We start from the raw sequence: 57,671 nt of genomic DNA, 5'->3' as shown, positions 1-57,671 counted from the left end.
AGGATGCGGGGCGTGCCGCTCGCCGAGGCGATCGGCGGCACCCGCACCTCCCTGGTGGCCACCGTCCGGCTCGAACCCGACCCATCACTCGAAAGCCTGGTCTCACGGGTCAACCAGCAGGTCTGCGCGGGCTACGGCCACGTGACGCTGGACGTGCGGCCCGGCTGGGACGTCGAGCCGGTGCGGGCCGTACGCCTGGCCTATCCGGCTCTGACGCTGGCCGTCGACGGCGGCTGCGCCTACTCCGAGGGCGGGCAGCTCGCGGCGCTGGACTCGTACGGCATCGAGGTCATCGAACGGCCCTTCCCCGTCGGCGACGTCTACGCGCACGCCTCGCTGCAGGACGAGGTGGCGGCGTCGGTGGCGGTCGAGGTGCGCTCGTCGGCGGAGCTCGACGACTACCTGACCCTGCGGGCCGCGCGGGTGCTGATCCTGCGGCCCACCGCCTTCCCGTCGCTCAGCGAGGCCCGCCGGGCGCACGACCGGGCCGCCGCGGCCGGCTGGGACATCCAGTGCGCGGGCGGTCAGGGCGCCGGACTGGCCCGGGCGGCCACGGTGGCGCTGGCCAGCCTGCCGGGATGCACGCTGCCGTGCGACGTGACGCAGCCGCCGCGCAACAACCAGATCGTGACGCCGATCGTGGGGGCCAACGGCGGGGTGGTGGCGGTGCCGCTGACGCAGGCGGGGCTGGGGCACGTCATCGACGAGCCCCGGGTACGCCGGATGGCCAAGGACTCGTTTCTCGCGTGACGACTACGCGATCTAACCCCCCTACCTTTATCCCGAAATTTCGCGATAAAGGGGCTTGATGCGGGGGATGTACCGGCGTTAACCAGGTGCTACCTGCCTGATCGTCGGAGCGATGGCTTGGCGGCCTCGGCTCAGATGGAGACACCCACGCCTGCCTCTGGACGATCATCAGCGACTGCGTCGCGTCCTCGACCCGGCGTCTGAGGCGGCCGGCTGGCCTACATCCGGGGCTGGACGAGGATGACCTGCGCGCGCTGATCATCAGGGAGATGAATCTCGTCCCGTCGGCGTCCTGGCAGGTCCGTTGGCTCCTCCGTCTCAATTTCCTTGACCTCGATCGGGAGGCGGAGGGCAAACCGCTGCCACAAAGGGAATGGCTGCGTGTGCACGCCCACCGGATCCGCAGTGACCTCTGGTCGGCGACAGCCGAACTGGTGGGACGCGACGTTCTGGCCCGCGCCACGCGGAGCGTCGGGGCGGTGTTTCCCGGATGGTGTCCTCGCGTCAGTGGGTCTCTGACCGCCTGGGCCTTTCGCATTCAACCAGCTCAGCGCCACAACGAGAATCACGATTCTTCTCGCCGCCAACGACTGTTCCACCAGTATCGACCCCCGGGGAGGCCATGCAGCCGAGCCCGGCTGCATGGGACACTGCTGGGGTGACCGCACGACGTATCGCCTACCAGGGGGAGCCCGGCTCGAACTCCCACTTGGTGTGCAAGCAGCACTACCCCGACTGGCATACGGTGCCGTGCGCGTCCTTCGAGGATGTGTTCGCGGTGGTGGAGAACGGCGAGGCCGAGCTGGCGATGATCCCGATCGACAACTCGATCGCCGGCCGGGTCGCCGACATCCACCACTTCCTGCCGACCTCGGGCCTGCACATCATCGGCGAGCACTTCCTGCGCATCCAGTTCAACCTGATGGCGCCGCCGGGTGCGACCCTGGACACGATCAAGGCCGTGCACAGCCACGTGCATGCCCTCGGCCAGTGCCGCCGGATCATCCGCGAACACGACCTGGTGCCGATGATCGCCGGTGACACCGCCGGCGCCGCGCGCGAGGTGGCCGAGGCGGACGACCCGACCCAGGCGGCGATCGCGCCGCCACTCGCGGCGGAGATCTACGGCCTGCACATCCTCGCCCGCGACGTCGAGGACGAGGAGCACAACACCACCCGGTTCGTGGTGCTCAGCCCCGACTTCGTGCAAGCACCGCGCGGCGAGGGCCCGGTGGTCACCTCGTTCGTCTTCAACGTCCGCAACCTGCCGGCCGCGCTCTACAAGGCGCTCGGCGGGTTCGCGACCAACGGCATCAACATGACCAAGCTGGAGAGCTACATGGTCGGCGGCCACTTCGCGGCCACCCAGTTCCTCGCCGAGGTCGACGGGCACCCCGAGGATCCCGGCCTGAAGAACGCGCTGGAGGAGTTGGCGTTCTTCACCACGGACGTGAAGATCCTCGGGGTCTACCCGGCCGACCAGTTCCGCACCGACTGAGTCTCGAGACGGGCGCCAAGGCGCCACTGTTGGGTCACGGTACTTGCCACCAGGCGAGTACCACCAGATACCACACTCGCGTTGATCGCCAGGGCACTCTGGAGGCTGTTGCGGCCTTGGACGGCCAGCCAGCCGGCATGGCCCGGCCTCGCAGGCCGGGCCATGCCGGTGGATCAGTAGCGTTCGGCGATGCCGGAGTTGATCTCGACAAGCGCCAGCGTGGTGTCGGTGAAGGCGACCACGTTGCTCAGCGGTGGCAGCGGCAGTGTGGCTTGCGCGTGGCGGGCGGCGTCGCCCACGGTCCGCAGGCCCAGCCGCTCGATGGTCACGGTGTAGACGGCCGTCGCGGCGTTGATCCGGCGGTCGGCCAGGTTGAGGTAGGTGGCCAGGAGTTCGGCCTTGAGGGTTCCGGGCTGTAGCAGCGGCAGCCGGAAGGTGTCGTTGACCTCCTGCTGGGTCAGTCGGCCGTCGGCCGGGGAGGTGTCGAAGCGGGTGTCGGTGGCCTGCACCCTGGCCAGCAGTTCGGCCGTGCGCGTCGCCGGGAGGCTCGCCCAGATGGTGGAGATCTGCGGGTTACGGCTGGGTGCCGCCTCGGTGACCGTGGAGGTACTGGAGGCCGAGACCGGGTCGTAGGCGCAGCCGTTGGCGTTGCCGTAGGTGACCTTGGCCTGGCCGGTCAGCCGGGTGCCGCCCTCGGTGAGCAGGCTGGAGCGGGTGGTGAACTCCACGCTCTTGGCGGCGCCGGCGTCCGCCGTGCCCAGGTTCCAGGTCAGGATCCGGCCGTTGACGTTCGTCGGGCGCGGCCCGGTGCCCTGGTCGAGCGCGGTGCTGTAGTAGACGCCCTCGGGGAGCGTGTACTGCAGGGTGACGCCGGTGGCGGTGGCGCTGCCGGTGTTGGCGGCGGTGAGCTTGGTGGTCACCGCCTCGGCCGCGTTCGCCGTCGGGGTGGCGGTGGCCGTCAACGTCAGCTTCGGGGCCTTGATCCGGGTGGTCGCGGAGTCGCTGTTGTTGGCGGTGTCGGTCTCGGGCTCCTCGGCCAGGTTCTTTGCCGTGACGGTGGCCCGGTTGGTGAGGTCGGTCGCGTCGGCCGTGGTGCAGGGCACCAGGTAGGTGAAGGTCTCAGTGTGGGAGGCCTGCGCAGCCAGTTCCGGCAGCGCCCGGTTCACCGCGGTGCCGTCGGGCAGGGTGTCGGTGAGGCTTACCGCGGCGGCGCGGCCCTTGCCGATGTTGCTGGTCTTCACCTGGTAGGTGAGCGTGTCGCCGGGTAGCGCGGTCGCCTTGTCGACGGTTTTGGCGACCGTGACGTCGGGCTCGTAGAAGTTACGCCGCGCCAGCTCCGAGCTGACCACCTGCCGGAACGAGATCTCCGGCCCCGAACCGGTGATGGCCGCGCCCTTGAACTTCAGGCTGGCCCAGTCATCGTGCCCGGTCAGGACCGTCTCCCGCCCGCTGTCGCCGCCACTGGGCGTGGACTGGCAGGTGTTGTCCCCGCCCGCCAGGATGTCGTCGCCTGTCCGGACGTCGTTCGGGTTGACGGTGCTGTTGAGGCCGTTCGTGCCGCCCAGCACGCAGACGTCGTCGTCGGCGTTGATGTCCACGGCCAGGGGCGGTGTCGCCGGGTCGATGATGGGCTGGCCGGCGGTGTCGAAGTTCGCGTTCCAGTTCAGCGGCCCTCGTCCCGGCCCGAACCTCTCGTTGCGCATCGGGTCCAGCCAGCGGGTGAGGTCGGTGCCGTCCTGGATGCCCATCGACTCGTTGAGCGCGGTCCTGTCCAGGTCGGGCAGGTCCTCGCGCGAGTAGTCGAGGCGGCGGGCGGCGTCGCGGCCGGGGGCGATCGGGATGCCGCCCGGGTCGAAGGAGTAGTTCATGACGCTGAGGTAGTTGGGCTTGTGATTGGTGCGGATGCTGCCGCCGTGGGCGAGTCCGAGGGCGTGGCCCAGCTCGTGCATGATCGTGCCCGACTGGTCACGGACCGTGCCGACCCGGGCGTTGTCCCGGCCGGTGCCCGGAGGCAGGACCTGCTCGTCGTCGGGGCGGGGGACGAGGGTCGTGTCGACTTTGCTCTCGCAGTCGCCATTGGTGCCGACGTCGATCTCGTTGGTGCCGAGCAGCACGTCGTCGCCGCCGAGCTTGGTGTCGATGACGCCGTTCGTCCCGGGCGCGACGCACAGGGTGCGCCAGGAGCCGAGCGTGATCAGGAAGTCCTTGTCGTCGTCGCAGCAGACCCCGGACACGCCGGCCGCGTTGGGCTGGTCGTGAGCGGCAATCGCGTAGTGGGCGTAGGGACGCAGCAGCGGGCTGAGATTGGCTGTCCGGAACCTGCGGAAGTCGTTGTCGAGCCCGATTGTGGCCTGTTCGGCGATCGCGTTGCCCTCGATGTAGATGAAGTCCACGCCGACCGGGGTGGGCACCCCCGCGTACCGGCAGGGCCGCACGGGATCGACCGGCGCGTTCGCGAACGCGTTCCTGACCTCGGCGATCGCGGCGGATTTGGGTTTGTGGTTCTCGGCGGGCGAGGTCATGTAGTCGATGGTCACGATGACGCTCTTGCGGCAGGGGTTGATGCCCATCGCCGCCAGGTCGTAGCGCATCGTGCCGTCCGCCTCCCTGATGCCGAACCGCTCGACGACGTCGTAGATGCCGTCCCCGTCGGTGTCGGGAAGGGTGGCGGGATCCACCTTGATGTCGATGCCGATCGTGGCCGCGACGCCGTCGTTGACCTCGGGGAAGTTCGGGTCACCGTCACCGGTGATCCGGCCCTGGCTCGGCGTGATCCCGTCGGCGACGCCGCGCCAGGAGCGTGTGCCGAGGTCGAAGTCCAGGTTCAGCTCGTCGTCCTGGTTGCCGGGGCTGATGTCCATGAGATCGTCGCCGAAGTTGGTGCCGTCGTCGTAGTCCCACAGCCTGATGAGCACCGGCACGGTGAACTTGTCATCGGGTACGGAGATCGTCCTGGTGAAGATCCAGGGGTCGGGGAAGGTGCTGGGGTCGAAGATGTCGTCCTGCACGTACGGCTTGCGCAGGACGGGATCGCCCGGTCCGTCGCCGATGCGGATCTCGGGGAAGTAGTCGCCGTCCCCGCCGTCGTCGTCCGGGTTCTCGTGCTGCTGGACGTGGTTGATGGTCAGCGTGATGGTGACGTCCGTGGCGGCACTGGCCACCGAGACGATCGCCGTGTTGAGCGCGATGAGACAGAGCACGACCAGCGGGATGACAACCAATCGGCTGAAATGTGGTGGATGACGCATGCGCCCAACGATGAGGACCTTGCGGCGGTACAGCATGAGTAGTGGCTACTCAACCGTGCAGGCGGTCAAGAACCGCGGACTCACGGCAGACTAGGCAGGAGCAGAACAGCCTCTCGCCTGGCCGAGCGCATCCGTCGACGAAGTGTTGACAGCGGGCCTCGAGGTACTGCTCCGCGGCCTGGAGATCAAGCGGCTGCTCGTCGCCGGCATCCTGACCAACGTCTGTGTGGAGACCACGGTGCGCTCCGCCGACCAGCGCGGCTTCGACCCGTACGTGGCCAGCGACTGCACGACCGCCTACGGAGAGACGCGTGATGCGGCGCTGGCCGCGATGGACGTTGTGTTCGCCACGGTCGGCAAGTGGCATGAGTTGTTCGACCCGCTGAGCGAGGAGTAGCTCTTTACGGACGATTGCCGCCTGCGCCCGCCTGCCGCTGTACATGCTGGTGGACCTGGGGTTCACCGGCTGCGGGGAGTCGGTCAGAAGCCGGGGATCGACATGTCGCCTGCCCATGCACGATAGGTGTACCTGGCGAGTTCGCGGACCCGGCCGGTGGTGAGGTCGATGCCGTACGTGATGTCTCCCAGGGTGGGCACGTCTTCCGGCGCTTTGCCCCACGCCCCGCGCGCCCGGTCGGCGACGACCACTTCTGTGGTGCTGAGCCAGCCGCCGATTCGCATGGCAGAAAAGTCCTTCGGCGTGTCGCGCAACTCGACCTTGCCCGAGATCTCTCCCGACGGCAGGTAGATGGTGTGAAGGGTGATGTTCAGCCCTCCCGGGCCGCTATGGGCCGTGCCCGCGTCCAGGTAGGCCAGCGTCCGCCCGTCCGGGGACAGTTCGCTGACGTTGACTACCTTGGCATCGGTAGTGAGGGTCTTGACCTTGCCGTCGGCCAGTAAGCCGAGCTGGCGATCCTTCGTCACGACCACCGGGGTGCCGCCGTTGGGCACCCGCTGGATCTGCCAGCCTTGCGGAACTTCCGTCACCTTCCCGGTCTCCACGTCGAGGACCGAGTTCGACCCGCCTGGGCCGTTCATGCCGAGGAAGCGTCCGTCTGGTGAGATCTGCAGCACTCCGCCCGCCTTGACCATGGCCGCTCTGGTGATGGTCTGCGGCGAGAGCCAGATTTGGCCGCTGTCCAGGTCGCGGACCGCGAACCGCTGGTCCTTCTCGCTGTAGTAGGCGATCCGCCGCCCATCGGAGCTGATCTCCAGCGGGGCGGATGTGTTCATGTAGTTCTTGGCGCTCTGCTCGCTGTAGACGCTCACGGCCTCCGGCACCCTGAAACTCTGGCCGGTGCGGGTCACCAGCCGCCACTGGGCGCACGTTCTGTCGCCAAGGGCGGAGGTATTGCGTCCCGGCTCCCATTGCCGCCCGCAGAAGTCGTGGTAGGCGCGACTCGCCGGGGCCACGCCGGAAGCGGGCAGGACGTCCGTCACCTTGGTGCTGATGGTGCCGCCGCCCGGCGAGCCGCCCATCAGGACGGCGCCGGTCAGGGTCAGGGCGAGCAGTGCCGCCGCCGCGCTCGCCAGGGTGACCGTCCTCTGGCGCCGGGTGCCGCGCAGCACCTTTTCGGCCATGTCGGCCGGGCCGTCCGATGCCTGGTCGGCGATCAGCCGGAGCTCGTCGCTGAATCTCGTCATCGGACCGCCTCCTGAGGCTCGACGTCGTGGAGCAGGTAGGCCAGCTCGGGGGCCAGGACGCGCAACCGGCCGAGGGCGTGGCTGGTCTGGCTCTTGACCGTGCCCGCCGAGCAGCCGAGCAGGTCGGCGGTCTCCTCGACGCTGCGATCCTCGTAGAACCGCAGGACCAGGACGGCGCGCTGCCGCCGCGTCAGCCGCATGAGAGCTTCGTGGAGCGCGAGACGGTGCAGGCTCTCGTCGCTCGGATCGCGCCCCGGCCCGGCTTCCAGCGGGTCGGAGCGCGGAGTCTCCACGCGGCCACGAGTGCGCCGATACCAGGAGACGTGCTCGTTGTACAACGCCCTGCGCACGTATGCCTCGGGATTGGCATCGGCGGCCAGCTTGCGCCAGTGCCTGGCCGTCCGCATCAGCACGGTCTGTAATAAGTCCTCGGCCTGCGGGCTGTTGCCGGTGAGCAGGTACGCGGTGCGCATCAGCGCGGGCTGGCGCAGGCGTACGAACTCCCGAAAGCCCTCATATGGGTCCATGAAACTCCCTTCACCCGGTATCAAACGCGGGTGAAGCCGTTCGCGTTGGAACCCTGCCCAGGCCAGTGCGCGAGGAGTAGCGCGTCAGCAGCGGCGGGTCCAGTGCTTGCGGGCCCACACATTGCGGCACTTTCTTGACGGCGTACCGAGATAACCGTCGTCGGTCTTGGTGCAGACGCCGTTCACCGTTTCTGTGCACTCATTGGTGGCGACGCACTCATTGTTGATGGTCGTGGTGCAGTATTCCTCCTCGTCACCGTCCTCCTCATCGGGCTCGGGCTCCGGGGCGTCCGGATCCTCGTAACCGATCGCTGCCTTGGCGGCGTCGCCGCCTTTGCTACGAGCTTTGTACGCCTCCGCGTACGGCTCACGGAAAGAACCGTCGTCGGCTTTCTTGCCCATCGCCGGAACGGTGCCGTCGATGCGAATGTAATACCAGCCGTATCCCTTCTCGCCGTCGTCGCACCTGATGTTCGCGAACCGGATCCGAGTCGCCTTTCGCACGCAGACCTTCACGCGGTCGTCGACGTCGGCGATCATCGCGTCCGAGCCGCTGCCGCCCTTGGCGGGAGCTCGGTACGAGTCGCCTCGTGGCTGTTTGAACGAGCCATGCTTGGCTTTGGAGCCGGTGGCGGGCACCCGGGCCTCCAGCGAGAAGAAATACCAGGCGGTGCCGGGCCGCGCGTCGTCGCACGGTCGATAGTTGATCCGCAGGCGCGTCTTCTTGTTGACGCAGATCTCGAAGAAGCCCGCGTCGTCGTCATCACTTTCTTCTGACGTCGAATTCTGCGGGACCGGTTGTTCGGCGACCGGATTAGTGGTTTCGGTTTCGGCCGGTGGCGAAGTGGTGGTGCATCCGGCGATCAGGAGCACGGAGGTGAAGAGGAAAACGAGTCGTAACGGGATGGGTGACAAAGGACCTCACATGGTGCGACGTCTGGGACCCCGATTTATCAGAGGTACGTTAGCGTAAAAGCGCCCGCCACCGTGGTGACGGGCGTTTCGGGTGTGTCGCATCGCGAGCGAGAATGGCCGCCTAAACCAGCGCCGCCTCCAATAGGAGCGCTCCGGCGCCCAGGAGGGCGGCGTCCCGGCCGGCCCGCGCCGGGGCGATCTCCAGGTCGCGGGTCGCCAACGGCAGGCAGCGCTCGTACACCGCCGCCCTGATGGAGGTGATCAGCGGTTCGGCCGCCGACAGACTGCCGCCCACCGCGATCACGTCCGGGTTGAAGAAGTTGACCAGCACGGTGAGGACCTCGCCGATCCGCCGCCCCGCGCCCCGGACCAGGCTGGTGGCCTCGGGGATCGCGTCGTCCACCAGGCTCACGATGTCCGCGGGACGGGCCACGGTGATCCCGGCGTCCGCGAGGGCCGACATGAGGGCGGCCCCGCTGGCGTACGCCTCCAGGCAGTCGGGGTGGCCGCAGGCGCACAGGACGGACGAGTCGGAACGTACCCGAACGTGGCTGATGTCGCCCGCCGCACCGCGCCCCCGGTGCAGGTGGCCGTTGACGATCACGCCGCAGCCGATGCCGGTCCCGGCCTTGAGGACCATGAGGTTGTCGCAGCCGGGCCAGTGCCTGGCCTCGCCGGCGGCCATCAGGTTGGCGTCGTTCTCGACGAGGATCGGCAGGTCGTAGCGCAGACCCAGATGCTCGGCGACGGGGAAGCCGTTCCAGCCGGGCATCCGCGAAGGCGTGACCACCCGGCTGGTGGCCGGGTCCACCGGGCCGGGGATGCCGGTCCCCACCCCGCGCAGCGGCACGTCATCCGGCACATGTACGGCCAGCAGCTCGTCGAAGGCGTCCGACAGGAGGTCCAGCGTGGCCTCCGGACCCCGGGCGATCTCGCAGGGCCGCTCCTCGATCACCAGCGGGGCGCCGCTGAGGTCGAGCAGCCCGAGCCGCGCGTGGTGCGCGCCGAGGTCGGCGACCGCCAGCACCCCCGCCGACGGCGACAGGCGCAGCCGCCTGGGTCGCCGCCCACCCCGTGAGGCGCCCGAGCCCTCCTCGCCGAGCAGGCCCAGCGAGATCAGCTCCTCGACCCGGAGCGAGACGCTGGAGGCGGCCAGCCCGGATAAGCGGGCGAGGTCGGCCCGCGACTCGGCCCGGCCGGTGGCCACGAGACGCAGCAGGTCCCCCTGTGCCCCGCTCACGGGCAGCCGCTGGTTCATGCTGAGAGGAATATCATGTCCTGACTTCCTGCGACAACGTATTGACTTCGTACGAAATCTGCCACTACGTTCCGCTTCATCTTCGATTTCGAAGGAAGTGGATGGTCATGAAGAGACTTGTCGCTGTCGTCGCCGTTTCCCTGTTAGGCCTGGCGGCCTGCGGCGAGACGAGCAGCCCCGCCGTGCCCGGAGGAGAGACCAAGAAGGACGACGTCCTCGCGCAGGCGCCGGTCGCGGCCGCCGCGGACATCCTGCCCGGCTCCACCATGGAGAAGATCAAGCAGCGCGGCGAGCTGATCGTCGGCGGCTCGCTGGACGCGCCGTTGCTCTCCCAGCAGAACCCGGCCACCGGCCAGGTCGAGGGCTTCGACGCCGATCTGGGCAAGGCGCTGGCCAAGTACATCATCGGCCAGCCCAAGGTGAAGATCGTCAACTCGGCCTCGGAGACCCGTGAGGCGCTGCTCGCCAACGGCACCGTGGACGTCGTCTTCCAGACGTACACGATCACGCCGGAACGGGCGAAGCAGGTGGCGTTCGCCGGGCCGTACTACACCTCCGGCCTGACCATCGCGGTGAAGAAGGGCGCGACGGGCATCGCCAAGCCCGAGGACCTGAACGGCAAGAAGGTCCTCGCCGGCGCCAACACGCCCGCCATCCCCGCGATCAAGAAGTTCGCGCCCCAGGCGGAGATCATCACGTTCGGCAGCGACCCGGAGTGCCTCCAGGCGCTCAAGCAGGACCGGGGCGTCGCCTACGTCCAGGACGAGACGCTGCTGATCGCCGACGCCAAGAAGGACCCGTCGATCCAGATCGTCACCAAGCCCTTCACCGTCGACCCGTACGGCATCGGGCTCAAGCACGGTGACGACCAGTTCAAGACGTTCACCAACGCCTGGCTGAAGAAGATGCAGGACGCCGGGGCCTGGCAGAAGATCTGGAAGAACTCCATCGGCACGGTCGTCGTGGGCGACGCTCCGCAGCCGCCCCAGATCGGGTCCGTGCCGGGGTCCTGATGTCCGTCCTCTTCGACCACCTGCCCGAGCTGTGGCAGGGGCTGCTCGTGACGTTCCAGCTGACCGCCGCGTCGTTCCTCGGCGCGGCGGTACTGGGCGTGCTGGTCACCGCCCTGCGGGTGAGCCCGGTACGGGTGCTGCGCGCCCTCGGCACCGCCTACGTGGAGACCTTCCAGAACCTGCCGCTGCTGGTGCTGCTCGTCCTGGCGTTCTTCGGCCTGCCGGAGATCGGGATCAAGGCCGACCTGCTGGTAACGGCCATCGCGGTGATCTCCGTATATGAGGCCGCCTACATCGGCGAGGCGCTGCGGTCCGGCGTGAACTCGGTGGCCAAGGGGCAGGGCGAGGCGGCCCGCGCGATCGGGCTGACGTTCGCCCAGTCGCTGCGGCACGTCATCCTGCCGCAGGCGCTGCGTACGGTGGTGCAGCCGATCGGCAACATCTTCATCGCGCTCACCATGAACACGGCGCTCGCGGCGGCCGTCGGCGTCGTCGACCTGACCGCGGCGGCCAACCGGGTGAACCTCCTTGAGGCCCAGCCCATCCCGATCTTCGTCGGCGCGGGCGCGGCGTACGCGCTGATCGCCGCGTGCGCGGGCTTCGTCACCGGCCGACTCGAACGACGGCTGGCGATCCTCCGATGAGCGCTGGGAGCAAGGCCATGAGCACCGCTCTGTTCGACGAGCCGGGCCCCCGGGCGCGGCGGCGCATCCGGATCGCGACCGTCGTCGGCGTACTCGCCGCCCTCGCGCTGCTCGTGCTGGCCGTCCGGCAGTTCGCCGCCAACGGGCAGCTCGACGCCGCGCGCTGGCAGCCGTACGCCACCTGGCCCATGTGGCGCTATCTCCTGACCGGGCTGTGGACCACCGCGCTGGCCGCGGTCGTCTCGGCCGCGCTGGCGATGGCGCTCGGGCTGGTGCTGGCCCTGGGCCGGCTCTCGCGCCACCGTTTCCTGCGCGTCCCCGCCGCCGTCTATGTCGAGGTGGTCAGGACCATCCCGACGCTGCTACTGGTGTACGTGGTGCTGTTCGCGCTGCCGAAGTACGGGCTGGACCTGCCGCTGTTCTGGAAGCTCGTGGTGCCGCTGTCGGTGTCGAACGCGGCGGCGTTCGCCGAGATCTTCCGCGCCGGGATCCGCTCCATCGAGCGCGGCCAGGGCGAGGCGGGCCTGGCGGTCGGCCTCACCCACGGCCAGACCATGCGCCTGATCGTGCTGCCGCAGGCCGCCCGCCGGGTGCTGCCGTCGATCGTCAGCCAGTCGGTCGGGCTGCTCAAGGACACCGCGCTCGGATTCGTCGTCAGCTACGCCGAACTGCTCTACAGCGGCAAGGTCCTGGCCGCCTACAACGGCTACCTCATCCAGACCTACCTCGTCGTCGCGCTGGTCTACCTGGTGGTCAACGCGTCGCTGTCCAAACTGGCCCGTACGCTGGAGGCCCGCCGGCGCGCGGCCCCCGCCATCCCCAGAACCAGAATCAGAAGGAGATTCGCTCGTGCCTGAACTCGCCCTCCTCGCCGAGGTCGTGCGCTCCGGATTCGTCGAGAGCCTCCACTACGGCAGCGCCGTCGGCCTCGACCCGTCGGGCCGGGCCGTGGTCGAGCTCGGCCGGGTCGAGGCGCCGGTGCTGCCCCGCTCGTCGGCCAAGCCGTTCCAGGCGCTGGCCTGCCTGGTCGCGGGCGCCGCGCTGAGCGGGCCGCGCCTGGCGATCGCGGCGGGCAGCCACACGGGCGAGGACTTCCACGTACGGCTGGTCGGCGAGCTGCTGGCCGACTACGGGCTGGACTTCGGGGCGCTCGGCTGCCCGGCGACCTGGCCCGAGGACCAGGCCACCATGCACGCGCTGATCAGGCAGGACCAGGGCGTCTCCCGCGAGCGGATGAACTGCTCGGGCAAGCACGCCGCGATGCTGGCCGCCGCCGTGGCCAACGGCTGGGACGTGGACTCCTACCTGGCCGCCGAGCACCCGGTGCAGCTCCGGGTGCGCTCGGTCACCGAGGACCTGGCGGGGGAGAAGGCCGCCCACGTTGCCGTGGACGGCTGCGGGGCGCCCCTGTTCGGGCTGTCGCTGACCGGCCTGGCGCGGGCCGTACAGGGGCTCGTGCTGGCCGCGCCCGGCAGCGCGCCGCGCCAGGTGGCCGACGCGATGCGCGAGCACCCCGAGTACGTCGGCGGGACCGGCCACCAGAACACCGAGCTCATGCGCGCCCTGCCCGGCGCCCTGGCCAAGGGCGGCGCGGAAGGCGTGCTGGTCGTGGCGATGGAGTCCGGGCACTCGGTCGCGGTGAAGGTCATCGACGGCAGCCCGCGCGCCACCACGGTCATCGCCCTGTCCGTGCTCCGCGAGATGGGCTGCGAGGTGTCCTCGGCCGCCGCGTTCGAGAGCGTGGCCGTGCTCGGCGGCGGCGCGCCGGTCGGCCGGATCGTCACAGCGAGCCGCACCCCTCGGTAAGGGTCTTGGTGGGGCCGCTCTCCTTCTGCTTCTTGGACGAGGGCGATCTGGTGGACTTCGGCGCCGAAGAAGACTCCGGGGAAGCCGTGGCCGCGGTAGGCCGGTCGCCCGCCGAATCGCGGATGGCCTTCTCGGTGATGGAGCGGATCTTCGCCCAGTCCGGGGAGACGGTGCTGATCAGCGGCGGCACGAACTGGATGCTCGTCACCCTGGCGTTCTTGACCTGCAGCGCCAGCGGCACCAGGTGCTTGAGCATCGGCCGGGGGATGTCGGTCCTGATCAGCTCCTTGGTGGCCCCGGCGATCCGGTTGAACCTGGTCAGCACGGTCGCCGGGTCGGCCTGGTCGAGCAACGCGCCGATCACGCACCGCTGACGGCGCATCCGGGTGAAGTCATCGCTGAAGGTACGTGAGCGGGCGTACCACATCGCGTCGGCGCCCTTCAGCTTGCGCGTGCCCGCCTTGACCAGGCCCTCGTTGTAGCGGCCGAACACCACGTCCTGCTCGACCGTGAGCGTGACCCCGCCGATCGCGTCGATCAGCCGGGCGAACCCCCACATGTTGACCAGGGCGTACCAGTCGACCTTGAGCCCGAGGGTGTAGCCGATCGTGTCCATCAGCACCTTGGGGCCCTGGTGCTGCTTGCCGCCGAAGATCTCGGGGTGCGCGTCGGCGTACTCCCAGACGCTGTTGAGCAGGTCGCTGCGGCCGCCGCCCGGGTCGGGCGGCAGGCGGAACCCGTTGGGGAAGTGCTGGGCCATCGGCGTGCCCGGACGGAACCGCACGTTCTCCAGGTTGCGTGGCAGGCTGACCAGCACGGTGTTGCCGCTCTTCACGTCGACGGTGGCCACGTTCATGCTGTCGGTGCGTACGCCGATCCGGTTGTCGTCGGCGTCGCCGCCGATGAGCAGGATGTTCACCCTCGTACGGCCCGCCCACGGGTCCTCGGGGCGGGTCGTCGTCCCTTCGGCCTGCGGCTCGGGGGTGCCGTCGTTCACGAAGATGTCGTTGATCGCGTTCCGGGACGTCCAGACATAGCTCGAGACCATCCCGAACGGCAGCACGACCAGCACGGCGAGCAGCCCCGCGAACGTGCCCGCCAGGACCTGCCCGGCCTGCGGCAGACTGCCGGGCCGCAGCACGACGAACGAGTGGACGATCAGCGCGAACCACGCCACCCCGAGCACGACGGCGCCGGCGGTGATGCCCGTCAGCCAGCTGTCCTGGGTCAGATCGCCCAGCAGGTTGTCGGTGCTCAGCCTGACGGCGAGAAGCGCGAGCAGCCCCGCCGCGTAACAGCCGAGCAGGATCAGACCCGTCTTGCGCCATCCGGCCCGCAGATGCGCCGCCCCGGGCGCGAGCGCGGCCAGCACCAGCCAGCCGAGAACCGCCGCGGCGCTCACCGGTTTCCTTGCCTGCTTCACGCCATCCCCGTTTCCCCGCGAACCTCACCGTAGGCCGAATCGAGGCGGCAGCCTACGGACAGAATGCGAAATATGTCTTTAGGGGAGAGTGAACATTAGTAACCGAATAAGATTCGGCCTATGTCCTTCTCCCAGATCGACTACGGCGTGACCAGCCGGGTCGCCACGATCACATTGAAGCGCCCCGAGAGGCTGAACGCCTTCACCTTTGCCATGCGCGGAGAGTTGATAAAGGCGTTCGACCTCGCGGACGCCGATGACGACGTACGCGCCGTGGTGGTCACCGGCGCGGGCCGGGCGTTTTGCGCGGGGGCCGATCTGGTTGGTGGCGGCGACACCTTCGGCCACCGCGAGTCCGGCGAAGGCGAACTCGTCGACGGCGCGCCGCGCGACGGCGGCGGCACGGTCGCGCTGCGCATCGCCCGGTCGCTCAAGCCGGTCATCGGCGCCATCAACGGCCCCGCCGTCGGCGTGGGCGTCACGATGACGCTGCCGATGGACGTCCGGCTGGCCGCCGACACCGCGAAATTCGGCTTCGTCTTCGCCCGCCGAGGGATCGTCACCGAGGCCGCGTCGAGCTGGTTCCTGCCCAGGCTCGTCGGCATCGCGCAGGCCATGGAGTGGGTGGCCACCGGGCGTGTCTTCCCCGCCTCAGAGGCGCTGGAGGGCCGGCTGGTGTCCCGCGTACTGCCCGCCGAGGAGCTTTTGCCCGCCGCCTACGCGCTGGCCCGGGAGATCGCCGACAACACCTCCGCCGTGTCGGTCGCCGCGATCCGCAGGCTGATGTGGTCAGGGCTGTCGGCCTCGTCGCCCTGGGAGGCGCACGCGGCCGACTCCCGGCTGATGGCCGAGCTCGGGTCCGCGCCGGACACCGTGGAGGGGGTGACGGCGTTCCTGGAGAAGCGGCCGGCCGAGTTCCCGATGAAGATCAGTGAGGACCTGCCGGGCGGTGTGCCGTCATGGCCGGTAAATCCTTATCGTGTCTAGCATGTACGACACCACCGTTCTGTCCATGCCGCCCGACTTCGAAGGCGACGTCGTAGCGACGCTGATCTCCCGCCGAGCCGGTTCCCGCAGGGCGGTGCTCTACCTTCACGGGTTCACCGACTACTTCTTCCAGGACCACCTCGCCGACCACTACCTCGGCCGCGGCATCGACTTCTACGCCCTCGACCTGCGCAAGTACGGCAGGTCGTTACTGCCGCACCAGACCAGGGGCCTGGTCAGGAGCGTCACGGAGTACTTCCCGGAGATCGACGAGGCCGTACGCGTCATCAGGCGCGACCACGACGAGCTGACGATCAACGCGCACTCGACCGGCGGCCTGGTCGCGCCGCTGTGGGCCGACCGCGTCCGCGGCCAGGGCCTGGTGCAGGGGCTCGTGCTCAACAGCCCGTTCTTCGACCTGAACGTGCCCGCTCCGCTCCGCCTGGCCGCCGACCTGCTCAAGACGCCGCTGTCGTACTCCAGCCGGGCGCTGCCGCTGGGCGTCAGCTTCGCGTACGGCCAGAGCCTGCACCGCACCGAACAGGGCGAATGGGACTACGACCTGGAGCTCAAGCCGCTCGGCGGCTTCTCCGTGCACGCCACCTGGCTGGCCGCCATCCGCCGGGCGCAGCGGCGGCTGCACGCCGGGCTGGCCGTGGACGTGCCGGTCCTCGTGCTCGCCTCGACCACGGGCCTGCGGGTACGCGACTTCGTCCCCGAAGCCCGCTCGGCCGACACCGTACTCGATCCCCGGCACATCGCCCGCTGGGCCACCTGCGTGGGCCCGCACGTCACCTGCGTACGCATCCCCGACGGCATGCACGACCTGGTGCTGTCGGCCGAGCCGGTGCGCAAGCAGGTGTTCGCCGAGATCGACCGGTGGCTGAACGCCTTCGTCTACCAGACCGGAGGCTGAGCACGTTCGTTTACCAGGTCGGTGGCTGAGCGCCTTCGTCTACCAGGGGAACGCGAACAACCCGTAGTAGGCCGCCGCCACCAGCAGCAGCCCCGTGCCGCCGAGCACGCCCGCGATCGCCACGTGCTGCCAGCGGCTCGGCCGCATGCCCTCCCGCAGCCCCGCCACGACCGCCGCCACCGCCGTGACCTCCTGCACCAGCATCAGTACGGCCAGCACCCGCACCACCAGCCAGCCGGCCAGCACGGCCGGCCAGGCCCCGGCCTGGTTCACCGAGAACAGCACCAGCACCGTGATGAACGCCAGCACCGAGACCAGCAGCCCCAGCCCCGTCCACGCCATCCGGCGCAGCCGCCGCCTGATCGGCGGCCAGAGCCTGGCGTTGGTGTCGGCCGGGGTCTGCCGGCGGCCGCGCAGGCGTACCACCATGGCCGCCACGGGGCCCGCCACGTAGCCGACGGCGGCCAGGCAGATCGTCAGCCCCAGCATCGTGCCGCCCGCGTACCACGGAGCGGCGGGGACGTCGCTGGCCTCGAAGCGCTGCACCGGCGTCGTGCCCGCCACGTGCAGCTGGGGCCGCGCCGTGCCGGGCAGGCCGAGGATCCAGTTCGCCAGCGTCTCCAGGTAGCCGTGCGCGAACGGCCCGCCGTTGATCCGCATGGCGTGGTCGGCCTTGTCCATGAAGCGGATCGTGTACTGGTCGTTGCCCGCCGCCTTGAGCGCGGTGATCAAGGACTGGGAGGACTCCACGAACGGGATGGACGGGTCCATCGTCCCGTAGAACGCCAGCACCGGCTGCCTGATCTGGCGCAGCGCGGGCATCGCGTCGTAACGGAGGAAGTTGAAGCCCACCCCGCCCATCGCCCTGGTGAGCAGGTCGCGCACGCCTATCGGCGCGCGCAGGCGCAGCAACTGCTCGTTCAGCGCCCAGGCCACCTGCCGGAGCGGCGACACGTTCGGCGAGGACACCAGCACCGCGAACCCCACGTCGCGGCTCTTGGCCGCCGCGATGGGCACCACCCAGCCGCCCTCGCTGACCCCCCACAGCCCGGTGCGGTCGGGGTCCACGTCGGGACGCGTGCGCATGTACTCGACCATGCGCAGCGCGTCGTCCGCGAGCAGCCCGAAGTCGCGGTCGCGGAAGTTGTAGCCGACCGTCCGCTTGTCGAAGGCCAGCGTCACCACGCCCGCCTTGGCAAGGAACTCCGCCTGCGGCGTGAACTCCGTCCGCGAACCGTTGCCCGACCCCGACACGAACACCATCGCCGGATGCCGTCCCGGCGTCGTGGGGGCGCGGACCGTTCCGAACAGTGTCTGACCCTCAGCCGGGAGCGAGATCTCCTCGCGGTGCACGGGAGTCACCGCGACCACGGGCCGCAGCTCGTTCGCGGGCTGGGGCGGGAGCGCCTGCATCGTGTGATCGGCCTGGAGTGGCGGAGGGTTGAACGCGGGTGGCAGAACGTAGCCGACCGCGGCCAGGGCCACCAGCACCAAACCTGCGGCGACGCTCACGGTGCCACGGCCAGTGCGCATCGGCCTCCCCATGTGGGTTGAATTGCCCGCTGATCTTTCAGCCTACTCCTGAGACGTGTGACGCAGGGGACCGCATTTGTCGGTGAGACCTGTTAGCTTCCTGCGAATGCGGATCCTGCACACCTCCGACTGGCACCTGGGGCGATCGTTCCATCGCGAGAGCCTGCTCGAAGGTCAGGCCGCGTTCATCGACCACCTGATCGAGACGGTGCGTGCCGAGCGGGTCGACGTGGTGGTGGTGTCGGGCGACGTCTACGACCGCGCCCTGCCGCCGGTCGACGCGGTCGCGCTCTGCGGCGACGCGCTGCGCCGCCTGATGGGCACCGGCGCCCGCACCGTGCTGATCAGCGGCAACCACGACTCGGCGCGCCGGCTCGGGTTCGGCGCCGACCTGATCGACGCCGCCGGGGTCCACCTGCGCACCGACCCGTCCCGCGCCTGGGAGCCGGTGCTGGTGGACGACGTCGCCTTCTATGGCATCCCCTACCTGGAGCCCGAGCTGGTACGCGGCCCCTGGGAGCTGCCCGACCGCAGCCACACCGCCGCGCTGTCCCACGCCATGGCGCACATCCGCGCCGACGCCCCGCGACACCGCCACTCGGTGGTCCTGGCCCACGCCTTCGTCACCGGGGGAGAGGCCAGCGACAGCGAGCGCGACATCAGCGTGGGCGGGGTGGCGCACGTGCCGCTGTCGGCCTTCGAGGGGGTCGACTACGTCGCGCTCGGTCATCTGCACGGCCGCCAGCGGATGTCGGAGACGGTCCGCTACTCCGGCTCCCCCCTGGCCTACTCCTTCTCGGAGGTCAACCAGAAGAAGGGGTCGTGGCTGGTCACGCTCGGCTCTTCGGATGCCGACTCTTTGGAGATTGACTTCGTGCCCGCGCCGGTGCCCCGACCGATCGGCCGCCTACGCGGTCCGCTGGAGGACCTGCTGACCTCCTCGGCCTATGACGACGTGGAAGACCACTGGCTGCAGGTCATACTGACCGACCCGATCCGCCCCAAATCAGCCATGGACCGGCTGCGCGCCCGCTTCCCCCACACGCTGGCGCTGTCCTTCGAGCCTTCAGGCGGCGCTCCCGTCTCCCAGCCCGCCCGCCTGAGCGGCCGGCCGGAGGCGGAGGTGGCGCTCGACTTCATTCGGGAAGTACGCGGCGAGCCTGCCGGACCTGACGAGGAAGACCTGCTAAGACAGGCGATCGAGGCGTCCAGGGTGAAGGAGACGATGGCGTAGATGCGGCCGCACCGGCTCTCGCTCACGGCTTTCGGGTCCTTCCCCGGTTCGGAGACGGTCGACTTCGACGCTCTGGCGGAGGCGGGCCTGTTCCTCGTCCACGGGCCGACGGGCGCGGGCAAGACCACGATCCTCGACGCCCTCTGCTTCGCCCTCTACGGCCAGGTCCCGGGCCAGCGCAACAGCGCCCGCGCGCTGCGCTGCGACCACGCCCCGCCCTCGGTCGGGCCCTCGGTCTCGCTCGAGGTGTCGCTGCGGGGCCGGTTACTGCGCATCCAGCGTTCTCCGGTGTGGCAGCGGCCCAAGTTGCGCGGGTCCGGGTTCACCGAGGAGAAGGCCAAGGTCATCGTCGAGGAACGGGTCGGGTCCGCCTGGCACGGCCTGACGACCCGCTCCGACGAGGCCGGTGATCTCGTGGGCGGGCTGCTCGGCATGAACGCCGACCAGTTCTGCCAGGTCGCGATGCTGCCACAGGGGGATTTCGCCAGGTTCCTGCGCGCCGATGGGGATGACCGGCGGCGGCTGCTGGAGCGGCTGTTCACCGTGAAGGTGTTCACCCAGACGGAGTCCTGGCTGGCCGAGCACCGCAAGGCGGCTTGGCGGGATCAGCAGGAGCTGCGGCAGCAGGTGGATTTCGCGATCCAACGCCTGGAGGAGGCGGCGGGCGACCTCTCGGTCGCGGGCGCCCTGCCCGGTGCCGATGCCGCCGCGTTCGGTGCCGACGTCGCCGTGCCCGACGTCACCGCGGCCGGTGCCGGCGCGCCCGGCGCCGACGTCACCATGCCCGGCGTCACCGTGACCAGTGCCGACGCGCCCGGTGCCGCTGTGCCCGGTGCGGACGCCGACCCGCCTGATCCGGACACCGACCCGCTGGGGTGGGCCGGTGCGCTGCTCGCCGCCGCCCGTGCTGTCGTCGTCCGGACCGCCGAGCAACACGCGGCGGCCGGGCACGCACTACGTTCGGCGCGTTCCCGCTTCGAGCAGGCGACGTCGCTGGCCGACCGCCAGCGCCGCCACGCCGAGGCCCTGACGCTGCGCCGCACCCTCGATGAGCGAGCCGAGGAACGCGCCGAACTCCAGGCCATCCTCGACGACGCCGCCCGCGCGGACCGCGTGCTTCCGCTCATCCGAGCCGCCCGTCAGCGCGCCGAAGCCGCCGCCAAGGCCCACTCCCTGGCCACGGACGCCGTCGCCCGCGCCTACCCGCTCCTGAAAGCCACCCCCACCGGACTTCCCGCTCCCACCGACGCGTCTGCGGCCTACCCCGCTGACTGGCCGCTTGCCGAGCCCTCCCACCACTTGTCCGACTTGTCCGACGACGGTGGCGGGTCCCGGCACGGCGGTGCGGCGGTTCGGGTGGGGAGTCTGGTCGGCTGGGTCGAGCCCGAGCGGCTGCACGCCATGGAGCGAGACCGGCAGGCAGAGATCGCCCGCCTGTCGGAGCTGCTCACCGAGGAGGCCAGACTGCTGGTCGTCCGCCGTGACCTCCAGCGCGTCGAGCAGGAGCTGACCGGGCTGGCCGCCGAGGACGAGACCGCCGCCACCCGGCTCGCCGCCCTGCCCGCGCTCGTCGAGGAGGCCGAACGCAAGCTGGCGCGGGCCCGCCTGGACGCCGCTGGGATCCCGGCGGCCGAGGCCGTACGGACCGCGGCGACCGAGCTGATCGCCGTCGACCGGGAGCTGGCCGGCCTGGCCGTGGAGCTGGACCGCCTCACCCAACGCGAGGCCGAGGTGGCCGCCGCCGACGCGGAGCTGCCCGGACGGCTGGCCGAGGTCCATGGCCGCCTCGCGGAGGTACGGGCCGAGACGGCCGTCATCCCCGCCGCCGTCGCGACACTCGACGCGGCCAGGGCCGTACGAGATGCCGCCCACCGGGCCGAGACGCTGGCCGCCGAGCTGGAGTCCGCCACCGCCGACCATCAATCGCTTGTGGACCGAGCCCAGGGCCTGCGCGAGCACTGGCTGGACGTACGTCAGGCACGCATCGACGGCATGGCCGCCGAGCTGGCACGCGACCTGTCCGACGGCAGCCCGTGCTCCGTGTGCGGCTCCGCCCACCACCCTCACCCGGCCTCGCCCGCCCCCAGCGCCCCGTCCGCCGATGACGAACTGGCGGCGGAGCAAGCCCACGAGGCGGCCCTCTCCGAACGTGAGGCGGCCGAACGCACACTCGCCTCCCTGGAATCCCGCCACGCCGACGCGGTGTCGGCGGCGGGCGGCCTCGACCACGGCACCGCGGAGACCACGGCGCTCCGGGCGCAGGAGGAGCTGACCCGCCTGGAGTCAATCGCCGAACGCGAGCCCGCACTGGCCGCCGAGCTGGACCGCATCGAGACGGAGCGCGACCGCGTCCGGGACCAGGCCCGCGAGCTCGGCGAACTACTCACGGCCCACCGCACCCACCACACCCACTACCAGGCCGAACGCGCTCGCCTCGTCACCCGCCTCCTCCAGAGCGGTCTCCTCGACACCCACACCCGCGTCTCGGGCCTCAACACCCGCCGTTTCAGCACCGACACCGGGCACCTCGACGCCCGCCGCCATACACGGTCCGCTCAGTCCGTGCCGACCGATCCCGAGGCTCAGTCCGTTCAGACCGATCCCGAGGCGCACGTCTGGGCTGAGGCTGAGGACGGGGCCGGAGCCGACGTGCGGCCGCTCGCTCAGACTGATCGGGCCGCGGCATCCGAGGGAGCGGCTCCAGCAGAGGCCGATGGAGCGACGATCGGTCCCGAGCTGGCGCCCTCCGTGCTGGCGGTGGCCGAGACAGAAGTGAAGCGGCTTCGGGAGTCGGCCGGGCGGGAGGCCGGGCTGGCGCGGGAGGCCGCCGGGCTCAGCCAGGAGCGGGTGGCGCTGGAAGAGCGGGCGCGCCGGGTCACCGCCCGCCTGGCCGCCTGCCGTACCAGGCAAGAGGAGCTCAGCGGTGACGCGGGGCGGCTCACCGCGCGGCTCGACAGCGCGCGCGGCGACGATCCCACGCTCACCGCCCGCCTGTCCAGGCTGAACGACGAGGCCGAACTACTACGGGAGGCCCTGGAAGCCACGCAGGCCGCCGTCGCCACCGAGGCTGAGCGGGCCAGCGCGGTGGAGGCGGCCCGACGGGCGGCTCTGGAGGCGGGATTCGGCGACGTGGCCGACGTGGAGGCCGCCGCCAGGAGCGAGTACGAGCGGGACGGCAAGGCCGAGCTGCTGCGGCGGCTCGACGCGCAGCACGCGGCCGTGACCAGTACGCTGGCCGATCCCGAGCTGGTGGCCGCCGCGCGGCAGGACGTACCCGATCTGGCCGCCGCCGAGGCGGCGCGCGACGAGGCCGAGCAGGCGCACACGGCACTGGCGTCGGCCAGGGACCGGGCCGCGCAGCGGGAGGAGCGGGTGGCCGAGCTGGGCGCGGAGCTGGCCGCGTGCATCGAGCGGTGGCAGCCCGCCGCCGACCGGCACCGGCTGGCCGAGCGGCTGGCGGCGCTGGCCAGTGGTACGTCGAGTGACAACCAGTGGAACATGAGCCTGTCGTCGTTCGTGCTCGGCGAACGGCTCCGGCAGGTGGTGGACGCCGCCAACGAGCGCCTCGACCACATGTCGGGAGGGCGCTACCTGCTGCGGCACGACCTGCGGAAGACGGCCGGAGCCAGGGGGCGTTCGGGCGGCGGGCTGGGGCTGCGCGTGGCCGACGGGTGGACGGGCGTCGACCGCGACCCGGCCACGCTGTCGGGTGGGGAGAGCTTCATCACCTCGCTGGCCCTCGCGCTCGGCCTGGCCGACGTGGTGACCGCCGAAGCGGGTGGTGCCGAGATCGGCACGCTGTTCGTGGACGAGGGCTTCGGCACGCTCGACGAGGACACGCTCGACGGCGTGCTCGACATCCTCGACGGGTTGCGCGACGGAGGGCGGGCGGTCGGCATCATCAGCCACGTCGCCGAGCTGCGTTCGAGGATCCCGGCCCAGCTCAGGGTCTCCAAGTCGCGCACCGGATCCACCCTGTCGGCGGTCGGAGTGGGCTGACGACCGGTCTGGGTCGGCGCCCGCTGGGAAACGACTGGTCTGGGCCGGCGCGCGCTGTCTCAGCGGGGAATCGGCAGCACGCGGTCGGGCCGGTCCTGGGCGCGACAGCCAAGCGCCGAGCCGTCGACTGGCAGCATCAGAACACGACCGACCTCGCACGGCGTTCAGCGCGATCGTGGTCGAAGACCTGACCATCGCCACCATGATGGCCTCGGCGTCCGGGACCGTGCAGCAGCCGGGGCGGGGCGTCGCTCAGAAGCGGGGCCTGAACCGCTCGATCGCGGGTCAGGCGTGGGGCCGGACGGTGGAGTTGCTGACCTACAAGGCCGCCGACCGTGGCGGCCTGGTCGCCACGGTCGACCCGCGCGGCACCAGCCAACAGTGCCACCGCTGTCACGCCATCACAAGAGGATCGCGCGAGACGCAGTCGCGGTTCGTGTGCAAGAACCTGGCGTGCGGATGGATCGGCAACGCCGATACCAACGCCGCCCGAAACCTGCTTCATCGGTACAACTCTGCCGCCGGATGGGCGGTCACAGGACGTGGAGACTCCGCGATAGCGGGGCCGGTGAAGCGTCAAGCATCCTGTCCCACGGACTCGCCCGCACCCGCGCTGCGAGCTGCTGCATAAGCAGCACAGGAACCCTCCACATCTATTTATGTGGAGGAGCACGTCAATCCTCCAAGCTGATCCCCGCGACAGATCGGCCCGTACATCGCGTCCGTGCTCACCGCGCTGATGCTGCGGCGTGGCCTCCCCAACGATGTGGAGGAGGCCGTCAGGTACGCCTCGATAAGCAGCGCGTGATCCACGAGGGTGACCGCCGGTTCGCTGTGATCCTGGAGGAAAGCGTCTTACGCGCGGCCATCGCGGTGAAGGCGTGGACTCCCTGGAAGGTCGGCTGGTACGTCACACAACATTGAGGTGGACATGAGTATCCGGAAGGTGGCGCCCGCCATCGCGTCTCTGATTCTGGTCTGTGCGGTTGTGTCCTGCACGTCCGCGCCTCCGGCGGCACGATCCTCGCAACAAGGTGCCGTCTCGCCGGGCAACTCGTCCCAGGCCGAAGCGACCACGCCTCCGCCTAACAGGCCCGGTCCTCTGCGGCTGCCGGGCATGGACGCGGGAACCAAGTCCCTGCTCACCGCAGGACCGACCAAGGGTTCTCACATCATCGGCGCTGTTCCCGGCAAGGGTCACCTATGGGTGATGTTCGACTGCCAAGGGGCGGGAAGGGCAGAGATCATCTTGGCGCCTGCGGTGAATTTGCCATTCACCTGCCTGAAGGAAACGCTCACTCCGAGCCTGAATCAGCTCAATCTCAACTCCAAGACAGGACTGACGGTCCGCGTTCAGGCGCCCGACTCGGTTGAATGGGCGCTGCGGGTCACTCGCTGAGGGCTCAGGGCCGCGTTAGGCGGTCCTGAGTCACGCGAACAGCGCCGCCGAGCCGCCGCGTCTACCCATGACGCACCGGTGTCTGATGATATTTCGGCCTATGACGACACTTCTTACGCGAAAGACCCTCGGTGGTACGTGGGGCACTGTCCTACTGCCGCTCCGCCCCGACGACTCCATCGACTTCGCCCGGCTGGCCGACGAGCTGGACCGGCTGGCGGTGGCGGGCCTGGACGGTGTGTACGCCCACGGCACGGCGGGGGAGTTCCACGCCATAACCGATGAGGAATACCAGCAGGTCAACGAGCTGCTCGCGGAGCGTTGCGCCGGTCTGCCGTACCAGATAGGCGCCAGTCACATGAGCGCCACCACCTGCCTGCAGCGGGTGGAGCTCGCCCGTGAGTTCCACCCCGGGGCCATTCAGGTGATCTTGCCGGACTGGGCGCCGCCGTCGTTGGACGAGGTGGTGGCCTTCCTTGAGCAGGTCGCCGAAGTCGCCGACCCCGTGCCGCTCGTCCTGTACAACCCGCCGCACGCCAAGACCCGCCTCACGCCCGCCGACTTCGGCATGCTGGCCGCACGGGTTCCCGCGCTGGTGGGGGTGAAGGTCGCGGGGGGCGATGCGGGTTGGTATCGCGAGATGGGGGAGGAGGCGGCCGATCTGCCGATGTTCGTGGCGGGGCACACCCTTGCCGCCGGTACGGAACTGGGCGCGGCGGGGTCCTACTCCAACATCGCGGCGTTCAGCCCGGCCGGTGCCATGGCCTGGCAGCATCTCATGCGCACCGACCAGGCGGCGGCGCGCGATGTGGAGCGCCGGATCGGGCTGTTCTTCGCCGAGCACGTCCAGCCGCTGGCCTCCGCCGGGTACGCCAATCCGGCGCTCGACAAGTTCCTCGCCCACGTCGGTGGCTGGGCGGACATCGGCACCCGGGTCCGCTGGCCGTACCGGTCGGTGGAGGAAGAGCACGCCGAGCGGCTCCGCCCGATCGCCAGTACGGCCCTGCCGGAGCTGTTCCCGGCGCCGTAGCAGCCGGAAGCCGGAAGGCGGGCGGAGGCCGAGCGCCGAGCGCCGGGAGCCGGGCGGGAGCCGGGCGGGAGCCGGGCGCCGAGAGTCGAAAGCCGACGCCGCCTGAGCCCGGCACCCAGCCGGGCTCAGCCGCCCTTCACGACGGTGTTCCTGACGTCTACCGGGTGTTTGATCAACTTGTAGGCGCGGGCCAGATCGGCGACCCGCTGGAGTTCTGTCAGGTCCAGCCGGGCGGGATAGGAGCCGAACGTAACGCCTGCCGCCAAATTCGGGGGGAGCCTGGAGAAATCGTCCAGGGCGTCGCGCGCCTGCTGGGGGTCGCTCGCGATCAGGCGCTGCGCCTTGGCCAGCGCGCGCTGAAAGGCCGCCAGCGTGCGAGGGTGTTCGCGAATCCACTCGTCGCCGGCCATCATGCCTGCGGTGTACAGGTTCGCGAACTCCTGAGTCATCGCGTCAGCCACAATCCGAGAGTGGCTGATCTGGAGGCTTGCAGTGATGAACGGTTCGGTCATCAGGAGAGCGTCAACCCGTCCCCTGGCCACCTCGGCGAGCATGTCGCGGGCGGGCACCACGGTCAGCACGACGTCGTTCATGGTCAGTCCGGCCCGCTTCAGCACGGCGGTCAGGGCCAACTTCCCGAGCCCCGCGAGGCTCGAGACCGCGATCCTCTTGCGTTTGAGGTCGGTCACCGCCTTGATCTTGGACTTGGGGTTCACGACGACCGCGAAGCTTCCTGGTGCGGCCTGGTAGAGGCTGGAGACGATCTTGAACTTCTTGCCCACCTCGTTCGCAAGGAAGACTGTGGCGTAGTCGGTCTGCGCCAGATCCAGCGCGCCGCTTTCGAACAGGGAGAACGCGGCCTCCGCGGCGGAGATGGTCCTCGGCTTCACCGTCAGCCCTTCCTCCTTGAAATAGCCCTTGTTGAGAGCCACGACCACGGGCACCGACTCCACGGTCGTCGTCACGCCGACCCTGATGATGGACTGCTCGGGCGGGGGAGCGGCGGCCCGCGGCTCCGCGGGCAGTGCCCGTACCGCGACGGTGGCGGCGAGCACGGTGGCCACGACCACCACGGCGGCGGTGAGCGCCATGAAGTTGCGCCGCCTGCGCTGATGGATCTCGATCGCCCTGGCGGCCAGATTACGGTCCGGCATGTCGTCCGCGATGCGGCCGAGTTGCTCTCCGAGCCAGGTCATCGGCGTGCCTCCGCACTGTGGTCGTCCAGAACGGGCAATCTCGGCGCCAGCTCGGGTGCCAGGGCGCGCAGGCGGGCCAGAGCGTGGTGCGCCTGGCTCTTCACGGTACCGACGGAGCAGCCCAGCAGGTCGGCGACGTCACGTTCGGTCCGATCCTCGTAGAAGCGCAGGACGAGTACCGCGCGCTGCTTGGGCGTCAGCCGCATGAGTGCCTGGCGCAGGACGATCCGCAGGACGGCGGAGTCCTCGGGCGAGTAGGCGCGGTCGGGCGGTTCCGCGCTCGGCACCTCGTCGGAGCCGCGGCGCCGCCGCCACGAGATGTACTGGTTCACCATGGTCTTGCGCGCGTACGCGTCGAGGTTGTCGATGTGGCCTAACTTCGCCCACCGCCCGATCATGCGGACCAGCACGCTCTGCACGAGGTCCTCCGCGAGGTGGACCTCTCCGGTGAGCAGGTAGGCCAGGCGCATCAACGGACGTTGGTGAGCGTCCACGAACGCCTGGAAACTGGCATCGCGATCCAACGTCTCTCCTCAAGTCGATAACCTCCAGACGCTGTGGGCGCGGCGAAAGGTTGGCACTCCTGAGGTGGGATGGAGACATCAGGGCCGCGCGGTCACTTGCCCACCCCTTCCGTGAGGCCGCGCAGGAACTGGCGCTGGCCGATCAGGAACAGCACGATCGTCGGCAGCGCGGCCATGGTGAGCCCCGCCATCATCACCGGCCAGTCCGTGAGCAGACGGCTCTGCATGGCCATCAGCCCGACCGGCAGCGTCTTCAGCGCGTCGTCGCTGACGAACACCAGCGCGAACGCGAACTCGTTCCACGCGAACAGCGCCTGCAGCAGCGCCGCCGACACCAGGATGGGCCGCGACATCGGCAGGATGATCCGCCAGAAGATCTGCGTGGTGGACGCACCGTCGATGGTGGCCGCCTCGTCCACGGAGCGCGGCAGCTCGATCATGTACGCCCGGATCAGGAAAATCGTGAAAGGCACCCGAAAAGCGGTATAAAGCACGATCAATGCCCAGTACGTGTCGAAGAGCCCGATCGACGTCAGCAGGCGGAAGAGCGGGATCAGCGCCACCGTCGGCGACAGCAGCAGCCCGCCCAGCACCAGCAGCGCCACCCCGTTCCCGAACGGCAGCCGCAACCGGCACATCCCGTAAGCCGCCCACGCGCTGATCAGCGTCGTGGCCACGATCGACGCCGAGGTGACGATCACGCTGTTGGTGAAGTAGCGGACGACACCCAGGTCCCAGGCCCGCGCCCAGTTGTCCCAGCGCAGCTCGCCGGGCAGCCCCCACGGCTGGTTGAAGATCTCCTGGTTGTCCTTGAACCCGCTGAGCACCATCCACAGCACCGGGTAGAGCACGGCGATCCCGAACCCGGCCAGCAGGCTCCATCCCAGCAGCCGCCCGACCACCGCCCGCAGCCGTATGGGGGCCTCCGCGCGGACCGCGGCCGGGCGGGTCAGGCTGGTCGAGATCACGAGTCGTACCTCCGGCGGCGGGACACGGCCAGTTGTACGGCCGCGATGGCGAACGTGATGACGAAGATCACCGTGGCGACGGTGGCGGCGTAGCCCATGTCGTCCTCCATGAACGCCTTGCGGTACAGCCACGTGCCGAGCACCTGGCTGGAGTTGTCAGGACCGCCGGCCGTCATCACCATGACCTCGTTGAACACCAGGAAGGCGCCCGAGATCGTGAGGATGACCACCAGCGTCGTCATCTCCCTGACCATTGGCAGCGTGATGGAGAAGAACGTACGCACCGGGCCGCCGCCGTCGACCTTGGCGGCCTCGTAGTACTCGCGGGGGATGCGCTGGATGGCCACCACGAACAGCACGGCGGTGTAGCCGACCGACTGCCACTGGCTCATCGCGATGACGCTCCAGATGGCCGAGCTCTCCTCGCCCAGCCAGGCCCTGGCCAGGTGGCCGAGCCCGAGGCCGTTGAGCGCCTCGTTCAGCAGGCCGTACCGAGGGTTGTACAGGAAGGAGAACAGCACGCCCACCACCGTGATCGACATCGCGGCCGGGATGAAGTAGAGCGTGCGCAGCAGGCCGCGGGTCCGCCGCCCGACGAGCTCCTCCAGCAGCGCGGCCAGCACCAGCGACAGCCCACCCTGGAAGACCAGCGAGACCACGGCGTAGGCGGCGTTGTTGCCCAGCGCCCGCCAGAACACCGGGTCGCCGAACGCCTCGGCGTAGTTGTCCAGGCCCACGAACCGGGGCTCGGGCGAGAAGGCGTTCCAGGAGAACAGGCTCAGCCGCAGGTTGTCGGCGATCGGGTAGTAGACGAACACCAGCAGGAGGACGACGGCGGGCAGCACCCAGGCCCAGGCCCGCCACCGCCTCAGCACGGTCACCCGACTTCCTTCTTGGCCTTGGCCGCCGCCTTCTGGACGCCGGCCATGACCTGCTCGGGAGTGCGGGAGCCGGACAGCATGCCCTCGACCCCGGACAGGTACGCGCCGGCGACCTCGGCGTTGGTGATCGTGTCCAGCCAGATGGCGAAGCTGCCGGCCTTGCCGATGTCCTGCAGGGCATCGGTGAGCTGCGGGTAGGAGTTGGCGGAGGTGGCCGAGTCCTTGACCGGGCTGAGCCAGCCGATCTCCTTGGTCATCGTGGCCGCGTTCTCCTTGCTGGACAGGAACTTCAGGAAGTCAACGGCCAGGCCCGCGTTCTTGCTCTGGCCGTTGACCAGGAAGCCGTCGGGGGCGCCGGTCAGCGCGTTCGTGTCGCCGGGGGCGCTCGCCGGGGCGGGCAGGCGCAGGAAGCTCCAGTCGAGCTCCGACTTGTCGAGCACGTCGAACTCGACCGACTCCAGATAGTGCATGGCCGCCTTCCCGGACAGGAACTGCGCCTGCGCGGTCTCGTGCGACAGCCCGTTGGCGTCCTTGGTGCCGCAGCGGGACACCAGATCGCCGAACTGCTTGAGCGCCGTGACGTAGCCGGGATCGGTGAAGGCGCCCGTCGCCGGGGCGTAGTCGGTCTCCAGCGTCTTGGGGGCCACGTCGTAGGCGTTCAGCTGGGTGATGAAGTGGATGGCCGCCCAGCCGTACTGGTTGCCGAAGGCGATCGGCTGCACGCCCCCGGACTTGAGCGTGTCGCAGGCGGTCAGCAACTCCTCGAACGTCTTGGGCACCTGTACGCCCGCCTTGGTGAAGACCGCCTTGTTGTAGGCGAGGTACTTGCCGTCGAGGTCGACCGGCATGCCGTAGTACTTGCCGTTGTACTGGAACGCCTTCAGCGCGGCCGGCGCGAACGTCGAGCCCCACGGGGTGCCCGGACCGATGACACTGGTCAGGTCGGCGGCGAGCCCGGCCCGGACGAACTTGTTGGCGAAGTCGCCGGCCCAGGAGAAGTAGATGTCCGGCAGGTCCTTGGACGCCGTGAGCACCCGGATCTTGTCCTTGTACGGCTGGTCACCGACCTGTTCGAGCTTGATGTCGACCTTCGGATTGGCCGCCTTGTACGCCGCCACGACCTTCTCGAAGTAAGGCGCGTACTTCGGATCGGCGAACTTGGTGACCATCGTCAGCGTGCCCGACCTGTCCTTGGGCGTGGACAGATCGGCCTTGGCGGGCGCGCCGGCCGAGCCGCCGCCGCAACCGGCGGTGACCAGCGCCGTGCCCAGCAGTAGGGCGGTCCAGCGATGCGTGTTCATGGGCTCTCCTTGGTGCTTGGCAGGGGGGCTTCGTGTCCGAAGGCGCCGTAGGAGGTGCAGGCGTGGGAGGCGTAGGCGGTGGCCGCGACGGCCAGCGCGGGCAGGTCCTCGCCGCGGGCCAGGCCGACCAGCAGGCGGGCGATGAACGCGTCACCGGCGCCGAGCGTGTCCACCACGGCGACGGGCTCGGCGGCACCCCAGGCGACCATGTCCTCGGAGCCCTCTAAGGCTCCGGCGGCGCTGTCGCCGCCTGCGGCCCCGGGGCCCGCTAAAACTCCGGCGGCTCCCGAGACCAGGACGGCGCCGTGGGCGCCGAGGGTGACCGCCACCGTGGCCGGGCCCAGCGCCCGGACCCGCCGCGCCAGCGCGAGCGCCTCGTCTCGCGAGCCCGACGGGCTGGACAGGATCGCGATCCCGGCGTGCCGGGCATGCTCCTCGACGTAGTCCCACGGGCGTTCGGAGAAGTCGAACGACAGCCGCCTGGCGTGCGCGGCCAGCTGGTCGAGCTGGCCCTCCAGGAACGAGCACTCGCCGGTGTGCACGATGTCGGCCGCCGCCAGCCGTACCAGATCCGCGGGGGAGAGGCGGAAGCGCGAGACGCCCTCGCGCCCGCCGGTGAACTTGCGCTCGCCCGCGACGAGACGGACGGTGGCGAAGGCGTTCGGCCCGTCCACCGTCCGCAGCAGTGACAGGTCCACGCCCTCGGCGGCCAGCGCGTCGCGCACCACGCGCCCGGCCTCGTCGGTGCCGACCGCACCCAGGTAACCCGCCTCGGCGCCGGTACGGCGGGCGTGCACGGCGACGTTCACGGCGTTGCCGCCCGGATACATGACGCCGAGATCGGGATAGCGGTCGACGACGTTGTCTCCGACGGCCACCAGGCGAATCAAGCGTGGCTGCACACGTTCTCCTGAGAATGGGAAGGTTCTCGCTCGCTTGAGTGAGAACGTTCTCAATCGCTGAGACGCATGTCAATAGCCCTCGGTAAATCCGCTACGGTGATCGCCTCCCGTCAGTGGGAGCATGATGGTGTGGACACGATCTAGCAGCACCGGGGGTGCGGATGAGCGGCAGCGCTCGGCGGAGCATGCCGTCGATCGAGGTCGTCGCCAAGGAGGCAGGGGTCTCCACCGCGACGGCCGGGCGGGCACTCGGCGGCTACGGCTCGGTGAGCGGCAAGAGCCGCGAGGCGGTGCTGGCCGCGGCCGAACGCCTCGGCTACCGGGCCAACAGTCTGGCGCGCAGCATGATCACCGGGCTGACCCACACGCTCGGCGTGCTCGTACCCGACATCGAGAACCCGTTCTTCTCCCGCGCCCTGCGCGGCATCGCGGACGTGGCGCACGAGCGCGGCTGGGAGGTGCTGCTGGTCAACACCGACGAGGACCTCTCGCTCGAACGCAAGGCGCTCGGCGTGCTCGCCGAGCGGCGCGTCGACGGCCTGGTCGTCGCGCCCACCGACACCGCCGACCGCGACGCCCTGAAGGACGTCATCGACGCCGGGATCCCCGTCGTCCTGCTCGACCGGCGGGTCCCGGGGCTCGAGGCCGACACGGTCGGCATCGACAACCGCGCCGCCGCCAAGGACGCCACCGAACGCCTGCTCGCGCTGGGCCACCGCAGCATCGCCTTACTGACCGGCGGCGATGAGAAGCTGCGGCCCCCGCTGGCCCGCCCGGGGCTGCGCGGCGTCGAACGCCTGGGCGCCACCACGGTCGGCGCCCGCGCGGCCGGATACCGCGACGCCCTGGTCGAAAGCGGCATCGAGCCCCGGCCCGAGCTGGTCAGTGCCGAAGGCTTCCGCAGGGAGGACGCCGCCGCGGCCACGACCCGCCTGCTCGGACTGCCCGACCCGCCGACCGCGATCCTCGCCCTCGACAGCCTGCTCGCGCTGGGGGTGCTCCAGGCGCTGCGGCGGCTGGGGCTGCGCTGTCCCGCCGACGTGTCGCTGGTGGGCTTCGACGACGCCGACTGGGCGGAGGCGATCTCCCCGCCGCTCAGCGTGGTGGCCCAGCCGGTGTACGAGCTGGGGGCGGAGGCGGGCCGCCTGCTCCTGGACCGCGTCCAGGGCACCGACCGCCGCCCCGTACACCGCCGCCTGCCCACCCGCTTCGTCGAGCGCGAGTCGGCCAGATCCGTTCGGACGCCCGCCGAGACGGCCCCATAGTCAGAACTGCTTCTCGCCGCCGTCGACGTACAGGGTCGTGCCGAGCATGAAGCTGCTGTCGGCGGAGGCGAGGAAGGCCACGGCGGCGGCGACCTCCTCCGGGCGTCCCATCCTGCCGATCGGAACTCCCGTCGCCAGGTCCGCCTTGACGGCGGCCGCGTTCTCCTCGCCGACGGCGGTGTCGATTCCGGGGGTGTCGATCGCGCCCGGCGAGACCGCGTTGACCCGGATACCCCTGCCTTTCAGCTCGTTGGCCCAGGTCCGCGTGAGGGACCGGATCGCGGCCTTCGACGCCGCGTACAGGCCGTAGTTCTCCCAGCCGTCGTCGGCGCGGACGGAGGTGTTCAAGACCACCGAGGCGCCGTCGTTGAGCAGCGGCAGCGCCTTCTGCACGGTGAGCAGCGTGCCCAGGACGTTGACGCCGAAGATCTGCTCGAACTGTTCCCGGGTGGCCTGCGCCAGCGGTGCGAACGTGGCCACGGCCGCGTTGGCGAACACCACGTCCAGGCCCCGGCCGCGGTCGCGGATCGCGTCGTAGAGCCGATCCAGGTCGGCCGGCTCCGCTATGTCGCCCGGCACCGCGGTGACCGCGGAACCGATCGACTCGACGGCCCTGTCGAGCGCGTCCTCGCGTCGGCCGGTGATGAAGACGTGAGCGCCCTCGGACGCCAGCCGCGCGGCGGTGGCCAGGCCGATTCCGGTGCCGCCGCCGGTAACGACGGCGGTCTTGCCTTCCAGCTGTCCCATGCTTTGAACTCCCGAAACTTAGCTACCGATCGGTGCAGAAAGGAACCATAGCACTTCTGCACCGATCGGTATCTAAGCTGTAGGATGAGGCCGTGGAGATCACCCGGAAAGCGCCGATCGGCCGGCCGAGAGGCTTCGACGCCGACGAGGCCCTGGATCAGGCGATGACGGTCTTCTGGGAGCAGGGTTACGAAGGCGCCAGCCTGACCGACCTGACCAGCGCCATGGGCATCACCCGCAAGAGCATGTACGCGGCCTTCGGCAACAAGGAGGAGTTATTCCGCAAGGCCCTGGAGCGCTACACCGAGGGCCCCGCCGCTTATGCGGACCGCGCGCTGCGGAAGCCGAGCGCCCGGGAGGTGGCCACGGCGTTCCTCACCGGCTCGGTCATGGCCACCACCCAGCCCGGCTGCCCTGCCGGATGCCTGGGTGTGCAGGGCTCGCTGGCCGCCGGCGACTCCGGACGGGCGGCCCAGGACGCCCTGATCGTCTGGCGCGACGACGGCCGTGCTCGCCTCCGCCACCGGTTCCAGCGGGCCGTCGACGAGGGCGATCTGCCCCCGGGCGCGGACCCGGAGCTGCTCGCCCGCTACATCATGACCGTGGCGAACGGCATCGCCGTCCAGGCCGCCGGTGGCGCCACCCGCCCCGAACTCCAGCGGGTGGCCGACGCGGCGCTGCGAAATTGGCCACCCATCTGACAGCCCGGCGATTCGCAGCTTTCCACCTCGTACGTGATGTGGCGTGCCACACCACGTACGACGTGGGCATTCTCAGCCGCGTCCCGACCAGTAGGCCGCCGCGCGCTGCCACGCCGCGACGCCCACCGCCCGGCCGAGGGTCCGACCCTGCAGGTCGCCGGCCCGGAAGTGGATGCCGCCATATCTCCGCGACATGCCGGCCTCGTCGGCGGCGTCGCTGAAGGTACGCCAGCGCAGCGTCAGGTCGTTGGCGGGGCTCACCCCCGGCTCCACCTGTGACGAACCCTTGGCGATCAGCGCCTCGCCGTCGAACGTGTCACCGCCGGTGAAGCGCCGCAGCACCTCGGCCGCCGCCGCGCTGAACGTGCTGTGGCCGGAGACGTACTCGGCGAACGGCGGCGTCGGGAACGTCGGCACCTGATAGGGCACCCAGGTCGCGCCGTCGATCACCCGGCCGCCCCAGGTCGCGATCTGCTGTCCCTGGTACAGGAAGCGGACCGCGGTGATCGGGCGTACGGAGTCGAAGACACGCTTGACCTCCCACGAGGCGATCCCGGCGTCCTGCACCGAGTTGGCCAGCGCGAAGAACATCTTCACGTCCTGGTCCAGGCCATGATGATCACGCGCCGACACCTGCTGGGCGAACAGGCACCAGTGGCCGGGCGGCGTCTCGCTGTTGGGGCCGTCGGCCCAGTATTCCGCGATCGCCTTCTGACGGTCGGTCAGCGCGGCGGTGCCCGACACGATCTCGGCGGCCTGTGCACGGTAGGCGGCCGTGCCGTACGTCGCCGGCGCGGGCACCTTGTCGGCCAGGTCGCGCGCGTGGCCGCTGAAGGAGGCGACCCCGCCCCAGTGCGGCGCGAGGAACGGCGGCGTGACCACCACGCCCGCCTTGTTGCGGAAGGTGAGCGGCTGCCAGCGGCTCGGGTCGTTGACCGTGGTCAGCGGATCGGCGACCACCATCGGAGCGTTGACCGGCGCGTAGCCGGTGGTGTCGGCGTAGCCGCCGAGCTGGTTGGAGCCGTCGGCGTGCCGGTATTCGAGCACGGCCGTGCAGGCGGCCAGGCCGGTTTGGGCCGGCTGGCTGGACTGGTCGGCCGGGTCATAGCCCAGCTCGGTCATCAACCCGTCGAACACCGCCCGCTGCGCCGGATAGAGGTCCACAGCCGCTTGGTGGGCCGCGTAGCTGATCGCCTGGGCCTGGTTGGCATCCGTGCGTTCGGCGGCGGGCCGCCGCAGCGTGCCGCCCAGCCGGGTGCCGACGGCGACCGGATCATAGGCGGCCCACGCGTCATAGGCACAGGTGTGCACGGTGGCCAGCGCCCTGGCCACCAGCGGCGGCCCCAGCGTGCCGCCGCGCACCGCCGCCAGCAGCGCCGTGTTCCACCTGACCACCACGTTGGGCTGCGCCGTCGCCGCCGGGTGGGCGGGTGTGACGGGTAAGACGAGCGCGGTGGCGGTCACCATGGTGAGCGCTGCTGCGCGTAAGGACATCAGAACGGGCATGGCAAGTCTCCTCGCGTCGTGGGCCCCCGTGCGCCCGGGTATGGAGAGGCTTCCATGCTCGAACGCACTTTCGAGCTATCTCGCGGGTAAGAGCTGTCTTTCCCCTAGGTCCAGGTATCCCGATGGGTCTCCTGATTGCCGGGTCAGGAGGCGCACGTAGCGGCGGCCCGCCCTGTGCGGGTTCAGCGGGCGTATTCCTGGAGGCCTTCGGCCACGTGCGGTGGGTGGGGCCGGCCCATGCTTGCCGTAAAAAGGGAGGTCTTAGGCAGGAAACGGAGAGCAGCGCTCGAACAGACGCACGCGCTAGGGGCAGCTTATCCGCTTCGTCGATCGACCACCCCAGCTCGCGCAGCGCCGCCGTGCCGACACGTACCGAGATGCGCTCGCTGTCCACGAGCACCCCGTCACAGCCGAAAATGACGAGTTCGACCGGCAAACCCAGCTCCTTTCCCCGCGGTGCCGCCGGGCGGCGGGGTGCCGCCCGGCGACGCTCCTGGAACGGGTAGATCAGTAGTCCACCTGGAACATGTAGTTGCGCTTGTCGAGGTCGTGGCCGCGCACCGCCTCGTAGTGGCGGGCCAGCCGGTCCATGAGCACGGCGATCGCCAGCGGGGACACCTCGCCGCGCAACGCCTTGGGGATACCGGGCAGAGTGAGGTCCGCCGTGTCGATGTGGAAGGTCTTCTTGGTCGCGTACGTGTCGAGGAAGCGCCTGGCCCGTTCGGCCATGGCCCGCGACGGGTCCTCGCCCAGCAGGTTGATCACCGCCACGTCGTCGTTGACCACCTCGAACGCGCCCTGGAAGAACTCGCCCGAGTTGAAGCCCGCCGCGTGCTTCCACTGCATCTCCTGCAGGAAGCACATGGCCAGCCCGTACGCCCACGCGTAGCTGGGACCCGAGCCGAGCACATACGTGATCGGCTCGTCCTTCAGCGTCTCGGCGATGACCCGCGCCCGCTCCTCACCCTCGTGCGCGGCGGCCACCAGGGCGTCCGGGAGCGCGTCGAGGGCCTGGTCGAGCAGCGCCCAGTCGCGTTCCACCCCGGCCCTGCGCAGCAGGGCATAGGCCGCCAGCTGCATGAACAGATCACTCTTGCCGGTGAAGGCCACGTCGGCCGCCTCGGCCAGCGGGCCGCCCTCCTGGGTCACCACGACCACGGTCGCGCCGGTGCTCCTGGCGTACTGCGCGGCGGCGACGGTCTCCTTGGTCTTGCCGGTGTACGAGGCCAGGAAGACCAGGGAACCCTCGCCCATGCGCCGGGGGCGGGCGGTGTTGAGCTCGTCGCTCTGCAGCTTGTAGACGGGCCAGGTGCCTTCGCGTTCGAGCAGGTAGTGGGCCGGGTAGGCGGCGATGAGCGAGCCGCCGGCGCCCACGAAGAACACATTGCGCAGACCCTTGTCGATGACGTCCGAGACGAGCTCCGCCAACTGGGGTCGCTGGTCGAGCGTCGCGCGGATCTTGTCGGCCAGGTCGGACTCGATCGGTTTGAGCGGCAGCAGGTCGGTCACAGAGGACTCCTTTGAGAACGTTCTCAGTAAGATGTTGATAACGTTCTCACTCGGAGCGAGAATGAGTCAAGAGGTCGCATGGCAGCCCAGCTGATAGCGTCTGCGTATCACTCCGCAAGACGCGAATTCGCATAGTGAGACGTAATGCCGCTTTCCCCCACAACCAGGACGACGCCCAGCCAGTCGAGGGTCGCGGCCGCCAGCCTCATCGGCACGGCCATCGAGTTCTACGATTTCTACATCTATGGCACCGCCGCCGCGCTGGTGCTCAACACCGCGTTCTTCCCCGGGATGGACCCAGTGGCGGGCAGTCTGGCCGCGTTCTCGACGTTCGCGGTGGCGTTCATCTCCCGTCCGCTCGGCTCGGCGGTGTTCGGCCACTGGGGGGACCGGATCGGGCGCAAGTCCATGCTCGTCGTCTCGCTCCTGGTCATGGGCCTGTCCACGGTCGCGATCGGGCTGCTGCCCGGCTACGCGACCATCGGTGTCGCCGCTCCGGTGCTACTCGTGCTGCTCCGTTTCACCCAGGGCATCGGCCTCGGCGGCGAGTGGGGCGGCGCCGCACTGCTCGCGACCGAGCACGCGCCGCCGGGCAAGCGCGGGCTGTACGCGATGTTCCCGCAGCTCGGGCCGTCGGTCGGGTTCATCGTGGCCAATGGGCTGTTCCTGCTGCTGGGGGAGGTGCTCAGCGATGGGCGGTTCGGCAACTGGGGCTGGCGCCTGCCGTTTGTGGCGAGCCTGCTGCTCGTGCTCATCGGCCTGTACGTACGGCTGAAGATCGCCGAAACCCCGGTCTTCCAGGCCGCCATGGACCAGCGCCGCATCGCCGAGGTGCCGTTCGCCGGCCTGATGCGGCAGCAGTGGCGCCGCGTGCTGCTCGGCGCCGGTGCGATGACGATCGCGTACACGCTCTTCTACACCGCGACCACCTACTGCCTGGCGTACGGCACGCAGACGCTGAAGATCCCGAAGACCACCATGCTCGCGCTAACCATGATCGGTGTCGTGTTCATGGCGGCGGGGACGGTGGCGTCGGCGATGGCGTCCGATCGCTTCGGCCGCCGCCGCACGCTGCTCACCGGGACCGGTGTGGCGGTGGTGTGGGGGCTGGTGATGTTCCCGCTGATGGAGACCCGGTCGGTGGTGCTCGTGGGGGTCGCCCTGGCCGGCGCGCTCGGCCTGATGGGGCTGGTGTTCGGGCCGATGGGGGCCTTCCTGCCGGAACTGTTCAGGACCGAATACCGCTACAGCGGCGCCTCGGTCGCCTACAGCCTCGGCGGGGTGCTGGGCGGCGCGGTGCCGCCGCTGGTGGCCACCGGCCTGCAGGCGAGCGGTGCCGGTGTGCTGGGCGTCGGGGGTTACGTGTCGGCGATGGCCGTACTGAGCCTGCTCTGTCTGCTCGGCCTGCCGGAAACGGGGGAGCAGAGCCTCTAGGGGATCAGTGGCGTCCCGGTGTCCTCCCGCTCAGGCCGCTGGCGGGCCTTGCCGCTCGGCGATCACGTGTCGCCGACCCCCCACCACGCTCAGAGCTATCAACGGCCGAACTCGCGAAATGGTCAGCGATCAGAGCTTCCAGCGGCCGAACTCGGAGTCGAGGCGGTCGGCGACGAGCCCGGCCTTGGGGTAGAAGCCCTTGCCGCACTCGAGGTCATCGAGCGTGGCCTCGATCTCCTTGGCGAGGTATCGATTCGCGGCCGCCTGCGACAGCCGTGGCTGTTGACGTGCTCCTCGCCCTTAAGAGGCGAGGATTCCCGTGCTGCTTACGCAGCAGTCCATGCCGCGTAAGCAGCACGAGCTGTGGAACAGGATGCTTGACGCTTCACTGACCCGCCTACTGGCAAGTCTCCACGTCCTGTCACCGCCCGTCCGTCGGCCTCGTTGTACCGATGAATCCATGAAGCGATCTCGCGGCCAGCTTGGTTGTCGCTTGCCAGTTCGATCACAGAGACCTTACCGTACGTGGTTGAGACGTCGCAAGCAGTTCCGATCACTGCACGCTCGCGCCCAGAGGGCACTCACGCGCGGGCCTACACCATCCCGCCTGAGGGCGGGAGCACCTGTCTTCAGGATGCTCAGTCCAGCCAGATCCGGGCCAGGCGGCGACGGGCGCGCAGGTCTTCGGTGAACGCCGTACGGCCGTGCAACACCACGTCATTGTTGACGAGCAGGAGATCGCACGGGCGCAGCGGGAAGCGCAGGACCATGTCCCCGTCGGCGAGGATCTCGTCGAAGGCATCCAGAGCGGCCACGGCGCCGGATGTCAGCGGCTTCCCGGCCGCTTCCTGACCGTGTTCGATCCAGTGGCGGTTGTACTGGACGCGAAGCCGCCCCGCCCGCCACTCGAAGACGGGGTAGACGCGGTCGAAGTTCGAGACCGTGCCCGCGCCGAAATGGAAGTTCTCATAGAGCTCGGCCAGCAGGTCGGGCCGCTCTTCCAGCAGCCGGTCGTGTACGGCGTGGCCGCTCACCAGCAGGGATTCCCCGCCGTGGACGGCCGCGCGCAGGCAGAGCAGGCCCAGCAGGTGCGGCGGCCCCGGCGGTCCGGCCCGGTCGGTGTGGAGGGCCAGCCCTTGGTCGTCCATGCCTCTGCGCGATTTCTCGCCGGTGGTCACCAGATCGGCCTTCTGGGTGCGCGGGGTGCCGAGGAGAGAGCCGAACGTGTAGCACAGAAGATCGATCTGCTCCTCGGGCCAGTCCGCGATCGGCAATCCCCGGATCACCACCAGGCCGGGACCCGCTTCGAGCGCGGCCTTGGCTCTCTCGGCCAGGAGCGTCAAGGCCGGGACGTGAAACTCGGGTCGGGTCCGGGTGAGTGGTTGGTCGATGTGGAGCAGCCAGTCCTGTTCGCGCAGAGTGGACCGGGTCCATGCGGTGGGCCCGCCTACCGGTGTCGCGTTGGTCCGCATCGTGGTCTCTCCCGGTGGTCGTGCCGCCTGCTTTACGGCCTACCCGCCCGGGGCGCGGGGTCCACGCGCTCGCCCGCGTCGTTCAGACCGAGCCCAGCTTCTTGCGGTAGCAGCGGGTCAGCGGCTGGTCCACGTACATCCCGTACGACTCGCCAAGCACATACCCGCTGCTCTCGTACAAAGCTATGGCCTCGGGCTGCTTGACTCCGGTCGCCAAGCGCACCGTCTCGTAGCCCATGTCCCGAGCCAGATCCTCCAAGGCCGCCAAGAGCCGCCTGGCGATCCCCTGACCTCGGAACGCGGGATCCACGTACATCCGCTTGAGCTCCCCCATATCCGGACCCACCGGCTGGATGGCACCACATCCGGCGGCGTGCTCCCCGGCGTAGGCGACGAGGTAGCGGGCCTGCGCCTTGACGACGGAACGCCCTTCGGGCCCGTAGCGCTTCACCAGCTCGTCGAAGGCGGCGGTGAGCAGGGCGGTCAGGTCGGCGTCGGCAATGGTCCGTTCCTCGATCTGCATGCGCTCATGCTATGAGCCGCCGCTCCTACCGGATCCGGGCGGCGCGCCCGGGGTCTCACTCGTACTCCGGGAACAGCAGTGCCAGCTCCCGTGGATACGCCGCGATCAGTCGCAGTTCGTCGTCCGTGAGCGGTCGGCCGGTCATCGCGTTGCAGAGCTGCACCAGCCGGAACGCCAGGTCCTCCTCCCGCACGTCCACGCCGAGCCCGTCCATGACGTGCCGGAATCCGGCCTTCCCGCCGTACTCGCCGGTCAGCACGACCCGTCCGCCGCGCGCGTGCCAGTCCTCGGGGAACGGCCCGAGCGTCGCCTCGTCGTACAGCTCGTAGTTGCCGTGATCCTTCAGCGCCCCGTCGGCGTGGATGCCCGACTCGTGCGCGAACGCGTTGCGTCCCACCCCCACCTGGTTGTACGGCAGGGGCTGCCCGAACGCGTAACTCGCCCACAGCCCGAACCTGCGCGCCCACGACAGGTCGATGGCGTCACCGATCTCCGCCTGGAGCCCGAAACCGTGCTCGAAGGCGAGGATCGTGGACAGCAGGTCGGCATTGCCGGAACGCTCGCCGATGCCGTTCACGCAGGTGTTGATCCACGCGTCCTGCCCGGCCTCCAGGCCGCCGAGCGCGCCCGAGATGGAGTTGGCCACCGCCAGGCCGAGGTCGTTGTGGCAGTGCGTCTCGACGGGCATCCCGACGGCCGAGGCCAGCTTGGCGAAGCGTTCGCGGATCCGGTCGGGGGTGTCGCCGCCGATCGTGTCGCAGTAGCGGACCCGGTCGGCGCCCGCCTCCTTGGCCGCCAGCGCGAACTCCAGCAAGAACCCGTCATCCGTCCGCGACCCGTCCTCCGCGTTGACGCCGACGGTCAGCGCGCCCGCCGCCTTGGCCGCCCGCACCGCCGCCGTCATCTCCCGCATGATCGCGCCGCGGTCGAGGCGGCCACGGAACTTGTTCTGGATCATGTAGTCCGAGGTGGAGATGGACAGGTTGTAGTGCTTCAGGCCGAGTGGCGCCGCCTTCTCCACGTCCTGCGGTACACCACGGCACCAGCCCGACAGCCGCAGCTCGCCGAACGCGCCCGCCTCGGCCAGCGCCGTCTGCGCCCGTACGTAGGGCACCTCGTGGAACAGGAAAGGGAAACCGATCTCGGACTGAGCCACCCCGAGCTTGGCCAGGTAGAAGTTGACCATGGTCTTGCCGAACTTCGACAGGCCGGTGCGCGCGGTCTGCACGCCGTCTCGGTTGGTCACGTCAAGGAAGTGAACTTTGGGCATGTGCACACGTTGACACGCTTGCTCAATGTGTATCAATATTGATTTTCATCAATATGGGAGGCTTTGGCGTGGAGTGGATCGACGCGGCGACGGCAGCTGAGCGGCTCGGCGTGAAGCCCGCCACTCTCTACGCGTACGTGAGCCGGGGCGTGCTCAAGCGACGTCACAGCGAGGACCGGCGCAGCCTGTTCGACGCGGCGGAGATCGAGCAGTTGGCCCGGCGCGGGCGGCCACGCGGCCAGCCGCCGGAGCTGGTCATCGAATCCGGCATCACCGCGCTCGGTCTGGACCGCCCGTACTACCGCGGCCGCGACGCCCTCACCCTGGCCCGAACCGCCGACTTCGAAACGGTGGCCGAGTGGCTGTGGACAGGCGACCCCGACGCCTTCGCCTCGGACCATGCGGCGCGGCGTCAGGTGCGTGATACCGAGACGGCGGGAGGTGGCGCGGCGGGGGGTCGGGTGCGTGATTCCGAGGCGTCAGATGGTGCGGCGCGGGGTTGGGCGCACGATCCGGAGATGGCGCAGGTCGCAATCGCGGCTCAGCGCGGTCTCCCCGGGGGTCTGCCGCTCCTGGACCGCCTCCAGGTGATCACCACGGTCCTCGGCGCCGCCGATTCCCTCCGCTACCAGCTCGATCCCATTTCCGTCGCCGCCACCGGTCGTCGCCTCATCTCCGGCCTCGTCGACGCCCTCCCAGCGCTCCAGGCCCCCGGCGGTAAGTCGATCGCCGAGCGGCTCTGGTCCCGTCTGTGCCCGCGGCCCGCCACCCCGGCTCTCCTGGCCGCACTGCGGGGCGCGCTCGTGCTGCTCGCCGACCACGAGCTGGCCGCCTCCACGCTGGCCGCCCGGGTCGCCGCCTCCGCTCGCGCCGACCCGTACGCCGTGGTGCTGACCGGCCTCGGCGTGCTCGGCGGCCCCCTGCACGGCGGCGCGTCCCACGCGGCCGAACGGCTGCTGGCCGAGGTGACCGAACCCGGCCAGGCCCCGCGCGTGATCACCGATCGGGTACGCCGGGGCGAGCGCATCCCCGGCTTCGGCCACAGCGTCTACAAGAACGGCGACGCGCGCGGCGGCCTCCTGCTCGACCTGGTGAAGCAGGCCGCGCCGGACCACGAACGCATCGCCGTGGTCCAGGCCGTACTGGCTGAAGTCCGTCGGCGACGCCTGCCCGAACAGAACGTCGACTTCGCGCTCGCCACCCTCGCCGGAGTCGCCGGGATGCTGCCCGGCTCCGGCGAGGCGATCTTCGCGGTGGCCAGGACCGCCGGGTGGCTGGCCCACGCGATGGAGGAATACGCCAAGGGTTCCCTCCTCCGCCTACGCGCCTCGTACGTCGGCCCGGTGATCAGATAACGGCCCGCGCATGGACGCGTCCGCTGATCAAGTACGGTCCCACACGCATGCGCGGTCCCATACGCATGCGCGGTTCGCACCCATGGGCAGCCCCGCCGATCAGGCGCTCCTGTCTACGTAGGCGGCCAATGCCCGCACGCGCTCCGCGTGCTCGTCGTGCCCGACGATCACCGGTGGCTCGTTGTACGGCATCGCATCCGACGATCGCCGGAGCTTGATGTACTGCCCGCAGGCGTCGATCGCGTACGGCTCCATGTCGTCCTGGAGCGCCCCGATCACCGTGATCCCGTACGTCTCGCCGATCCGCCGGAACAGCGCCACCGCCTCACGCCGATGCTCCTTGCCCAGGTTGCGGCCCAGTTCGTCGAGCACCAGGCACAGATGCCCGCCCCCGGACGACGCGATCGCCGCCGCGCACACCAGCTTGACCGCCTTCTCGTCCATGAGCGCGGTGTTGGCCCGCCGGTTGTACGGGACGAAGCCTTGGCCCTCGCCGCGCCGCCACTTGGGCGTGACGCGCCATTGCCAGCGCTGTTCAGGATCCGCGGGCGCCGGTGGCACGGGGAACTCCAGCGTCGCCCCGTAACCTCCGTAAGACGTGTCGAGCTGCTCGAACTCCTCGGCGACCCGCGTGAGCCGGGACTTGATCGCCGCCGTCAGCGCCGCCCGGTGCACCGCCGTCGAACTGGCCGCCTCCTCCGCCCCCTTGTCGGCCGCGGCCAGGTCACGCTGCCTCGACACGACCTGCGCCTCGATCTGACGCCGCTGGTGCTTCTCATATTCTTCCTGCCCGCGCAAATAGGAGGCCAGCGAGCCGCACACCGCCGCGAACGTCGCCTGCTCCCGCGCCGTGCTCCCCCCACGCTCGGACAGCAGGAACCGCAGCTCCTCCGGGACCTCCGCGTCCTCCTCCGGGAACGTGTCGCGCAACGCCTGGTCGAAATGCCGTTCGGCGACGCGCCACCATTCCTCGGCGGTGCGCGCTCGTTCACCCTCGGGCAGCGCCTTGAGCCACTCCCGCGCTCCCTCGGCGGTGCCGCCCCAGTCGGCGGCCAGCGCCTCGACCTTGAGCGCCTCCCGTTCGCCGCTCACCCTCGTCTCGTCCTGACGCGACCGGGCCCGCTCGCCCTCGTGCCGCTGCCGCCGCCCCTCCAGGCGTTCGATCTCCATGTCCTTCGTGCGGGCCCGGAAGTCGAGGGCGGCCGCCTGCCGCTCGGCCTCCGCCACCGCGGGCGCCAGCTCCTCCAGCGCCGTCGTCAGCTCGCCCAGCCGCGCCCGCCGCCCGGCCAGCTTCGTCTCCAGCTCGGCGAGCCGTACTCCCGCTTGCGCCCCCTCCAGCCGCCGCTGTCCCTCCGCGACACCTTCCTCCCCATCGCGTACGGTCTGCGCCGCGGTCTCCTGGGTGTCCTTGGCCCGATTGAGCCGGTGTTCGGCGGCCTTGATCCGCGCCTCCCGGCCGGTCGCCTCCCCGTCGAACGCCCCCACCACGCTCACCCCGGCGGCACTCACCAAGACCGAACCGGGCAGCTCGACCAAGGCCGCGGCGGCCGCTTCGAGCTGGCCGGCGTCGACGATCACGGCGTGCTCGTTCGGCCACCCCCGCAAGTCCTCCAACCCGAGCCCAGCCCCACCAGGCACCCCAGCGCCGACGTCCGTGGCTGCTCCATCGCCCGCTTGACCGGCGGACCTCGCGGCTGTCTTGGGGGATGGACGGCCAGTGGATCCGGCCCGGTCACCGTGGGCGTAGTCGCGGGCTTGTTCGGCCACGTCCAGTGCGTCCAGGAGACCCGTCGCCACGACGCCCGCCGCGGCCAGCGCGTTGAGCTGGGCAGCGGCCGGGCCGCCCTCGGCGTCGTCCAGCGCGGCCTGGGCAGAGGCCACCTCGCGATCGGCCACGCCCAGCGCCTTCAGCGCCTCGTTCAGCCGAAGCCGCGCCTCTCGCAGCTCCCGCTCGGCCGTGGGCACATCACGGCCGTCGGAGAACCGGCGCGTCTCCTCCAGCGCCGGGATCAGGCCGCGCAACTCGTCGGCGGAGTTCTCCGCCACGGCCCGGTCGGCGTCGAGCTTGGCGGCCCGCGCCTGCATCGCGGCCAGCTCCTTGCGCGCCTCCGCCACTCTCCGATCGAGCGTGTCGTCCTTGAGGGTGGTGATCTCGGCCTTCACCATGGAGAGCGCCTCGGCCGCCGTCTCGCCCGCGGTCCGGTGCCGTTCGAGCTCGGCGACCAGCAGTTCGTCCTTGGCCGCCGCGTCGTCCAGCTTGCGAGCCTGGCGCCCGCGCCAGCACCGCAGCGCGTCGGCCAGCCGGATCCGGGCCTGATCGCGCCGGTCGAACGTGGTCAGCAACGCCCGCGACTCCGCCTCGAACTCGGCCAGCCGATCGGCCGCCTGCGCCGCCCGTACGCGCTTGGAGTGTTCGTCCCTGCGAGCCTCGCGCTCCTGCTCGAGCTCGGCGTCGAGGCCGGTCAGGGCCGCGATGGCCTCGAACACGCGCTCCGGCGAGATCTCGTTGAGCGGCTGGGAGAGCAGGTTGGTGGCGACCTTGCTCCGGACCGAGGTCGACAGGAACGACACGCAGCGGATGCGGTCGCCGTAGAGCACCTTGGTCAGGTCACGGGCCACCACGTCGCGCCGCCCGGCGGACTTGGGCAGCGTCGCCCACATCTCGTCGGCACGCACCACGCGCTCGGCCTCGGACGCGGCGGAGGCCAGATGCACGCCCTCGCGCCAGCGGATCTCCAGGTGGGGGGCCTCCTGATTGACCTTGAGCCACACGGTGACGGCCCCGCCAGATGTGTCGGGCACGGAGAACAACTCACCGTCATCCGGCACGTCCGGCTCCACGCCCACGCTGATCTGCTCCGGTTCGGTGGCCTGGTCAGCCGTGGAGGTGCCATGCCTCGGTCCGGTGGCTTGGCCCGCAGTTGAGGTGCCATGCTCCGGTCCGACGGTCTCGTCTGAGGCGACGGCGCCGGGAACTGGAGCGGTGGCTCGTAGGGGCAGGTCGTAGGACGCGCCGGGCCGCCCGAACACGCCGACGATGTAGCCGTGGTCGGCGCTGGCCCACTGGCGGGCGCCCGCGCCACTGGCCAGCTCGGCGTTGAACAGCAGCTCCGACACCGCCTTCGCCCCCGAGGCGAAACGCCACTGCTCGTCACCCAGCAACGCCGTGATCGACGCGATGAACGACGACTTGCCCGCGCCGTTGGAGTCCTTGGGCCCGGCCCCCGCGACGACGATAAGCGTGCCGGGGACGGTCGGCACCGGATGGGTCGAGAGCCGTGAGATGTTGACCGCCTGCATGGCGATCAACACCCGGTCCCCGACGACGTTCTCCACCTGCGACACCTGTGACCCCCGTAGTCCTTCCGTTCCACCGCGTCGCCCCGTCTGGAGCTGACGCTTGCTGTCTGTTAACCGTGCCGCCCGGGTGAGGGCGGACGCTTGCTGCTTGTACACCGCGCCGACCCGGGCGGGGCTGACGCTTGCAGTCCTTGCACCGTGCCGCCCCGGCAAGGGCGGACGCTTGCTGCTTCTTCACCGCACTGAGCCGAGCACGCTCGCTGTCTGTTTGCCGCGCCGCGTGGGCTGTTGCCGTCTCTTCGCCGCGCCGCCCGGTCAAGGACGCTTAGGTTCCGTTCCCCGCGCTACCCCGACCGCGTCTGACGCTTGGCGCCTGCCAGGCCCGGGTGGCAATCCGGGCCTGGCAGGTCCGGGTGGCTACCCTGTCGATCTCCGCGCGCGTACGGCCGCGGCCAGCGGGCTGTGTGGTCCGGCCGCCAGGATCAGCTCCTCCTGCAGCCGTCGCCGCGCCGCCGGGGTGAGCCGGTGGAACTGCGGTCCCGGCGCGTAACCGCCGGCCTCCTCGCCCGCCTTGACCTGGGTCAGCAGCCCGGCGTGCCGCAGCATCCGTAGCGCCGCCTCCAGCTCGCCGATCGGCAACTGGGTGTGGCGGCGCAGCTCGTCGACGGGAGTCGGGTGCGGCGAGAGCCAGGTGTCGTCGGGCAGCAGCCCCTCCGCCCTCGGAATCGCCACCGAATGCACCAGCACCAGCGTCAACACCGCCCGCTCACTCTCACCAAGCCCCGCCGCTGCCCCGGACCCGCCGGACCCCGACCCTGCCCCGCCAGACCCCGACCCTGCCCCGCCAGACCCCAACCCTGCCCCGCCGGACCCGGCCCTGCCGGTCGCGGCCCCGGCGGTCGCGGGCGTCGGCTCGGCGCGGTAGGCGTCGTCGTAGCCCGAGGTCCATCGCTCGCGGTGCTGGATCAGCGTCCGGCCTCGTCGGGCGAGCATCTCGCCCAGCGTGTGGCGGAGCGCGGGATCGCGCAGACCGCCGAACCGGGCCTCCAGCACCGGCTCAGCGCCATGCTCCACCGCCATGAACGCCGCCACCAACTCGGCCCGCCGCCGCTCGTCATAGCCGCTCAGCAGCTCGTCGAACTCCGCCGCACCGCCCTCGACCCGGCCCGCCACCGCCGTTGCCGCCGCCGCCACTGTCGTCCTCGCTGTCGCTGTCGCGGTCGCCGCCACTGTCGTCGTCTCGGTCGCGGGATCCTGCGCCCGCACCCGCGCCTCGGACGGCTGCTGCACGATGGGTGGTTCTTGCACCTCGGGTGGTTGCTCTGAGGCGGGCGGTCCTTCCACGGCGCGGGACTGTTGTACGACCGGCGATCCTGGCCCAGCGGGGGATTGCTGAACCTCCAGCGGCCCTTGCGCAGCGGAAGGCTGTTCCACAGCGGGTGGTTCCTGCAGCCCGTGGGATTCCTGTGTGGCGGCCGCCACGATGTCGGCGTCCGCGACCACCGTGAGGTCCCGTTGCTCCGGTGCGGGAATGCGCCGGACCAGCTCCTTCAGCTGGGCGTGCGACTCGACCGGCCACAGGGCGCAGCGCGGGCCCAGCGAGACCACGCCGTCGGACATGACGATCCACGCCGAGTCGTGCAGTCGGCGCAGCGCCCCGATGGCCCAGTTGCGCATCAGGTCGTCGGCCCGGCCGATCAGTGCCCGGTAGGTGTCCAGGATCAGCTCGACCGGTGCCGGCGTGCCCGGCCACGGGTCGACGGACAGGTCGCTCCAGCAGCACTTGAGCGTCGCCGCGAGCACCCGCCGGGTCTCGCCCGAGCGTTCGACCGGGACCGGGGGCACCTGGTATTCGTCGAGCAGCGACGGGGTGGCCGCGTCGGGCCACACCGGCAGGGCCTGGCCGGTGGAGTCGGGGCGCGTGAGCCGTACCATCCCAGGTGGCGCCGCGACGCCGGCCCCCAGCCGCAGCGGCCCGCCCGACCGCGCCCGCACGTGAGCGACCGCGTCGTCCCCGAGCGCGCGCCGCGCACCGGCGCTTCCCGAAGAGCGACCCCCACCGGTACCCGCCGAAGAGCGACCCCCACCGACGCCCGCTGAAGTGCGACCCGCGGCGGACCCCTCCGAAGCGCGACCGGAACTGGCGCCTTCCGAAGTGCGACCGGCGCCTTCCGAAGTGCGATCCGCAGCGGAACCCCCTGAGGAGCCGCGCGTACCAGCGGGCTCCGAAGAGGGGTCCGGGCCAGCGGCCTCTGACGAGATTCGGGTCATGAGGAGCGCTCCAGGTAGCCGTGGGACAGCCAGGCCGGTTCGCCTCCTGGCGAGATCGTGAGGTCGTCGGCCCACACGAGCCGATAAGGCAGCTCAGGCCGCAGATCGACCGTCGTCAGGTCGGCCAGCAGCCGGCGGGCCGAGGGCCAGTCGGACCGGAGTATGTCGGCCAGCGCCACCCGCGACGACGCCCCCAGCAGCGACTCCGCCACCTCGGTCAGCCGCTCGATCGCCGCGTTGGGCGCGGAGTCGAGCGAGCCTTCGGGGCCCGCGTCGGCGAGGTTGGAGCGCGGGGGAGTGGGCTGGGCCGGAGCCGGGCGGGGCGCCTCGTCGACCGCGCGGGCGATCGCCGCCGGGTCGTGCCAGGGCGCCGGAGCGTCGAACACGAAGCCGTCGAGCACCGCCGCGAGCCGCTCACGCGAGGCGGTCTGCGAGAACGTGCGCCAGGTCTCGGTGGGCAGCAGCGTCAGGTTGCGAGTGGTGCCCGCCGAGTCGGCCAGGCGCCCCGCCGCCCGCCGGGAGGCGTCGCTGTAGGCGTAGATGGCCGCCCGCAGGTCGGTGCAGACCCGGTCGAGCGCCGGCCAGCGGGTCAGGATCGTGCCGTGCAGGCTCTGTGCCCGGCGCGCGATCTCCTCGGTGCCCCACAGCTTGGGCGCCTGCTCGCGCAGCTCCTCGATCGTGCCCATGGTGAGCGTGATCAGCTCCAGCGCCCACAGCCGGAACGCCCTGGCCAGGTTGGCGGCGCTCTGCCTGGCCTCCTCCATCGTGGTGCGCGGGTCGGCGACGTTGAGGTCTTCGAGCGCGAGCAGCCGGTGCATCTCCGACTGGCCGCCGTCGTCCATCATCCGCCTGATGAACATCAGCCCGACCACGCTGGTGAACGACGCCCGATAGCGCAGCTGGTTGGGTTTGGGGAACACCTCGCGGATCGCGCCCAGCCCCTTGAGCACGCGCAGCCGGTTGTCGAACTGGTCGCCGGGATAGGCGCGGCAGGCGAAGCGCATCTGCTCGTGCGTCAGCCACTCCTCGCCCGCCTCCGCGAACGCCGCGAACAGCGTCTCGGCGATGTCGACCAGGGCCGGGTCGTCGACGACCGCCCCGCTGTCGCGGGCCAGCGCCGCGAACATCCGGCGGTAGGTCGACAGCACCGCCTCCTCCGAGAGGGCGGCGTCGAGGGTCAAGGACTGTTCGGACACGGGCTCTAAGGTACGGCTTCGGACCGACAATCTCGGCCCGACCTGACGGGCTTACCTGCGAGTAGTGCCCGACGTGGCGTGCTTACCTGCGAGTAGTCACGCTGCACGCTAGGGTGATCCAGGGTAATACGGGGGCAAACGTTCAGTAATCGTACGTACGGGGTGAGTGACGCCTTGCGTATCCGCGTACTCCGCGGAGACCGTGCCACAGCCTTGATCGCCGGCGCGGTGGCCGTGATCCTGGTCGCCTTGGCGGCCGTCTTCGGCGTGGGCGTCTCCAGCGCCACGCCCAAACTGGCCGACGTCGGCGCCTGGTTATGGACCCAGGCCCGAGGCAAGATCGTGCACGTCAACGGCCTGTCCGGCGAGGTCGACGGCTACCTCGACAAGAAGTCGGCCCAGCGGCTGCGCATCGTCCAGGACGGCTCGAACGTCCTGCTCGTCGACGACGGCAGCGGCTACGTCAGCCGGATCGAGCCCGGCCAGCTCAGCGTCGCGCAGACCCGTAACTTCGGCACGGCCGGCCTGCAGATCGTCGTCTCGGGCGCCGCCGGCTACGCGGTGGACCCGGAGGGCAAGGTCCAGCAGATCGATCCCGCCACGCTCAACTCGGTCGGCGCGCCGCTGACGCTGCCGGGCCCGCTCGGCTCGGCCCGCATCGACGGTGGCGGGCGGCTCTGGGTGCCGGTGACGGCCAAAGGCGAGGTCGTACCCGTGACCAAGGGCGTCGCCGCGAGCGCCGTCAAGGTCGGCGAGCCGGGCGAGGAGCTGGCCGTCACGATCGCGGGCGGCCTGCCGATGATCGTCAACACCCGCGCCGCGACCGCCACGATCGTCGGCGCGGACGGCGGCGTGGGCGAGATCACGCTGCCCAAGGAGGTCGCCCAGGCCGCCAAGGGCGGCGTACTGGCGCCGGCATCCACCGAGGGCTCGCTGGTGCCGCTGCTCACGCCCGGCGACTCCGGGCTCCTCGTGGTGGTCGACACGGAGTCGAACTCGGTGCTCAACACCAAGTTCGCGGTGAAGGACCCGGCCGCGCTCGGCGTGCCGCAGATACTCGGCTCGAAGGTGTACGTCCCGGACCGCAGTACGGGCGGCTTGATCGTGTGGGACAGCGCGGCGGGCGGTCAGCCCACCAAGCTCCAGGTGGCGCAGGGGCCCGGCCCGGTCGACGTGTTCGTCAAGGACGGCCTGCTCTGGGCGAACGACGAGAACGGCGACAAGGCCGTCGTCGTCGACACCGAAGGCCGCAAGCACGACGTCGACAAGGACGACTCGGACGTACCGGGACCCACCAACACCCCCAAGCCCAAGCAGACACCACGGCCCGAGCCGACGAACACCGACCCCAGGCCCGACCCGACCAGGACGGACGACCCGGCGCCGACGCAGACGGACGCCCCGGAGCCGTCGCGCAAGCCCACCAAGACTCCGACGTCGACCCCGACTCCCTCCTCGGCCACCCGCAGCCCCACTCCCACGCCCACGCCCACGCCCAGCGCGCCCACCAAACCGGGCGCCGTCAGCGCCAAGTCGGGCCCCGGCCACGTCAGCGTGAACTTCAGCCCGTCCAGCGGCGGCAAGGTCAACCGCTACACGCTCAAGGTGTCCGGCGGCGACGGCAGGACCACGCCGCAGTCGGTGGACGCCGACGGGCCGTTCCAGTTCGAGTTCTCGGGCGGGAATTGCGGAGCCGAGTACACCTTCACGGTCGTCGCCCACTGGTCGGGCGGCCAGGTCGAGTCGGAGCCCAGCGCCGGGGTCAAGCCCTGCGTGGCCCCCGGCAAACCGGCCAACTTCGCGGCCAAGCCCAAGAACCGCGGCGCCGAGCTGACCTGGGACGCCCCGGAGAGCGGCGGCGAAGGCATCACGTACGTGCTCTCCGGCGCGGTGAGCAACGACAGCGTCAAGGGCACGTCGTTCACCGCCGAAGGGCTCAAGAACAACCAGAAGCACGAGTTCAAGCTCAAGGCCAAGAACGACGCGGGGGAGAGCCAGGACGCCGCCACGGCGGACGTGGACCTGGCCTACCCGCGGCAGCAGTACCAGAACGCCAGCAACAACGACACCAACACGCTCATCCGGCCGGGCCCGTCCGCCGATGGCGAGGCCGGAAAGATCCCACAGGGCCAGTACATCACGCTGACCGTGATCTGCCAGGTCAAGGGCTCGTCCTACACCGACAAGTCCACCGGCAAGTCCAGCGACATCTGGAACCGGATCGAGTCGTCGGCGGGCAACGGCTACCTCAACGACACGCTGGTGGCCACACCGGACGGGGGCGGCTTCCCGGAGGCTCCGCTCTTCGAGTGCACCGACTGAGATAGGGGACCTCAGTTGTACAACGAACAGACGCAGCAACCGCAGCAGCTCGCGGCACAGTTCGCCCAGCGCTTCCAGATGCTGGCCCAGAACATCGAGCGCATCATCCGCGGCAAGCACGAAGCCATCGAGCTGGCCCTGATCTGCCTGTTCTCCGAAGGACACCTGCTGATCGAGGACGTGCCCGGCACCGGCAAGACCACGCTGGCCAGGTCCATCGCCGCCAGTGTGGACGCCGAGTGGCGGCGCATCCAGTTCACGCCGGACCTGCTGCCCAGCGACATCACCGGCGTGTCGATCTTCAATCAGGCGCACCAGAAGTTCGAGTTCCACCAGGGGCCGGTGTTCGCCAACATCGTGCTGGCCGACGAGATCAACCGCGCCTCCCCGAAGACCCAGTCCGCGCTGCTGGAGGTCATGGAGGAGCGCCGGGTCACGGTCGACGCCGAGCCGCATCCCGTACCCAGGCCGTTCCTGGTGGTCGCCACGCAGAACCCCGTCGACATGGACGGCACCTACCCGCTGCCGGAGGCCCAGCTCGACCGCTTCCTCATGCGGATCTCCGTCGGCTACCCCGACCACGTCTCGGAGGTCGAGGTGCTCAAGGGCATGCCCACCGGGCCGCAGGTCGAGCGGCTGCCCGTCGTGGCGCGCGCGTCGGACGTGGCCGGGATGATCGAGTTCGCCACCCGCATCCACGTCGCCGACCCCGTCTACGACTACATCGTCGCCCTGTGCGGCGCCACGCGCACCAACCCGCACCTGCGGCTCGGCGCCTCCCCGCGCGGCAGCCTCGCGCTGCTGCGGGCCGCCCGCGTCAAAGCCGCCGCCGCCGGACGCCATTACGTCGTGCCGGAGGACGTCAAGGCCCTGGCCGTCCCGGTCATCGCGCACCGGCTGATCCTCACCCCGGAGGCCGAACTACGCGAGGTCACCGCGGCGCACGTGCTCGGCGAGCTCCTCGCCGGGATGCCGGTGCCGCAGGCGGCCTAGGTGCTGACACCGCTGGGGTGGGGCACACTCGCCGGCTCCGTGATCCTTTACGCGGCGGGGTTCGCGCTCGGCTACCCGGAGCCCGTCGTGCTGGCCACCGGCGGGGTGCTCGCGCTCGCCGCCGCCCTCGCTTGGACCGCCCCCAGACCGAGACTGGAGGTGCACCGCGAGGTCACTCCGCTCAAGGTGCCGCGCGGGGACGCGGCCGTGGCGGTCCTTCACGTACGCAATCTCGGCCGCCAGGGCCTGTCAGGGCTGCGCGCGCGGGACCGCATCGGTACGGCCGAGCACACGGTGGACCTGCCCCGCCTGCCCCGGAACGCCACCAGAACGGTGTCGTACCCGCTGCCCACCGGCGTGCGCGGCGAGATCCCCGTCGGCCCGCTCCTGCTCGTCCGCGCCGACCCGTTCGGCCTGACCCGCAGGATCAGGCGGTACGGCCAGACGGCCACGCTCCTGGTCCGCCCCCGCACCGTCGCGCTGCCGGTGCCCGCGTCGGGCAAGGCCCATCACCTGGAGGGCCCCACCAGCGACAACGCCCCCAGCGGCACGGTCACCTTCCACACCCTGCGCGAATACGTCGTCGGCGACGACCTGCGCCACGTCCACTGGAAGTCCAGCGCGCGCACCGGCACGCTCATGGTGCGCCAGCTCATCGACGCCAGCCTGCCCACCACGACGGTCGTCCTCGACACCCGTCACCTCACCGAACTGGGCGTGGACGCCGCCGCCTCGGCCGCCGTCGCCGCCGCCCGGTCCGGCTTCCCCGTGCGGGTGCTCACGGGCGACGGGCCGCTCGCCGAGACCAAGACCGACCCCGAGCTGCTGCTGGATCGCCTCGCCCTGGTCGGATCCGGTACGTCCGGCGTCGGCGAGGCGGTGCGGCTGGCCCGCGGCGGCTCGCTCGTCGTCATCACCGGCGACCCCGCCGAGGCCGCCCGGGTGGCGGGGGCACGACGACGGTTCGACCGCATCATCTGCGTATATATAGGGACAGGTCCGCTCAGCGCGCCCGGCGTGACAGTCGTCCCCATCGCGGACCTGGCCGCGCTGCCGCTGGCCTGGGGCAGGCGATGAAGCAGCCTGTGTGGCGGTGGTCAGGGGGACTGGCGCTGGTGGCGGCCGTCACCGGGGCCGGTGGGTGGGGGTTCCATCGCGTCTTCCCCGGCACCGAGCTGCTCCTGGCCGTCGTGCCCGCCGCGACCGTCCCCGCCCTGGTGGCCGCGCTCTGCCGGCGGCGGCCCCTCTGGCTGGCGCTGGTGCTCGACCTGGTCCTGTGGTTCGCCGGGACCGTGCCGCTGTACAAGGGCATCGCTCCCGGCCTGCTCGGCGACCTGGCCGACTCGTGGCGGGCGCTGCTCACCACCCTCCTGCCCGCCCAGCCGGAGCCGCGGCTGCTGGTCCTCGTGCACACGCTGGTCTGGGCCGCCGCCGTGGTCGGCGCCGAGACGCTGACCCGCACCAGGACCCGCGTGGCCGCCGCGGTGCCCGGACTGGTGGTGTACGGGCTGGCGCTGCTGTTCGGGGTGGACGGTGCGGGCTCGAACGTGCCCCTCGCCGCGGCCCTCGTGGTGCTCATCGCGGCCCTGGCCCTGCTCCGGGACGACCGGCCGGCGCTGTGGTTGCTCGCCGGCATCCCGGCCGCCGCCGCGCTGGCCGCGGTCGCCCTGGTCGCCGGGCCGCTGCTGCCCCTCGCCGCCGAGCCGTACAACCCGCGCGACGACGCCGAACTCCCGCCCCCGGTACGCGTCGACAGCGTCAGCCCGCTCGACCGCGTGTCCGCCTGGCTGCAGATCCCCGACCGGGACCTGTTCACCGTCAAGGCGGCCAAGCCCCTCAACTGGCGGCTGGCCGTACTGGACCGCTATGACGGCGTCCGCTGGACGTCCGGCGCCCGCTTCCAGCCGACGGGCGGGCGGGTGCCCGCGGGGGACTGGACGGGCAAGGCGCAGACCGTACGCCAGACGATCACGTTCAGTGGCCTGCCCGGCACCTGGCTGCCCGGCGCCGAACGTCCCGTCGAGGTCGATGGCGTACGCGGCCTGGCCGTCGACCCCGGGAGCGGCGCGCTGCTGGCCGCGAGCCGGCCCGCCAAGGGGTTCACGTACGAGGTGACGTCGCGGGTGGCCGAGCCGTCGAAGGCCGACCTGCTCGCGGCCACGCCGGTCGACGATCCCGCGCTGACCGCGTTCCCGGCCGGGCCTCAGGAGGCGCTGTTCCACAAGCTCGCCCAGCAGGCCACCAAGGGCGCGGACGTGCCGATCAAGCAGGCGTACCGGCTGCAGAACTACCTGCGCACCAGCGCCACCTACGACGTCACCGCGCCGCCGGGGCACTCGCTCAAGGGGCTGGAGTTCTTCCTGGAGACCACGCACAGGGGGACGTCGGAGCAGTTCGCGTCGACGTTCGCGCTCATGGCCAGGACGCTCGGGCTGCCGTCGAGGGTCGTGGTGGGGTTCCGGCCAGGGCAGGCGTCCGACGGGATTTACCACGTTAAATCGGGCCATGTCATGGCGTGGGCGGAGATCAAGTTCGACAAGCTCGGCTGGCGGCCGTTCTACCCCACGCCCGGCCGTGGCGGCGCGAAGGACGACCACGACGTGGTGTCCTCCGCCCTCAAGGAGAGCGAGGAACTGGAGGGCGAGTTCACCCAGGGCACCGTGAACAAGCCGAAGGCCGGTCAGAAGCCCACTGCGGGCGGCGGCCGTGAGTCCTCGGCCGGGCCGCCGCTGTGGGTGATCATCCCGGCGGTGGGGGCGGGGATCCTGGTGGCGTACGCGGGAGCGGCGATGGTGCTGCCGTGGTGGCGCAGGCGGGTCCGCAGGAACGTGACGGGCGCGGAGCGGCGGGTGCTCGGCGCCTGGTCGCAGACCTGTGACGACCTCGGCCTGAAGGGGGAGCGGGCGCTGACCGCCGAGGACGTGGTGGCCCGGCACCCCGCCGACATATCCACCCACCTCCAACCACTCGCCGATATTTCCAACTTCGTCCGCTACGCCCCCGACGACGTCGCCCACGAGGCCGCCGACGCGGCCTGGCGCCACAGCGACGCCGTCCGCCAGGCCGTACGCGCCAGAACGCCCCTCAAAACCCGCCTTCGCAAGCGACTGCTCCTACGCTGACCCGCCGGAGCGAACCATGACGGGCTGATCGCCTGTGAGCTGACCGGACCCTCGGATGACCGCGCTCGGCGGTATCGCTAAGGCTTCTGGAGTTCACGGTCCTCAGGCTCTTGGGCAGCCCCGCGATGGCCGACACCAGTGGGCGGGCGGCCCGTTCGGCGTCGACGCGCTCCTCTAAGCGGGCGATGTCGTCGGCGTCCAGCGTGCGCCGTCCCCACACGCCCGTGGATGCGGGTGATACTCGATCCGGCCACAGGAGCGACGGCAGCACCCGTATCGGGAGGACGCCTCAGTTCACGTACGCCCACAGGTCGTAGGTGTAGAACATCGGGTTCTCAGGCTGGTGAGTGCTGCACCACCAGGTCTGCCAGCGTCCGGTCTCCTGGCCCGACCGGCCGAAGCTGATGCAGATGTCATAGGGCAGGTTGCTGTAGACGACTTGGAGCATGGACGAGGCGTGCGCTGGCGCGCTCGTGGCCAGGATGGGCGTTAGAGCGGTGACCGCGAGAAGCGACAAGGCGGTGATTCGGCGACGCACCAGTTCTCCCCTCATCAACTACCGCCGGCTGAAGTCGGTGGTTTGCTCTCTCGGTCCCGTCTGGGTGAAGGGAGGCCGGTAGCGTGTGGCTGGTTGATGGCAGCCCAGCCCGCGATGCCGCGTGTGGCGATGTTGCGGGCCGCGATGTGGTCGGCGTGCCCAGCGAGGCCACACCTGGTGCAGACGAACCGGTCCCGCGCCGGCCGATTCGCCCTGGTCACACACCCGCATTCCGGGCAAGTCTGCGAGGTGTAGGCGGGGTCGACCAGGACGAAGGCGATCCCGGCGCGGGTGGCCTTGTAGCGGGTGAAGGTGATCTGCTGGGCGAAGGCCCAGCTGTGCAGGGTGCGCCGCTGGAACCGGTGAGCCCTTACCCGGCCGCGGATACCCTGCAGATCTTCCAGGGCGACACCGCGGCCGGTGCGTTCGGCTTCGCGCACCACATGCTTGCTGATCTGGTGGTTGAGGTCGGTCATCATCCGGTGCTCACGCCCGGCAAGGCGGCGCAGCACCCGCCGCGCCGCCGACGTGCCCTTCTTCTGCAGCCGTCG

General features: G+C 70.4%; 46 protein-coding genes (1 of these 46 running past the window's edge). 22 read left to right on the top strand and 24 right to left on the bottom strand.

Annotated elements, in window-relative coordinates; translation table 11 throughout:
• Positions 1–750, top strand: partial view of an enolase C-terminal domain-like protein gene (locus AB0J16_RS55510; protein WP_358556177.1) — the 3' portion only. 255 nt of this gene lie to the left of the window's left edge; 750 of the gene's 1,005 nt are visible here — the last part of the coding sequence; the start codon falls outside the window, past its left edge; it ends in the stop codon at positions 748–750.
• A 658-nt stretch (positions 751–1,408) separates the two neighbouring features.
• The gene (locus AB0J16_RS55505; RefSeq protein ID WP_358556175.1) at positions 1,409–2,248 is read left to right on the top strand and encodes a prephenate dehydratase; all 840 of its coding nucleotides are present in this window, start codon (positions 1,409–1,411) and stop codon (positions 2,246–2,248) included.
• A 173-nt stretch (positions 2,249–2,421) separates the two neighbouring features.
• Here AB0J16_RS55505 and AB0J16_RS55500 read toward each other — a convergent pair whose 3' ends face one another.
• Positions 2,422–5,496: a CARDB domain-containing protein gene (locus AB0J16_RS55500; RefSeq protein WP_358556173.1), complete on the bottom strand. Its 3,075-nt coding sequence runs from the start codon at positions 5,494–5,496 to the stop codon at positions 2,422–2,424.
• A gap of 145 nt (positions 5,497–5,641) precedes the next feature.
• Here AB0J16_RS55500 and AB0J16_RS55495 point away from each other — a divergent pair, with 145 nt between their 5' ends.
• A complete protein-coding gene (locus tag AB0J16_RS55495; protein WP_358556170.1) occupies positions 5,642–5,893 on the top strand; it encodes an isochorismatase family protein in 252 nt (83 codons plus the stop codon).
• Positions 5,894–5,976: 83 nt separating this feature from the next.
• Here the strand turns inward: AB0J16_RS55495 and AB0J16_RS55490 are convergent, their stop codons facing one another.
• From AB0J16_RS55490 to AB0J16_RS55475, 4 genes are all read right to left on the bottom strand, one after another.
• Entirely contained in the window at positions 5,977–7,140 is a 1,164-nt protein-coding gene (locus tag AB0J16_RS55490; protein WP_358556167.1) for a hypothetical protein, read from the bottom strand.
• Entirely contained in the window at positions 7,137–7,667 is a 531-nt protein-coding gene (locus AB0J16_RS55485) for a SigE family RNA polymerase sigma factor (protein WP_358556164.1), read from the bottom strand. The genes AB0J16_RS55490 and AB0J16_RS55485 overlap by 4 nt, the downstream gene beginning before the upstream one ends.
• An 84-nt stretch (positions 7,668–7,751) precedes the next feature.
• Complete coding sequence (locus AB0J16_RS55480) at positions 7,752–8,540, bottom strand: hypothetical protein (RefSeq protein ID WP_358556161.1); 789 nt, start codon at positions 8,538–8,540, stop codon at positions 7,752–7,754.
• A 163-nt stretch (positions 8,541–8,703) separates the two neighbouring features.
• On the bottom strand, positions 8,704–9,840 hold the full coding sequence (locus AB0J16_RS55475) for an ROK family protein (protein WP_358556158.1): 1,137 nt from the start codon (positions 9,838–9,840) through the stop codon (positions 8,704–8,706).
• Between the two features lie 107 nt (positions 9,841–9,947).
• Between AB0J16_RS55475 and AB0J16_RS55470 the strand changes: the two genes are divergently transcribed.
• Genes AB0J16_RS55470 through AB0J16_RS55455 form a run of 4 tightly spaced genes read left to right on the top strand, consistent with a single transcriptional unit; the run spans position 9,948 to position 13,303 of the window.
• Complete coding sequence (locus AB0J16_RS55470) at positions 9,948–10,853, top strand: glutamate ABC transporter substrate-binding protein (protein ID WP_358556155.1); 906 nt, start codon at positions 9,948–9,950, stop codon at positions 10,851–10,853.
• On the top strand, positions 10,853–11,497 hold the full coding sequence (locus tag AB0J16_RS55465; RefSeq protein ID WP_358556152.1) for an amino acid ABC transporter permease: 645 nt from the start codon (positions 10,853–10,855) through the stop codon (positions 11,495–11,497). The genes AB0J16_RS55470 and AB0J16_RS55465 overlap by 1 nt, the downstream gene beginning before the upstream one ends.
• A gap of 17 nt (positions 11,498–11,514) precedes the next feature.
• Entirely contained in the window at positions 11,515–12,354 is an 840-nt protein-coding gene (locus tag AB0J16_RS55460; protein WP_358556150.1) for an amino acid ABC transporter permease, read from the top strand.
• Positions 12,347–13,303 (top strand): asparaginase, encoded by a 957-nt coding sequence (locus AB0J16_RS55455; RefSeq protein ID WP_358556147.1) that lies wholly within the window; start codon positions 12,347–12,349, stop codon positions 13,301–13,303. Before AB0J16_RS55460 ends, AB0J16_RS55455 begins: the two co-directional genes overlap by 8 nt.
• Here AB0J16_RS55455 and AB0J16_RS55450 read toward each other — a convergent pair.
• Positions 13,278–14,705, bottom strand: coding sequence for an LCP family protein (locus AB0J16_RS55450; RefSeq protein WP_358556144.1), 1,428 nt, complete (start codon positions 14,703–14,705; stop codon positions 13,278–13,280). The two genes, AB0J16_RS55455 and AB0J16_RS55450, sit on opposite strands and share 26 nt — an antisense overlap.
• A gap of 141 nt (positions 14,706–14,846) precedes the next feature.
• Here AB0J16_RS55450 and AB0J16_RS55445 point away from each other — a divergent pair, with 141 nt between their 5' ends.
• A complete protein-coding gene (locus tag AB0J16_RS55445; protein ID WP_358556141.1) occupies positions 14,847–15,713 on the top strand; it encodes an enoyl-CoA hydratase-related protein in 867 nt (288 codons plus the stop codon).
• A 1-nt stretch (position 15,714) separates the two neighbouring features.
• Positions 15,715–16,629, top strand: coding sequence for an alpha/beta hydrolase (locus AB0J16_RS55440; RefSeq protein WP_358556138.1), 915 nt, complete (start codon positions 15,715–15,717; stop codon positions 16,627–16,629).
• Positions 16,630–16,668: 39 nt separating this feature from the next.
• Here the strand turns inward: AB0J16_RS55440 and AB0J16_RS55435 are convergent, their stop codons facing one another.
• Entirely contained in the window at positions 16,669–18,162 is a 1,494-nt protein-coding gene (locus AB0J16_RS55435) for a prolyl oligopeptidase family serine peptidase (protein WP_358556135.1), read from the bottom strand.
• A 106-nt stretch (positions 18,163–18,268) separates the two neighbouring features.
• On the opposite strand from AB0J16_RS55435, the gene AB0J16_RS55430 reads away from it, so the two are divergent.
• The 5 genes from AB0J16_RS55430 (at position 18,269) to AB0J16_RS55410 (ending at position 25,824) form a co-directional block, all read left to right on the top strand.
• Positions 18,269–19,396 carry an exonuclease SbcCD subunit D gene (locus tag AB0J16_RS55430; RefSeq protein ID WP_358556132.1) on the top strand — a complete coding sequence of 376 codons (1,128 nt, stop codon included), beginning with the start codon at positions 18,269–18,271 and terminating at the stop codon, positions 19,394–19,396.
• On the top strand, positions 19,397–23,395 hold the full coding sequence (locus AB0J16_RS55425) for an AAA family ATPase (protein WP_358556130.1): 3,999 nt from the start codon (positions 19,397–19,399) through the stop codon (positions 23,393–23,395).
• Positions 23,396–23,570: 175 nt separating this feature from the next.
• On the top strand, positions 23,571–24,026 hold the full coding sequence (locus tag AB0J16_RS55420) for a transposase (protein WP_358556127.1): 456 nt from the start codon (positions 23,571–23,573) through the stop codon (positions 24,024–24,026).
• A gap of 486 nt (positions 24,027–24,512) precedes the next feature.
• Positions 24,513–24,794, top strand: a complete 282-nt coding sequence (locus AB0J16_RS55415) for a hypothetical protein (RefSeq protein ID WP_358556124.1) — start codon at positions 24,513–24,515, stop codon at positions 24,792–24,794.
• 100 nt (positions 24,795–24,894) lie between these two features.
• A complete protein-coding gene (locus tag AB0J16_RS55410; protein WP_358556121.1) occupies positions 24,895–25,824 on the top strand; it encodes a dihydrodipicolinate synthase family protein in 930 nt (309 codons plus the stop codon).
• Between the two features lie 125 nt (positions 25,825–25,949).
• On the opposite strand, the gene AB0J16_RS55405 is transcribed toward AB0J16_RS55410, so the two are convergent.
• The 6 genes from AB0J16_RS55405 to AB0J16_RS55380 all read right to left on the bottom strand — a co-directional run bounded on the left by AB0J16_RS55405 (position 25,950) and on the right by AB0J16_RS55380 (position 31,596).
• Positions 25,950–27,020 (bottom strand): ABC transporter substrate-binding protein, encoded by a 1,071-nt coding sequence (locus AB0J16_RS55405; protein ID WP_358556118.1) that lies wholly within the window; start codon positions 27,018–27,020, stop codon positions 25,950–25,952.
• The gene (locus tag AB0J16_RS55400; RefSeq protein ID WP_358175735.1) at positions 27,017–27,544 is read right to left on the bottom strand and encodes a SigE family RNA polymerase sigma factor; all 528 of its coding nucleotides are present in this window, start codon (positions 27,542–27,544) and stop codon (positions 27,017–27,019) included. Before AB0J16_RS55400 ends, AB0J16_RS55405 begins: the two co-directional genes overlap by 4 nt.
• Before the next feature lie 92 nt (positions 27,545–27,636).
• Positions 27,637–28,512: a carbohydrate ABC transporter permease gene (locus AB0J16_RS55395; protein ID WP_358556115.1), complete on the bottom strand. Its 876-nt coding sequence runs from the start codon at positions 28,510–28,512 to the stop codon at positions 27,637–27,639.
• Positions 28,509–29,393: a sugar ABC transporter permease gene (locus AB0J16_RS55390; RefSeq protein ID WP_358556112.1), complete on the bottom strand. Its 885-nt coding sequence runs from the start codon at positions 29,391–29,393 to the stop codon at positions 28,509–28,511. Before AB0J16_RS55390 ends, AB0J16_RS55395 begins: the two co-directional genes overlap by 4 nt.
• A complete protein-coding gene (locus AB0J16_RS55385) occupies positions 29,390–30,694 on the bottom strand; it encodes an extracellular solute-binding protein (RefSeq protein WP_358556109.1) in 1,305 nt (434 codons plus the stop codon). Before AB0J16_RS55385 ends, AB0J16_RS55390 begins: the two co-directional genes overlap by 4 nt.
• Positions 30,691–31,596, bottom strand: a complete 906-nt coding sequence (locus AB0J16_RS55380; RefSeq protein WP_358556106.1) for a PfkB family carbohydrate kinase — start codon at positions 31,594–31,596, stop codon at positions 30,691–30,693. Before AB0J16_RS55380 ends, AB0J16_RS55385 begins: the two co-directional genes overlap by 4 nt.
• A gap of 161 nt (positions 31,597–31,757) precedes the next feature.
• Between AB0J16_RS55380 and AB0J16_RS55375 the strand changes: the two genes are divergently transcribed.
• Entirely contained in the window at positions 31,758–32,861 is a 1,104-nt protein-coding gene (locus AB0J16_RS55375; RefSeq protein ID WP_358556103.1) for a LacI family DNA-binding transcriptional regulator, read from the top strand.
• Here AB0J16_RS55375 and AB0J16_RS55370 read toward each other — a convergent pair whose 3' ends face one another.
• Entirely contained in the window at positions 32,862–33,608 is a 747-nt protein-coding gene (locus tag AB0J16_RS55370; protein ID WP_358556100.1) for an SDR family oxidoreductase, read from the bottom strand.
• Positions 33,609–33,700: 92 nt separating this feature from the next.
• On the opposite strand from AB0J16_RS55370, the gene AB0J16_RS55365 reads away from it, so the two are divergent.
• Positions 33,701–34,309, top strand: a complete 609-nt coding sequence (locus AB0J16_RS55365; RefSeq protein WP_358556097.1) for a TetR/AcrR family transcriptional regulator — start codon at positions 33,701–33,703, stop codon at positions 34,307–34,309.
• 72 nt (positions 34,310–34,381) lie between these two features.
• Here AB0J16_RS55365 and AB0J16_RS55360 read toward each other — a convergent pair whose 3' ends face one another.
• Together AB0J16_RS55360 and AB0J16_RS55355 are read right to left on the bottom strand one after the other, a co-directional pair.
• The gene (locus AB0J16_RS55360) at positions 34,382–35,815 is read right to left on the bottom strand and encodes a vanadium-dependent haloperoxidase (RefSeq protein ID WP_358556094.1); all 1,434 of its coding nucleotides are present in this window, start codon (positions 35,813–35,815) and stop codon (positions 34,382–34,384) included.
• Positions 35,816–36,322: 507 nt separating this feature from the next.
• On the bottom strand, positions 36,323–37,324 hold the full coding sequence (locus tag AB0J16_RS55355) for an SIS domain-containing protein (RefSeq protein WP_358556091.1): 1,002 nt from the start codon (positions 37,322–37,324) through the stop codon (positions 36,323–36,325).
• Between the two features lie 144 nt (positions 37,325–37,468).
• Here AB0J16_RS55355 and AB0J16_RS55350 point away from each other — a divergent pair, with 144 nt between their 5' ends.
• Positions 37,469–38,758: an MFS transporter gene (locus AB0J16_RS55350; RefSeq protein WP_358556088.1), complete on the top strand. Its 1,290-nt coding sequence runs from the start codon at positions 37,469–37,471 to the stop codon at positions 38,756–38,758.
• A gap of 638 nt (positions 38,759–39,396) precedes the next feature.
• Here the strand turns inward: AB0J16_RS55350 and AB0J16_RS55345 are convergent.
• The 3 genes from AB0J16_RS55345 to AB0J16_RS55335 form a co-directional block, all read right to left on the bottom strand.
• Positions 39,397–40,230: a TauD/TfdA family dioxygenase gene (locus AB0J16_RS55345; protein WP_358556085.1), complete on the bottom strand. Its 834-nt coding sequence runs from the start codon at positions 40,228–40,230 to the stop codon at positions 39,397–39,399.
• Positions 40,231–40,312: 82 nt separating this feature from the next.
• Positions 40,313–40,753 (bottom strand): GNAT family N-acetyltransferase, encoded by a 441-nt coding sequence (locus tag AB0J16_RS55340; protein ID WP_358556082.1) that lies wholly within the window; start codon positions 40,751–40,753, stop codon positions 40,313–40,315.
• Positions 40,754–40,808: 55 nt separating this feature from the next.
• The gene (locus tag AB0J16_RS55335) at positions 40,809–42,023 is read right to left on the bottom strand and encodes a hypothetical protein (RefSeq protein WP_358556079.1); all 1,215 of its coding nucleotides are present in this window, start codon (positions 42,021–42,023) and stop codon (positions 40,809–40,811) included.
• Between the two features lie 68 nt (positions 42,024–42,091).
• Between AB0J16_RS55335 and AB0J16_RS55330 the strand changes: the two genes are divergently transcribed.
• The gene (locus AB0J16_RS55330) at positions 42,092–43,378 is read left to right on the top strand and encodes a citrate synthase (RefSeq protein ID WP_358556076.1); all 1,287 of its coding nucleotides are present in this window, start codon (positions 42,092–42,094) and stop codon (positions 43,376–43,378) included.
• Positions 43,379–43,477: 99 nt separating this feature from the next.
• Here AB0J16_RS55330 and AB0J16_RS55325 read toward each other — a convergent pair whose 3' ends face one another.
• The 3 genes from AB0J16_RS55325 to AB0J16_RS55315 form a co-directional block, all read right to left on the bottom strand.
• Entirely contained in the window at positions 43,478–46,714 is a 3,237-nt protein-coding gene (locus AB0J16_RS55325) for a chromosome partitioning protein ParA (protein WP_358556073.1), read from the bottom strand.
• Between the two features lie 381 nt (positions 46,715–47,095).
• Positions 47,096–48,673, bottom strand: a complete 1,578-nt coding sequence (locus AB0J16_RS55320) for a hypothetical protein (RefSeq protein WP_358556071.1) — start codon at positions 48,671–48,673, stop codon at positions 47,096–47,098.
• 272 nt (positions 48,674–48,945) lie between these two features.
• Positions 48,946–50,145 (bottom strand): hypothetical protein, encoded by a 1,200-nt coding sequence (locus tag AB0J16_RS55315; protein WP_358556068.1) that lies wholly within the window; start codon positions 50,143–50,145, stop codon positions 48,946–48,948.
• A gap of 213 nt (positions 50,146–50,358) precedes the next feature.
• Between AB0J16_RS55315 and AB0J16_RS55310 the strand changes: the two genes are divergently transcribed.
• Genes AB0J16_RS55310 through AB0J16_RS55295 form a run of 4 tightly spaced genes read left to right on the top strand, consistent with a single transcriptional unit; the run spans position 50,359 to position 56,582 of the window.
• A complete protein-coding gene (locus AB0J16_RS55310; protein ID WP_358556065.1) occupies positions 50,359–52,467 on the top strand; it encodes a hypothetical protein in 2,109 nt (702 codons plus the stop codon).
• Between the two features lie 15 nt (positions 52,468–52,482).
• The gene (locus AB0J16_RS55305; RefSeq protein ID WP_225289611.1) at positions 52,483–53,460 is read left to right on the top strand and encodes a MoxR family ATPase; all 978 of its coding nucleotides are present in this window, start codon (positions 52,483–52,485) and stop codon (positions 53,458–53,460) included.
• Positions 53,461–54,537 (top strand): DUF58 domain-containing protein, encoded by a 1,077-nt coding sequence (locus tag AB0J16_RS55300; RefSeq protein ID WP_358556063.1) that lies wholly within the window; start codon positions 53,461–53,463, stop codon positions 54,535–54,537.
• Positions 54,534–56,582 (top strand): DUF3488 and transglutaminase-like domain-containing protein, encoded by a 2,049-nt coding sequence (locus tag AB0J16_RS55295; RefSeq protein WP_358556060.1) that lies wholly within the window; start codon positions 54,534–54,536, stop codon positions 56,580–56,582. The genes AB0J16_RS55300 and AB0J16_RS55295 overlap by 4 nt, the downstream gene beginning before the upstream one ends.
• Positions 56,583–56,871: 289 nt before the next feature.
• On the opposite strand, the gene AB0J16_RS55290 is transcribed toward AB0J16_RS55295, so the two are convergent.
• Both AB0J16_RS55290 and AB0J16_RS55285 read right to left on the bottom strand, forming a co-directional pair.
• Entirely contained in the window at positions 56,872–57,120 is a 249-nt protein-coding gene (locus tag AB0J16_RS55290; protein ID WP_358556057.1) for a hypothetical protein, read from the bottom strand.
• Positions 57,121–57,134: 14 nt separating this feature from the next.
• Positions 57,135–57,671 (bottom strand): transposase (locus tag AB0J16_RS55285; protein ID WP_358556054.1); only part of this gene is annotated, 537 nt, incomplete at its 5' end.

Origin of the sequence: Nonomuraea sp. NPDC049750 (assembly GCF_040659625.1) — a bacterium.
Lineage (GTDB): Bacteria > Actinomycetota > Actinomycetes > Streptosporangiales > Streptosporangiaceae > Nonomuraea.
This window is presented reverse-complemented; position numbering and strand designations above follow the sequence as displayed.

Coding starts and splice junctions, on each gene's coding strand:
- AB0J16_RS55500 (WP_358556173.1), bottom strand. CDS start 5,496: ATGCGTCATCCACCACATTTCAGCCGATTGGTTGTCATCCCGCTGGTC.
- AB0J16_RS55490 (WP_358556167.1), bottom strand. CDS start 7,140: ATGACGAGATTCAGCGACGAGCTCCGGCTGATCGCCGACCAGGCATCG.
- AB0J16_RS55485 (WP_358556164.1), bottom strand. CDS start 7,667: ATGGACCCATATGAGGGCTTTCGGGAGTTCGTACGCCTGCGCCAGCCC.
- AB0J16_RS55475 (WP_358556158.1), bottom strand. CDS start 9,840: ATGAACCAGCGGCTGCCCGTGAGCGGGGCACAGGGGGACCTGCTGCGT.
- AB0J16_RS55470 (WP_358556155.1), top strand. CDS start 9,948: ATGAAGAGACTTGTCGCTGTCGTCGCCGTTTCCCTGTTAGGCCTGGCG.
- AB0J16_RS55465 (WP_358556152.1), top strand. CDS start 10,853: ATGTCCGTCCTCTTCGACCACCTGCCCGAGCTGTGGCAGGGGCTGCTC.
- AB0J16_RS55460 (WP_358556150.1), top strand. CDS start 11,515: ATGAGCACCGCTCTGTTCGACGAGCCGGGCCCCCGGGCGCGGCGGCGC.
- AB0J16_RS55445 (WP_358556141.1), top strand. CDS start 14,847: ATGTCCTTCTCCCAGATCGACTACGGCGTGACCAGCCGGGTCGCCACG.
- AB0J16_RS55440 (WP_358556138.1), top strand. CDS start 15,715: ATGTACGACACCACCGTTCTGTCCATGCCGCCCGACTTCGAAGGCGAC.
- AB0J16_RS55435 (WP_358556135.1), bottom strand. CDS start 18,162: ATGCGCACTGGCCGTGGCACCGTGAGCGTCGCCGCAGGTTTGGTGCTG.
- AB0J16_RS55430 (WP_358556132.1), top strand. CDS start 18,269: ATGCGGATCCTGCACACCTCCGACTGGCACCTGGGGCGATCGTTCCAT.
- AB0J16_RS55425 (WP_358556130.1), top strand. CDS start 19,397: ATGCGGCCGCACCGGCTCTCGCTCACGGCTTTCGGGTCCTTCCCCGGT.
- AB0J16_RS55415 (WP_358556124.1), top strand. CDS start 24,513: ATGGACGCGGGAACCAAGTCCCTGCTCACCGCAGGACCGACCAAGGGT.
- AB0J16_RS55410 (WP_358556121.1), top strand. CDS start 24,895: ATGACGACACTTCTTACGCGAAAGACCCTCGGTGGTACGTGGGGCACT.
- AB0J16_RS55405 (WP_358556118.1), bottom strand. CDS start 27,020: ATGACCTGGCTCGGAGAGCAACTCGGCCGCATCGCGGACGACATGCCG.
- AB0J16_RS55385 (WP_358556109.1), bottom strand. CDS start 30,694: ATGAACACGCATCGCTGGACCGCCCTACTGCTGGGCACGGCGCTGGTC.
- AB0J16_RS55375 (WP_358556103.1), top strand. CDS start 31,758: ATGAGCGGCAGCGCTCGGCGGAGCATGCCGTCGATCGAGGTCGTCGCC.
- AB0J16_RS55370 (WP_358556100.1), bottom strand. CDS start 33,608: ATGGGACAGCTGGAAGGCAAGACCGCCGTCGTTACCGGCGGCGGCACC.
- AB0J16_RS55360 (WP_358556094.1), bottom strand. CDS start 35,815: ATGCCCGTTCTGATGTCCTTACGCGCAGCAGCGCTCACCATGGTGACC.
- AB0J16_RS55350 (WP_358556088.1), top strand. CDS start 37,469: ATGCCGCTTTCCCCCACAACCAGGACGACGCCCAGCCAGTCGAGGGTC.
- AB0J16_RS55345 (WP_358556085.1), bottom strand. CDS start 40,230: ATGCGGACCAACGCGACACCGGTAGGCGGGCCCACCGCATGGACCCGG.
- AB0J16_RS55340 (WP_358556082.1), bottom strand. CDS start 40,753: ATGCAGATCGAGGAACGGACCATTGCCGACGCCGACCTGACCGCCCTG.
- AB0J16_RS55335 (WP_358556079.1), bottom strand. CDS start 42,023: ATGCCCAAAGTTCACTTCCTTGACGTGACCAACCGAGACGGCGTGCAG.
- AB0J16_RS55295 (WP_358556060.1), top strand. CDS start 54,534: ATGAAGCAGCCTGTGTGGCGGTGGTCAGGGGGACTGGCGCTGGTGGCG.